This window comes from Burkholderia reimsis (assembly GCF_003294055.1).
GTDB classification, from domain to species: Bacteria; Pseudomonadota; Gammaproteobacteria; order Burkholderiales; family Burkholderiaceae; genus Burkholderia; species Burkholderia cepacia.
Genome location: NZ_QMFZ01000002.1, coordinates 1 through 56389 on the forward strand (window position 1 = coordinate 1; position 56389 = coordinate 56389).

Annotated in this window: 53 protein-coding genes (1 of these 53 cut by a window edge); 26 read left to right on the forward strand and 27 right to left on the reverse strand. The window is 67.5% G+C overall.

Features of this window, described 5'->3' with window-relative positions; translation table 11 throughout:
* Positions 1–177 precede the first annotated feature (177 nt).
* Entirely contained in the window at positions 178–1131 is a 954-nt protein-coding gene (locus DPV79_RS02835) for a LysR family transcriptional regulator (protein ID WP_021158002.1), read from the reverse strand.
* Between the two features lie 100 nt (positions 1132–1231).
* Between DPV79_RS02835 and DPV79_RS02840 the strand changes: the two genes are divergently transcribed.
* From DPV79_RS02840 to DPV79_RS02850, 3 genes are all read left to right on the forward strand, one after another.
* Positions 1232–2590, forward strand: a complete 1359-nt coding sequence (locus tag DPV79_RS02840; RefSeq protein ID WP_113044733.1) for an NAD(P)/FAD-dependent oxidoreductase — start codon at positions 1232–1234, stop codon at positions 2588–2590.
* 324 nt (positions 2591–2914) lie between these two features.
* Positions 2915–3349 carry an HAD family hydrolase gene (locus DPV79_RS02845; protein ID WP_021158004.1) on the forward strand — a complete coding sequence of 145 codons (435 nt, stop codon included), beginning with the start codon at positions 2915–2917 and terminating at the stop codon, positions 3347–3349.
* A gap of 179 nt (positions 3350–3528) precedes the next feature.
* Positions 3529–5154, forward strand: coding sequence for a histidine-type phosphatase (locus DPV79_RS02850; protein WP_113044734.1), 1626 nt, complete (start codon positions 3529–3531; stop codon positions 5152–5154).
* Between the two features lie 17 nt (positions 5155–5171).
* On the opposite strand, the gene DPV79_RS02855 is transcribed toward DPV79_RS02850, so the two are convergent.
* The 3 genes from DPV79_RS02855 to DPV79_RS02865 form a co-directional block, all read right to left on the reverse strand.
* Positions 5172–5414, reverse strand: a complete 243-nt coding sequence (locus tag DPV79_RS02855; RefSeq protein ID WP_059684901.1) for an energy transducer TonB family protein — start codon at positions 5412–5414, stop codon at positions 5172–5174.
* A 79-nt stretch (positions 5415–5493) separates the two neighbouring features.
* A complete protein-coding gene (locus tag DPV79_RS43230; protein WP_244111623.1) occupies positions 5494–5790 on the reverse strand; it encodes a transcriptional regulator in 297 nt (98 codons plus the stop codon).
* Between the two features lie 250 nt (positions 5791–6040).
* Positions 6041–6979 (reverse strand): sterol desaturase family protein, encoded by a 939-nt coding sequence (locus tag DPV79_RS02865; RefSeq protein ID WP_113044735.1) that lies wholly within the window; start codon positions 6977–6979, stop codon positions 6041–6043.
* Positions 6980–7073: 94 nt separating this feature from the next.
* Between DPV79_RS02865 and DPV79_RS02870 the strand changes: the two genes are divergently transcribed.
* A complete protein-coding gene (locus tag DPV79_RS02870) occupies positions 7074–8120 on the forward strand; it encodes an AraC family transcriptional regulator (RefSeq protein WP_113044736.1) in 1047 nt (348 codons plus the stop codon).
* An 84-nt stretch (positions 8121–8204) separates the two neighbouring features.
* A complete protein-coding gene (locus DPV79_RS02875; RefSeq protein WP_113044737.1) occupies positions 8205–8510 on the forward strand; it encodes a hypothetical protein in 306 nt (101 codons plus the stop codon).
* A gap of 35 nt (positions 8511–8545) precedes the next feature.
* Here DPV79_RS02875 and DPV79_RS02880 read toward each other — a convergent pair whose 3' ends face one another.
* Entirely contained in the window at positions 8546–8842 is a 297-nt protein-coding gene (locus DPV79_RS02880; RefSeq protein WP_059684894.1) for a hypothetical protein, read from the reverse strand.
* Between the two features lie 464 nt (positions 8843–9306).
* On the opposite strand from DPV79_RS02880, the gene DPV79_RS02885 reads away from it, so the two are divergent.
* Positions 9307–10875 carry an EAL domain-containing protein gene (locus DPV79_RS02885; RefSeq protein WP_113044738.1) on the forward strand — a complete coding sequence of 523 codons (1569 nt, stop codon included), beginning with the start codon at positions 9307–9309 and terminating at the stop codon, positions 10873–10875.
* A gap of 91 nt (positions 10876–10966) precedes the next feature.
* Here DPV79_RS02885 and DPV79_RS02890 read toward each other — a convergent pair whose 3' ends face one another.
* The 4 genes from DPV79_RS02890 to DPV79_RS02900 form a co-directional block, all read right to left on the reverse strand.
* A complete protein-coding gene (locus DPV79_RS02890) occupies positions 10967–11887 on the reverse strand; it encodes a hypothetical protein (RefSeq protein WP_133295608.1) in 921 nt (306 codons plus the stop codon).
* Positions 11884–12258: a hypothetical protein gene (locus tag DPV79_RS41930; protein ID WP_133295609.1), complete on the reverse strand. Its 375-nt coding sequence runs from the start codon at positions 12256–12258 to the stop codon at positions 11884–11886. The genes DPV79_RS02890 and DPV79_RS41930 overlap by 4 nt, the downstream gene beginning before the upstream one ends.
* A gap of 317 nt (positions 12259–12575) precedes the next feature.
* Positions 12576–13073: a hypothetical protein gene (locus DPV79_RS41935; RefSeq protein WP_124627097.1), complete on the reverse strand. Its 498-nt coding sequence runs from the start codon at positions 13071–13073 to the stop codon at positions 12576–12578.
* A gap of 255 nt (positions 13074–13328) precedes the next feature.
* A complete protein-coding gene (locus DPV79_RS02900) occupies positions 13329–13703 on the reverse strand; it encodes a nuclear transport factor 2 family protein (RefSeq protein ID WP_113044740.1) in 375 nt (124 codons plus the stop codon).
* Between the two features lie 103 nt (positions 13704–13806).
* On the opposite strand from DPV79_RS02900, the gene DPV79_RS02905 reads away from it, so the two are divergent.
* From DPV79_RS02905 to DPV79_RS02920, 4 genes are all read left to right on the forward strand, one after another.
* Positions 13807–14787: a LysR family transcriptional regulator gene (locus DPV79_RS02905; protein WP_060218450.1), complete on the forward strand. Its 981-nt coding sequence runs from the start codon at positions 13807–13809 to the stop codon at positions 14785–14787.
* Between the two features lie 184 nt (positions 14788–14971).
* Positions 14972–17356 carry a DNA polymerase II gene (locus DPV79_RS02910; protein WP_113044741.1) on the forward strand — a complete coding sequence of 795 codons (2385 nt, stop codon included), beginning with the start codon at positions 14972–14974 and terminating at the stop codon, positions 17354–17356.
* 150 nt (positions 17357–17506) lie between these two features.
* Positions 17507–17830 carry a DUF4148 domain-containing protein gene (locus DPV79_RS02915; protein ID WP_113044742.1) on the forward strand — a complete coding sequence of 108 codons (324 nt, stop codon included), beginning with the start codon at positions 17507–17509 and terminating at the stop codon, positions 17828–17830.
* 108 nt (positions 17831–17938) lie between these two features.
* Positions 17939–19066 carry a J domain-containing protein gene (locus DPV79_RS02920; RefSeq protein ID WP_113044743.1) on the forward strand — a complete coding sequence of 376 codons (1128 nt, stop codon included), beginning with the start codon at positions 17939–17941 and terminating at the stop codon, positions 19064–19066.
* Between the two features lie 71 nt (positions 19067–19137).
* On the opposite strand, the gene DPV79_RS02925 is transcribed toward DPV79_RS02920, so the two are convergent.
* Positions 19138–20514, reverse strand: a complete 1377-nt coding sequence (locus tag DPV79_RS02925; RefSeq protein ID WP_027790043.1) for a pectin acetylesterase-family hydrolase — start codon at positions 20512–20514, stop codon at positions 19138–19140.
* 66 nt (positions 20515–20580) lie between these two features.
* On the reverse strand, positions 20581–21300 hold the full coding sequence (gene plcR / locus DPV79_RS02930) for a phospholipase C accessory protein PlcR (protein ID WP_060068241.1): 720 nt from the start codon (positions 21298–21300) through the stop codon (positions 20581–20583).
* A gap of 430 nt (positions 21301–21730) precedes the next feature.
* Between plcR and DPV79_RS02935 the strand changes: the two genes are divergently transcribed.
* The 5 genes from DPV79_RS02935 (at position 21731) to DPV79_RS02955 (ending at position 28078) form a co-directional block, all read left to right on the forward strand.
* Positions 21731–22957: an amino acid deaminase/aldolase gene (locus DPV79_RS02935; RefSeq protein ID WP_113044744.1), complete on the forward strand. Its 1227-nt coding sequence runs from the start codon at positions 21731–21733 to the stop codon at positions 22955–22957.
* 64 nt (positions 22958–23021) lie between these two features.
* Positions 23022–24440 (forward strand): D-arabinono-1,4-lactone oxidase, encoded by a 1419-nt coding sequence (locus DPV79_RS02940; protein WP_113044745.1) that lies wholly within the window; start codon positions 23022–23024, stop codon positions 24438–24440.
* A complete protein-coding gene (locus DPV79_RS02945; protein ID WP_113044746.1) occupies positions 24437–25621 on the forward strand; it encodes an MFS transporter in 1185 nt (394 codons plus the stop codon). The genes DPV79_RS02940 and DPV79_RS02945 overlap by 4 nt, the downstream gene beginning before the upstream one ends.
* A gap of 137 nt (positions 25622–25758) precedes the next feature.
* A complete protein-coding gene (locus tag DPV79_RS02950) occupies positions 25759–26955 on the forward strand; it encodes a porin (protein WP_113044747.1) in 1197 nt (398 codons plus the stop codon).
* A 100-nt stretch (positions 26956–27055) separates the two neighbouring features.
* A complete protein-coding gene (locus tag DPV79_RS02955) occupies positions 27056–28078 on the forward strand; it encodes an AraC family transcriptional regulator (RefSeq protein ID WP_048021314.1) in 1023 nt (340 codons plus the stop codon).
* Positions 28079–28128: 50 nt separating this feature from the next.
* Here DPV79_RS02955 and DPV79_RS02960 read toward each other — a convergent pair whose 3' ends face one another.
* On the reverse strand, positions 28129–28833 hold the full coding sequence (locus tag DPV79_RS02960; protein ID WP_048021312.1) for a GntR family transcriptional regulator: 705 nt from the start codon (positions 28831–28833) through the stop codon (positions 28129–28131).
* A 183-nt stretch (positions 28834–29016) separates the two neighbouring features.
* On the opposite strand from DPV79_RS02960, the gene DPV79_RS02965 reads away from it, so the two are divergent.
* The 4 genes from DPV79_RS02965 to DPV79_RS02980 all read left to right on the forward strand — a co-directional run bounded on the left by DPV79_RS02965 (position 29017) and on the right by DPV79_RS02980 (position 35613).
* The gene (locus tag DPV79_RS02965) at positions 29017–30237 is read left to right on the forward strand and encodes a pyridoxal-phosphate-dependent aminotransferase family protein (protein ID WP_059489639.1); all 1221 of its coding nucleotides are present in this window, start codon (positions 29017–29019) and stop codon (positions 30235–30237) included.
* Positions 30238–30433: 196 nt separating this feature from the next.
* Entirely contained in the window at positions 30434–31708 is a 1275-nt protein-coding gene (locus tag DPV79_RS02970; RefSeq protein ID WP_060068236.1) for an MFS transporter, read from the forward strand.
* A gap of 52 nt (positions 31709–31760) precedes the next feature.
* Positions 31761–32522, forward strand: coding sequence for a 2-keto-4-pentenoate hydratase (locus tag DPV79_RS02975; protein WP_113044748.1), 762 nt, complete (start codon positions 31761–31763; stop codon positions 32520–32522).
* 52 nt (positions 32523–32574) lie between these two features.
* Entirely contained in the window at positions 32575–35613 is a 3039-nt protein-coding gene (locus DPV79_RS02980; RefSeq protein WP_113044749.1) for an FAD-binding and (Fe-S)-binding domain-containing protein, read from the forward strand.
* A gap of 17 nt (positions 35614–35630) precedes the next feature.
* Here DPV79_RS02980 and DPV79_RS02985 read toward each other — a convergent pair whose 3' ends face one another.
* The 6 genes from DPV79_RS02985 to DPV79_RS03010 all read right to left on the reverse strand — a co-directional run bounded on the left by DPV79_RS02985 (position 35631) and on the right by DPV79_RS03010 (position 41190).
* Positions 35631–36536 carry a LysR family transcriptional regulator gene (locus tag DPV79_RS02985; RefSeq protein WP_027790054.1) on the reverse strand — a complete coding sequence of 302 codons (906 nt, stop codon included), beginning with the start codon at positions 36534–36536 and terminating at the stop codon, positions 35631–35633.
* Between the two features lie 76 nt (positions 36537–36612).
* Positions 36613–37857, reverse strand: coding sequence for an acyl-CoA dehydrogenase family protein (locus tag DPV79_RS02990; RefSeq protein WP_021158039.1), 1245 nt, complete (start codon positions 37855–37857; stop codon positions 36613–36615).
* A 33-nt stretch (positions 37858–37890) separates the two neighbouring features.
* Entirely contained in the window at positions 37891–38649 is a 759-nt protein-coding gene (locus DPV79_RS02995) for an SDR family NAD(P)-dependent oxidoreductase (protein WP_059553794.1), read from the reverse strand.
* 7 nt (positions 38650–38656) lie between these two features.
* A complete protein-coding gene (locus tag DPV79_RS03000; protein WP_027790057.1) occupies positions 38657–39421 on the reverse strand; it encodes an SDR family oxidoreductase in 765 nt (254 codons plus the stop codon).
* Positions 39422–39464: 43 nt separating this feature from the next.
* The gene (locus tag DPV79_RS03005) at positions 39465–40496 is read right to left on the reverse strand and encodes a phosphotransferase (RefSeq protein ID WP_113044750.1); all 1032 of its coding nucleotides are present in this window, start codon (positions 40494–40496) and stop codon (positions 39465–39467) included.
* Between the two features lie 19 nt (positions 40497–40515).
* Complete coding sequence (locus DPV79_RS03010; protein ID WP_059684866.1) at positions 40516–41190, reverse strand: histidine phosphatase family protein; 675 nt, start codon at positions 41188–41190, stop codon at positions 40516–40518.
* A 200-nt stretch (positions 41191–41390) separates the two neighbouring features.
* Between DPV79_RS03010 and DPV79_RS03015 the strand changes: the two genes are divergently transcribed.
* The 3 genes from DPV79_RS03015 to DPV79_RS03025 all read left to right on the forward strand — a co-directional run bounded on the left by DPV79_RS03015 (position 41391) and on the right by DPV79_RS03025 (position 43570).
* On the forward strand, positions 41391–41546 hold the full coding sequence (locus DPV79_RS03015; RefSeq protein ID WP_021158044.1) for a DUF3309 family protein: 156 nt from the start codon (positions 41391–41393) through the stop codon (positions 41544–41546).
* Between the two features lie 204 nt (positions 41547–41750).
* The gene (locus DPV79_RS03020; RefSeq protein ID WP_021158045.1) at positions 41751–42482 is read left to right on the forward strand and encodes a response regulator; all 732 of its coding nucleotides are present in this window, start codon (positions 41751–41753) and stop codon (positions 42480–42482) included.
* Between the two features lie 2 nt (positions 42483–42484).
* Positions 42485–43570 (forward strand): ATP-binding protein, encoded by a 1086-nt coding sequence (locus DPV79_RS03025; protein ID WP_113044751.1) that lies wholly within the window; start codon positions 42485–42487, stop codon positions 43568–43570.
* A 34-nt stretch (positions 43571–43604) separates the two neighbouring features.
* Here DPV79_RS03025 and DPV79_RS03030 read toward each other — a convergent pair whose 3' ends face one another.
* Positions 43605–44297 (reverse strand): hypothetical protein, encoded by a 693-nt coding sequence (locus tag DPV79_RS03030; protein ID WP_059676402.1) that lies wholly within the window; start codon positions 44295–44297, stop codon positions 43605–43607.
* 226 nt (positions 44298–44523) lie between these two features.
* Between DPV79_RS03030 and DPV79_RS03035 the strand changes: the two genes are divergently transcribed.
* The gene (locus tag DPV79_RS03035) at positions 44524–45546 is read left to right on the forward strand and encodes a MerR family transcriptional regulator (RefSeq protein ID WP_113044752.1); all 1023 of its coding nucleotides are present in this window, start codon (positions 44524–44526) and stop codon (positions 45544–45546) included.
* A 7-nt stretch (positions 45547–45553) separates the two neighbouring features.
* Here the strand turns inward: DPV79_RS03035 and DPV79_RS03040 are convergent, their stop codons facing one another.
* The 3 genes from DPV79_RS03040 to DPV79_RS03050 form a co-directional block, all read right to left on the reverse strand.
* Positions 45554–46369 carry an alpha/beta hydrolase gene (locus DPV79_RS03040; protein ID WP_059684860.1) on the reverse strand — a complete coding sequence of 272 codons (816 nt, stop codon included), beginning with the start codon at positions 46367–46369 and terminating at the stop codon, positions 45554–45556.
* 13 nt (positions 46370–46382) lie between these two features.
* The gene (locus DPV79_RS03045) at positions 46383–47675 is read right to left on the reverse strand and encodes an MASE1 domain-containing protein (protein ID WP_059586476.1); all 1293 of its coding nucleotides are present in this window, start codon (positions 47673–47675) and stop codon (positions 46383–46385) included.
* Positions 47676–47967: 292 nt separating this feature from the next.
* The gene (locus tag DPV79_RS03050) at positions 47968–48468 is read right to left on the reverse strand and encodes a lipocalin-like domain-containing protein (protein WP_053076238.1); all 501 of its coding nucleotides are present in this window, start codon (positions 48466–48468) and stop codon (positions 47968–47970) included.
* A 175-nt stretch (positions 48469–48643) separates the two neighbouring features.
* Here DPV79_RS03050 and DPV79_RS03055 point away from each other — a divergent pair, with 175 nt between their 5' ends.
* Both DPV79_RS03055 and DPV79_RS03060 read left to right on the forward strand, forming a co-directional pair.
* Entirely contained in the window at positions 48644–49549 is a 906-nt protein-coding gene (locus tag DPV79_RS03055) for a LysR substrate-binding domain-containing protein (RefSeq protein WP_165843484.1), read from the forward strand.
* 130 nt (positions 49550–49679) lie between these two features.
* Positions 49680–50117: a GNAT family N-acetyltransferase gene (locus DPV79_RS03060; RefSeq protein WP_059489793.1), complete on the forward strand. Its 438-nt coding sequence runs from the start codon at positions 49680–49682 to the stop codon at positions 50115–50117.
* Between the two features lie 25 nt (positions 50118–50142).
* On the opposite strand, the gene DPV79_RS03065 is transcribed toward DPV79_RS03060, so the two are convergent.
* The 5 genes from DPV79_RS03065 to DPV79_RS03075 form a co-directional block, all read right to left on the reverse strand.
* The gene (locus tag DPV79_RS03065) at positions 50143–50982 is read right to left on the reverse strand and encodes a peptidylprolyl isomerase (protein WP_060057830.1); all 840 of its coding nucleotides are present in this window, start codon (positions 50980–50982) and stop codon (positions 50143–50145) included.
* A gap of 7 nt (positions 50983–50989) precedes the next feature.
* Positions 50990–51316 carry a hypothetical protein gene (locus tag DPV79_RS41940; protein WP_133295610.1) on the reverse strand — a complete coding sequence of 109 codons (327 nt, stop codon included), beginning with the start codon at positions 51314–51316 and terminating at the stop codon, positions 50990–50992.
* Positions 51317–51323: 7 nt separating this feature from the next.
* Positions 51324–53258 (reverse strand): SMP-30/gluconolactonase/LRE family protein, encoded by a 1935-nt coding sequence (locus DPV79_RS03070; RefSeq protein ID WP_113044754.1) that lies wholly within the window; start codon positions 53256–53258, stop codon positions 51324–51326.
* Between the two features lie 276 nt (positions 53259–53534).
* A complete protein-coding gene (locus DPV79_RS42490) occupies positions 53535–53708 on the reverse strand; it encodes a hypothetical protein (RefSeq protein WP_165843485.1) in 174 nt (57 codons plus the stop codon).
* 88 nt (positions 53709–53796) lie between these two features.
* On the reverse strand, positions 53797–55101 hold the full coding sequence (locus tag DPV79_RS03075) for a dicarboxylate/amino acid:cation symporter (RefSeq protein WP_048021285.1): 1305 nt from the start codon (positions 55099–55101) through the stop codon (positions 53797–53799).
* 638 nt (positions 55102–55739) lie between these two features.
* On the opposite strand from DPV79_RS03075, the gene DPV79_RS03080 reads away from it, so the two are divergent.
* On the forward strand, positions 55740–56389 hold the 5' portion of the coding sequence (locus DPV79_RS03080) for a glycosyltransferase (RefSeq protein WP_113044755.1). 496 nt of this gene lie beyond the right edge of the window; the window shows 650 of its 1146 coding nt (coding positions 1–650); its start codon is at positions 55740–55742; its stop codon lies beyond the right edge, outside the window.

Here is a 56389-nt window from a genome sequence, read left to right on the forward strand (position 1 = left end):
CCCCTCGTCCGGCCCCCGCTCCCGCAACGACCGCACCACACTCGCCGCCCGGTGCCTGCGCATCGTCGGCTGGTACCGGCTCGAACGGCTGCTCGCGTCGATCCCCGACAGCAACGACGACTTCGGGCTCGTCTGACCGGCCGCGCGGCCGGTGTCGGCGCGACCGGCATCGTCCACCTACTTGCGCCGCCGCTCGTGCGGTGCCACCGTCGCGCCGTCGATCACCGGCGCGCCCTGCTTGATCAGGAAATCGCGGAACAGCCCCGTGACCTGCGAAATGCGCCGGTCGGCGAGCGTGACCACATACCATTCGCGTTCGATCGGGTTGCCTGGGAACGGCAGTTGCCCGAGCAGCCCGGTGCGCAATTCGAGTGCACACGCGTGCAACGACAGGAACGCGACACCGAGCCCGGCTTCGGCCATCTGCTTGATCGCCTCGTTGCTCGACAGTTCGGAGCCCACATGGAAGCGGTGGCCGGCCGTCTTGAACAGGTTCTCGACGGTCGAGCGCGTGCCCGCGCCGCGTTCGCGCACGAGCAGGTGCGCGGATTCGAGATCCTTCAGCGAGATGCGCTTGCGCTGCATCAGCGGATGGCCAGGCGCCGCGACGAACACCATCGGATGCTTCGCGAACTCCACCGCATGCGTACGCAACTCCTTCGGCGCGCTGCCCATCACCGCGAGATCGATTTCATGCGTGGCGAGCATGCGGATGATGTCGTCGCGATTTCCAACCTTGAAATATGTCTTCACATGCGGACGCGTCGCGGTGAATTTCACGAGCAGCGGCGGAATCAGGTACTCGGCCGTCGTGATCGCGCCTATCCGCAGCGTGCCGCCGAGATCGCCCGTCAGCGCGGCCACTTCGTCGCCGGCCTCGCTCCACAGATGCAGGATCTCGCGCGCATAGCGCGACACGATCTCGCCGGCCGCGGTCAGTTGTACCCCGCGCCCCACCCGCTGCAGCAAGGCGGCGCCCACCGCCTCCTCGAGCAGGCGAACCTGCAGCGACACGGCCGGCTGCGTCAGGTTCAGCTCCTCGGCCGCCCGCGACACGCTGCCGAGCCGCGCAATCATGTCCAGCGCCTTCAGCTGCCGGAACGTCGCGGTCTTTCCTATAAGTGAATACATATGGGTCGCTTATAAACATTAAATTGTTCGAGTGGGTTCGAAACTATATCGTCGGTTCTTGAGCAATGTCATCCGAATCGTCATTCAGCGGGAGCCCCACATGGACAACACCACGCCCAACCTTGCAACGGACCGCGCACCGCGCCTGCCGCGCATCGTGATCGTCGGCGGCGGCGCCGGCGGCCTGCACCTCGCCACGCGTCTCGGCGATACGGTCGGACGCCGCGGGCAAGCCGAAGTCGTGCTCGTCGACCGCTACCCGACGCACTTCTGGAAGCCGCTGCTGCACGAAGCCGCTTCGGGCCATCGCGACCCGGCATCGCACACGATCGAGTACGCGGCGCAAGCAAAGCGCCACGGTTTCCGTTTCGTGCAGGGCGCGTTGCAGCGGGTCGACCGCGCGGCACGCACCGCAACGATCGCGGCCGTGCAGGACGCGGACGGCACGGAAATCCTGCCGCAGCGCGAACTCGACTATGACGACCTCGTGCTCGCCGTCGGCAGCGTGACGAACTTCTTCAACGTGCCGGGTGCCGCGCGCCATGCGCTGCCGCTCGAAAACCTTGACCAGGCCGAGGATTTCCGCAGGAAGTTCCTCGCGGCCTGCACGAAGGCGAATCACCTGGCCGAGCAGCAGCCCGCGCGGCGCGCGGCGCCGATCTGCATCAACGTGATCGGCGCGGGTGCGACGGGCGTCGAGCTGGCCGCGGCATTGCGGCATGCGATCCAGCAGCTGACGACGTACCGCTTCAAGGCGCTGGTATCCGCACGCGACGTGCACATCCGGTTGATCGAAGGCGGCCCGCGCATCCTGCCGGCACTCGACGCGCGGCTGTCCGGCAAGATGCACGCGCAGCTTCGCGCGCTGAACGTGGACGTGCTGACCGATACCCGCGTCGCGGAAGTCGGCGCGGATGCCGTGACGACCGCGACGGGCGAACGGCTCGCGAGCGACATCACGATCTGGGCGGCCGGCGTGGCGGGCCCCGCGATGCTGCGCGAAATCGGCGACATCGCGCTCAATCGTGCGAACCAGGTGATCGTGACCGACACGCTGCAGACGCCCGACGATCCGCACGTGTATGCGTTCGGCGACTGCGCCGCGTGCCCGACGGCCGGTGCGAGCGGCTTCCTGCCGCCGCGCGCGCAGGTTGCGTACCAGCAGGCCGTGTATCTGGTCAATGCGTTCGCGCGCCGCGTCGCCGGCAAGCCGGTGGCCGGCTTCACGTTCCGTGATGCAGGCACCGTCGTGTCGCTCGGGCATGCGGGCGCCGTGTACCAGGCCGACCTCGGCGTGCGTTCGCGCTCGCTGATCGTCGACGGGTTCGCCGCGATCGGCCTGTACAAGTTCCTGTATCGCAAGCACCTGTTCAGGGCGGTCGGCGTGAAGCGTGCGCTGTTCCAGTCGCTGAGCCACTGGCTGCAAAGCCGCAACCAGCCGTCGATCAAGCTGCACTGAGCGACGACTCGCACGCAGCATCGCACAACGGCATATCGGGCGACCATCGCTCGATATGCCGTTTTTTTATATGCATATGACGGTTGCATCCACAACGTGCGCGACTTTGGTGCATCACATCGAAGACCGTCGATGCGATGCATGTCGCCCGAAAAATGTCGCGCGACACACATCCCGCGCCGGTTCTGGCTGACACCCCGATTCATTAGTCGAATCGTATAGGTCTGATAAAAATATTAATTGGTTGTGTTTTCAGGATCGACGCTAAGGTGTGTGGCATTCCCGTCGGCGAACGGATCATCACGTTTCTGAAGAGGAATCACCGTGGTTATCGAAGCCATCGTCACCCGTCTCGACGCAGCATTCGCGCAAATCGAAGCAACACCGGATTCGCATGAATCGCGCCATCAACGCGACGCGATCATCCAGTGGCTCGACCGGGCATCGGAAGAAGGATATCGACTCGGTCTCGTCACGACGCTGCCGGCTGCACGGCTCAGCGACATGTTCGAAGGCCAGTTCGGCCGCGCGAACCTCGACCGCTTCTCGGTCGTCGTCACCGACGCCAATCAGCAGGACTCCGGATCAAACCAGCATCCTTTCGACGTCGCACTGCAGGCACTCGGCGTACCGCCCGAACGCGCGGTAGGGATCGCGAGCAGCGAACCGGAGCGCCGGGAAGCCGAGCATTTCGGCCTGTCGCGCTGCGTGAACATCACCGACACCGTGCGCTCGATCGCATCGGCCGGCCTGCACTGACCGCCGGCACACCGGCTGGCGACGGCCGGCCACCCTCGATCCGGCGGCCATCCGACGATTGCCCGACCGAATCCTGACATTCTGCTGTCAAAGTCGCTTGCAACACTTCCGGGCTTGACCGATCCCTCCCGGAGACGGGACGACGCGAAACCGCATCGTCCCGCCCGTTGCACACCACGATGACACGCCCGACCCGCACCGCCACCGCCACCGCCCTCGCCGTTGCCTGCCTGCTGCTCGCCGCTTGCGGCGGGGAAGACTCGACACCGCCCGCGGCCTCTGCCGACAACAGCGGCTCGACGCCCGCACCGCAACCGCAACCCCAGCCCACGCCGGCACCCGCGACCTATTACCAGACGAAGACGCCATACCGTCCGCAGCAGGACGCCGCGACGTACGAAGCACCGCCCGCCGGCTACGCGCCCGTCTACACCGAACTCGTCGCACGCCACGGCTCGCGCGGGCTGTCGGGTTTCAAGTACGACGGCGCGATCTACGCGATGCTGGTCAAGGCCGAAGCCGACGGCGCCCTGACCGCGCTCGGCGCACAGCTCAAGGCCGATACGTACGCGATGATGAAAGCCAATGCGCTGCTCGGCTATGGCGTGGCGGGCATCTCCACGCCCGGGTACGGCAACCTCACGCAAACCGGCATCCGTGAACACCAGCAACTCGCCGCGCGCCTCGCGCAGCGACTGCCCGCGCTGTTCGCGGCCGGGAACCGGCAGATCGTCGTCGTCAACTCGGGCCAGGATCGCGCGGTCGACAGTTCGACCTTTTTCTCCGCGTCGCTCGTGGCCGCGCAACCGGCACTGGCCCCGGCGATCACGCTGCCGGCCGCGCCGTCCGGTTATCCCGCGAGCGCGCCGGTCGCGCAGCCGGCCGGCACCAACCGTTTCCTGCTGTACTTCCATTCGCTGAAGCCGGCCACCGACCTCATGACCGATGCGGGCAATCCGTACTACGCGACCTACCAGGCGAGCCAGGCCTACCAGGCCTATGCGAACGACGCGACGGTGGCCGCGAAGCTCAACGCGATCAAGGCCGCGCCGCAGGCGGCTGACGTCGCGCAAACGGTGCTGTCCGCGCTCGTGTCGCAGGCATTCATCGCGAAGCTCGGCACCAGCGGCTACACGTTCGCGAACACGGGCACCTACGCGTTCACGTCGGCGGACGGCAAGTTCACCAACACGCTGAAGGGCGACGGCAAGACGAAGATCGCGACGGCTGTCGATGCGGTGAACGTGCTGTACAACCTGTTGCAGGTCGCGCCCGCGATGGTGGCGGAAACGGGCGGCGTCACGATGGAAAAGTACATCGGCGCGGAGCAGGCGCAGTATCTCGCGTATCTGCAGGATGCCGAGGACTACTACCAGAAGGGGCCCGGCATCCAGGAAGCGAACCCCGTCACGTACCGGATGGCGAAGGTGCTGCAGGACGATTTCTTCGGCGAAGTCGATGCGATCGCGCGCGGCGACCTGACCCGCGCCGCGAAGCTGCGCTTCACGCATGCGGAGATCATGATTCCGTTTGCGTCGATCATGAACCTGAAGAACGTGTTCGTGCCGACGCCGCAAGCGCAGACGTACACATACGCGAACAACCCGTGGCGCGGCGATCAGGTGTCGCCGATGGCCGCGAACATGCAGTGGGATGTCTATCGCAACGGATCGCGTCTCATCGTGAAGATGCTGTACAACGAGCGCGAAACGGATTTCCAGGCTGCATGCGACGGCGCGAAGCTCACGCCGGGCAGTCACTTCTACGACTACGCGGGGTTGAAGCAGTGTTACGGGTATCGGTGACGGACAGCGGCGCGCCGTCAGTCCACCGGATAGTTGAGATCGTGCCAGCGCTTGGCGGATTTCCCGCCGGAGCCGAGGTGACCGGCGGGGAAGCGCATCACGGCAATCGCGTGGAGCGCTTTCTCGTCGAGCGCGGAATCGCCGCAGCTGCGCCGGACCTTCAGATCGCGCACGCGTCCCTGTTCGTCGAGCCACACGCGCACGATAACCTGCCTTCGCGACGAGGTGTCCGGCACGCCACGTGACAACAAGCGATCCATGAGCGACACGATGCTCTCCGTAACCGTCGAATGCTGCGATTGTCACCGAGCGCGCGGCAGTGCGGCGCGCGGCGCGGCGTCAATGCTTCGACACTTCAGGCCGCACGACCGTACCCGTGCGTACCGCCCGTACGCGCTGCGGTTTCGCGGCGGTTTTCCGCTTCGGGTCGGTGCGCCCCGCCTCCTGAGGCTTCCGCACCTTGGCCGCAGCCGGCTGCGACTTGGCGGCAGGCTTCGCGTCGGCATGCGCGGCGACCGGGCCAGTCGCGCGCGAGCGAACGGGCTGCCGAACCGGCTTTGCGGCTGTCGCACTGCTCGCCGCCACGGCCGGATGCTTGACCTGCCGCGCGTATTCCTTCACGTCGCCGTCGCTCATCCACGCCTCCGTGTAGACCGCTGACGCAGGATGTGCAAGATTGAGATAGGCGAACGAGGCCACGAGAAATGCACGCACGTGTGTGCGACGAGTCGATGCGGTAATGACGAATGCTCCTTGCGATCTGGCTCGACGCCCCTGTGTCGGCGCCGTCGTGGCGGCACAATAAAGGAGCGCCATGCACATCGCAAGCATCCGACCGGCGATCCAAACGATTCTTAACGTTTGGATCGCCCCGCCGGCCCGAATCTCATTCCCGTCCGTCGCCACTCTTGCGTTCGACGCTCCACGTATGGATCGGCCGATGCCCCGGCCGCTCCCATTCGGGCGGCATCCACAGATGCTTCAGCCGCTGCAGGATCGGCCCCGGCGCGAATACGTCACGCCACATGTCGACGAGTTCGTGCAGGTTCAGCACCAGGAAGTTGTACGAACGAATCTGCTGCGTGATCCCGTAGTCGACCGGCTCCGTTTCCTCGACATAGGTGCCGAACAGGCGATCGAAGACGATCAGCACGCCGCCGTAATTCCTGTCGATGTAGCGCGGATTGCGGCCGTGATGCGCGCGATGGTTCGACGGCGTGTCGAACACGTACTCGAACCAGCGCGGCAGCCGCCCGATCGCTTCGGTATGCACGAAGTACTGGTACACGAGATCGACCGCGAGCAGGAACAGCACGACCGCGGGCGGAATGCCGAACCACACGGGCGGCAGGTAGAACAGGAACACGCCGACGAACGCGTTCAGCAGCGACTGCCGCATCGCCGTCGTGAAGTTCATCACTTCGCCGCTGTGATGCGGCACATGCGCGGCCCAGAACCAGCGCACACGGTGCGACGTGCGATGAAACCAGTAGTAGCAGAATTCCACGACGACGAAGATCGGCACGATCGTGAGGCCGTTCACCGGCACGTCGAACAGCCGGTGCCGGTAGACCCACGCGAAGATCGCACCGGTGAACAGGAGCCCCATCACGGTCTCGGCCACCTGATAGCCGGCGCCGAGCGACAGGTTCGCGACGATCTCCTTCCAGCGAAACGGCTCACGGCGGCCGCGCCCGGTCATCACCGCGTATTCGATCGCGAACGCGATCAGGAAGACCGGCGTCATGCCGATCAGCAACACCTGCTTCCAGTCCACGTCGTTACCCAGGAACGCGTGGAGCCACGTCATCAACTCGGTCGGCATGTTCGCAGCCTCGATCAGGAACTGGCCGGCAGTATGGTCGCGCGCGGGTCGCTCCGCGTTGACACTTGCCGACGATTACTTGACACTTTCCGCCATGCCCGCCGCCTCCCCGCTCTCGACACAGCGCGTCTACTACTCGAGCACCTACGTGCGGCTGCTGTTCGACTATCTGTCCGAGCAGGGCAAGGATGCCGCGCACGTGCTGGGCGAGGCGCGGCCGCCCGAGGACGACCGCGGGCTCACGCTGTACGCGAGCGCGCACTGGCGGCGCCTGCTCGAAAGCGCGGTGCACGTGCTCGACGATCCGCTGCTCGGCCTGCACGTCGGCCAGCGGATCACGCCCGCCCATCTCGGCGCGCTCGGCTACGCGCTGCATGCGTGCCGCGATGCCGGCGCCGCACTCGCGCGCTGGCAGCAATACGAACACCTGATCGCGAACGTCGCGCGCATGGAAGTGCGCGTCGAGGCGGCGTCGGTCGCGATCGAATGGCACGATGCGCCCGAGCCGCTCGGCCCGCTCGTCGACGAAGTCGCGCTCACCGCCATCGTCCAGTTCGCACGCAACATCACCGGCACGCGTGACGGGCCCGACGAAGTCTGCTTCGTGCACCCGTCGCCCGGCGACGATCGGCCCTACCTCGATTATTTCGGCTGCCCGGTGCGGTTCGGCCAGCCGGTGAACCGCCTCGCGTTCCCGCTGCACCTGCTGACACAGCCGCTGCGCCAACCGGACGACGCGCTGCTGCAGATGATGGAACGCCAGGCAAGCGCGCTGCTGGCCGAGCTGCGGCAGACGGACGATCTCGAACAGTCGGTGCGCGAAGCCGTCGCGCGCCTGCTGACGCAAGGGGAAGCGAGCATCGAACAGATCGCGTCGGACCTGCATTTGTCGTCGCGCACGCTGCATCGGCGGCTTGCCGAACTCGGGCTCAACTTCCGGACACTGCGCGAGGACACGCGGCGGCGGCTCGCGATCGACCACCTGAACGATCCGCGGCTGACCCTCGCGGAAGTCGCGTGGCTGCTCGGGTATTCGGAACACAGCGCATTTACGCGCGCCTTTCGGCGCTGGACCGGCGAATCGCCGCAGCAGTGGCGCAGCCGGCAACCCGCGCGGGCGGCGAGCGTCGCGCGCGGCTGAGCGCAACTGAGCGCAGCGCGCAACCGTGCCGCCGACGAACTCGCGTCCGCCCGCGCGGTCGAACGAGCATCGCCGGAGAATCCCATGAAACGCGTTGCCGCTGCCGCTGTCCTGACCCTGCTTGCCGCCGTCAGCTTGTCGGCGGCCGCCGGTGCAACATCCGGCAGTGCCGGGCCGGTTCCCGTTCAATCGCACGCGAACAACTGCGTGCCGTCCCGCAGCGCCACGCCCGACGCGCGCTCGCCGTCGAAGGCGCCGCCGATCCGCGTATGCGTCGGCGATTCCAATACGCAACTGAACCTGCCGTGGTTCCTGACCGACGTCCTCACCGCGGTGGACACGCACCAGTCGGGCGGTGACCTGCTGCGCAAGATGCGCGACGATTTCTGAATCGCGGCCCGCGTGACGCGCGGGCACCGCATCGTTCACTCATCTTCGGACGCCTGCAGCACCTGCGTGAACGTGCCGACCATGCCGGCCCACATCGCGGGGTCGGCAATGCTGCGCAGCAGCGCAAGCGCTTCCTTTCGTTCGTCTTTCGAAAGCGGACCATGTGCGCCGCTGATGGTGTTGTAGCGCGGCGTGCCGCGCGACGCGAGCGCGCGATCGAGCACGTAATTGCGGGCCTGCCCGTTCACGTCGATCCGGATCCACAGCGAACCGCCGTCGGCTGCGGCTGCACCATCGGTCACGATGACCGTGGGCACGGTATTTTCTTCCATCCCGAAGCTCCGGCGAGACGTGCGACCGTATCGCGCGGCGACCGATCGCGGGCCACGGACAGGTCGGCAAAGACAGCATCCCGAAAGAATGTTTCCTGTCGAGACACAATGACAAAATTACACCAATTGTTGAATAACAATATTTCGTAATCTCTCATCACATCTTATACTTGCCGCGCACCATCCTCGTGCCAAGAGACGGTGTTTTTTCGGCCCGGCCGCAAGACCATGCGGCCGGGGTTTTTTCGGTGTGCTCCGCCAGTTCATATGCGCCGAATGCGCATGTTCATGGAGGCAAGCCTCGGAATGAACGGCCCATTGCGACGAGGCGGTCACGGGTGTCCGTCGCGACCGTAGGATCGATCGCATCGAGATGGCGGCGCGCATGACGCAGGCGTGCCGTCGATGTATCGACCGGTACGACTTGCCTCTCCCAACACACAACACCAAAGGCGACCGCGGGAATGTCGGCGTTCACGCCAGGCTCGAAACCAGTGTTCCAGCGCAGCGGCGCGTGGCCGCGGGTCGTCTTGTTCGTCGCCGTTATCGTTTGCGTACTCGTGCCGGCCTTCGCGATCGCGCTTGCCGACCGCTATGCGCGCGATACCGTCATCGAACATGAACACGTCGTGGCGAACGACATCGTGGCATCGGTCGACCGCATCCTGGACGGCGCGCGCCTGCGACATGTGGACGAACTCACCGCACTCGTCGGGCGGCCATGCTCGGCGGTATTCCGGACGCTCGCCGAGATAGGCACGCGCCTGCGCTACCTGCGCGCCGTCGCGCTGGTGTACGACGGCCGTGTCATGTGCTCGTCGGCGCTGGGGGCAATCGACTTGCCGCTGGGCGCGTACACGCACGAGCCGGAGCCGGGTTCGACGCTCGTCACGCTGCTGCGCCAGACGCCGTTCCAGCAGGGCATCCCGGTGCTGCCCGTGTTTTACGCCACCGCGCCCGGCGCGGGCGTGCTCTACCTGGTCGAAGGTGACTACGTGGCCGACGCGCTCGCGCACGGCGCCCGCTACGGGACGGAAACCGCGACGCTGTCGATCGCGGGTTCGGGCCATCTCGATCAGCACGGGAAGTTTGCGCCGGAAGCGGCCGCGGAACCCGCACGCGGCAGCACGATCGTGTCGCCCCGCTGGCCGTTCACGGTGTCGGTTGCGGCATCCACGCGCTACGCGTCGCAGGTTCGGCACCACTATCGGCTGATCGGCATCACGATCGTGCTGCTGGCGGATGGCCTCGTGATGGCCGCCTACCTGCTGGCGATGGCACCGCGCCGGCTGTTGCTGAAGGCCGTGCGCAACGCGCTCAGGCGCGACGAACTCCATGTCGTGTACCAGCCGATCGTCGAGGTCGGAACGCGCAGGACCGTCGGCGTCGAGGCGCTGCTGCGCTGGCAGCATCCGAAGTGGGGGGCCATCAGCCCGGCGGTGTTCATCCCGCAGGTCGAATCGAGCGCGGTGCTGCCGAAAGTGACCGAATTCGTGCTGCGGACCGCCGTGTCGGAACTCTCCGCGCTGACGCCGTCAATGCCGCTGCGCATCGCCGTCAACATCGCGCCGAAGGATCTCGAGCGCACGCGGTTCGTGTCCATCGTCGAGGACGCGATTCGCGCACTGCCGCCCGGCTTTACGCTGGTGCTCGAAGTCACCGAGCGCATCCTGCTCGAGAAGAACGCACGGACCACCGCGATCTTCCATGCGCTGAGAGCGAAAGGCGCGAAATTCGCGATCGACGATTTCGGCACGCATCACAGCAATCTCGACATGCTGTCGCGTTTTCCGTTCGACTACGTGAAGATCGATCGCCAGTTCGTCTCGCAACTGAACGGCGGCAGCGCGGGATTGATCGCGGGAATCGCGTCCGTCGCGCATCACTACGACCTGAAGATCATCGCGGAGGGCGTGGAAACGGAAGCGCAGCATCGCGCGCTGCAGACGGTCGGGATCCAGTATGCGCAGGGGTATCTGTATCAGCGGCCGCAACGGGCAGAGCACTTGAAGCGGGATGTCGCGTGGGTGTAGGGCGCCGGTGCGTACGCTGATGCGCCCGCTGCCGAATCGCCGCGGGTCGTCTGGTCGCGCACGCGGCTCACGCCATATCCGCTTGCGGGTTTCACGCCGACGGCATGCCTTGCGACGGTCCAGCGGTCTCGCGACGCACAGCGGCATAGAACACGCGGAACCACACCCAGTAGGCCGCGCCGGTCCCGGCGAGAACGACGACCGGCATGATGCCGGACATCAGGCTGGCTATTCCGAGCACGTCGCCCACGAGGCGCAGCACCGCATAAGCCAGCAGCAGGACCGATACCATCGACGCAAGCGACGCCCCCAGCAGACGCCGGACGTGCAATCGACCGAGATCGCGAGGCAAGCCGAGCATCGCGCCTGCGAAGACGATCGCGGCGGGCACGACGATCCCTCCGACGTAGTTCAGCATCACGAGCTTGAGATCGTCGTCGAAATGGTCGAGCAGGATCATCACGGCCTGCGTCATGAAAAGCAGCAATACGCTGGCAAACAACCAGGCCGCGAGACCCGCAATGCGCCGCCGCGCATTGCCGCGCGGCGCCCCGCGCAACGCGTCGTTGCGAAACAGGTGGGTGACGAACCACCACGCAAGCCAGGCGACGAGCGCATAGAGAACGGCATTCACCGGCGCGATGAGCGTCACGATGTGCGTCAGGCTGAGAGAACCACCGCGCAACATGCCCACGAGCGCCTGGAATACCAGCACCTGCGCGGCCTGCCAGACCAGCAGGCATAACGCAAAGGCCGTCAGCGGCAACGCGGGGCGACGGAATGCGAGCTGATCCCGGTACTCTCCGTGCCAGCGGACGATCAGGAACACCAGGCCGCTTCGAAACACCAGGCTCCCGATGAAAGTGGACAGTTGCACGGCCAGCATATTCACGGACGGCGAAGACTTCGTCGACCACACGTAAAGGCCGATCAGAAATTGCGCCGTGGTAATGACCGCCGCGATGAGCGCGGCGATACCGGGTAAAGAAATTTGCCGGGAGGAGGCGTTCATATGGAGTCCGAGGTAAATGGGTTCATCGGCAATGCGTGCGGCGCCGCACTTCCAGGCAAACCGAACAGCCACGCCCTCCCTGCAGCAACAGGACGGCCGGGCATCCGCCGGGAGAATGCGCGTGTGGGTTTCGTGTGGTGTTTCCGGGCAGCGACCCACGGCCCCGACCGGGGCGACGCACCGGTTGCGACCGTTTCCGGCGAACCGGCTGCACGACCAAGACCCTCGAGCGTGTCGCGCAGAAGGGCCCGCCCCGGCAACCCGAGGACGAGCGACAGCGAGCCGAATTCAATCGGGATCGGTGGATGCGTGCGGTTTTGCGGTCGATTGCCTTCGCTCATGTCGAGCGACAGGCCGGTCGACTGCGGCATGGAGGCTTTCACCAGCGGCGACTGGAAACGAGACAGGCGAAGTCAGGTCGGCATGCGTCATGCGCTCCCACGCAGCTTGCGCGATGTGTCGGCACGTCATCGCGACCGATGCAGGGCTGCCCGGCCCTGCGGTGGCGAATCGGAGCACGATTGCCAGGCCGGAAATTGAACGCGACAAGCGACGCTTGCCGAGCCGGCCGTTCCGCAATTGCGTCCATCATGCGGTACGCATTCATGGCGCCTCTCTCAGAATGATGTTGTTCTTGACCGGCGATTCTACGAACGATGGTTCCGTGACGTCAATCGGGCGGGATTCATCAGCATGCCGGCGGATGATCGGGATCGGACAGGCATGTGTCCCGATAGGCGTCGTCGACGGCACGCAGAAACGCCTTCCGTCCGTTCTCCAATGCCGTGGCCGTGTGCGCGTCCGGCGAGACAGGCATCACGCGGCCATCGGGCGACATCGAATAGCCGAGATCGACGAACGCATCGTCCGGCGCGCGCTTCGTTCCGATCCAGTAGCCGATCGAAACCGAGCTGGCAACGCCGGTCGCGCCGTTGTAACCCACTTCGAATCGTCCGGCCTTGAAGATGCGCGGCCTCATTTTTTCCGCATAGGACAACACTTCGGCAACCGTTGCGCCATCTTTTGTCCGATGCTGCCTGACCGCCTGTATCCAGTTGGCTTCCGTGGTCGCCGGCAGTGCCTTCACTTTCGGGGAAGCGCATATCGCACGCCCGCTTCCACACAGGCAGGCCGCAACGACGACACAGCCGGCAACACGTGCGACGCGATCAATCGCGAGTTTCATTCAATGATCCTTGACGGGTTCAATCGAGCCCGAATCTTACGATCATCGGCCGGATGCCGGAACGGTATCGCGCCCCCCGTCCCGGCATACCCCGCCCAAGCGCTGAAATCGGCCGCCCGGGCATCCACGACGAGCGGGTATCTTGACGGCGTTCGAGCAGGGTCCCATTACGGATTCCCCCGTCGATGCCGAGACATCGCATTTCGTTGACGCAAAAAAAACCGGGAACCCGATGCGCATCTGCCGTGCGCCGCTTCAGTCGAACGTACGCACCACGGCGGACGCCTTGGTTGCGATCAACCAGTTGCCGTCCACCTTGTGGATGACGAAGTGATCGTTGAACAGCCGGTTGCCGATTCGCACCCGCACCGTAGCCGTTGAAAGGCCGTCCGACACATGCGCCATCGAAAGGATCGCCTCGTCCCTGGGCGCGCCGGTCGATCGCGGACTCGGCCTCCCGTTGATGAGCGCCGCATACTCGTGCGAAGCCAGCGTGCGAAACCGGCCTTCATCGAGCCACTGAATCACGCAGCTCGGGTGAAAAACCTTGTCGAAGTCGCGGCTCTTCGGCTCGTAAGCCAAATTGAAGTAGTCGTCGATCAACGCGACTACGGCCTGGGTCTGGGTCATGGCTGGCTTTCCTCGATAGTGAACCGCTCGTATAGTGAGCGATCGCCCCGGCCCTCGGCTACGGCGACCCGGTTATCGCTGCCATTACAGGAACACATGGATCATGGAAGACCTCGACGGAGGACTGGTAAGCGGCTTGCTCGTCCTTGCGGCCCTGGCCGAATCCGGGAGCTTCGGTCGAGCGGCCTCCCGCCTGGGCAGGACTCAGCCCGCGGTCAGTCGCGCGATCCAGCGGCTGGAGGATCGCCTGCGCGCGAAGCTCGTGCATCGCACCAGCCGGCACGTCGAAGTGACGGACGCGGGCCACGAACTGTTGTCGAAAGTGCTGCCGTTACTGCAGGGGATCGAGGAGGCGACCGCCGGCACTTCCGGCCAGGCCTCGGTCGCCAGCGGCACGCTCCGTGTGGCGTGCGATGCCGCATTCGCCCGCCTTGTGCTCGCACCGGAGCTGGCCCGGTTCATGAAGGAACACCCCGCTCTGCACCTGAAGCTGGAGACCCGGAACGACCTCTCGGACCTCGTCAGCGACGGCTTCGATCTCGCCATCCGCTTTGGCCCCCCATCCGTTTCCACCTTGGTCTGTCGAAGGCTGTACAGCCCGCGGGTGCTGACGGTGGCCGCGCCGTCCTACCTCGAGCGACGCGGCCGGCCGAGGTCGCCGCAGGATCTGGTCGACGATGGCCACGAATGCATCCTGGCCATCGACCCGGCTACCGGCCGCCCCTTCGACTGGGAATTCTGGCGTGACGGCGAAAAAGTGAAAGTGGCCGTAACCGGCAGCCTGACCGTCACGGATGCGGGCACCAAGATCGGCGCCTGCGTTGCAGGCTTCGGGATCGCCCAGGTGATCGACCTCGGAATCGACACGCACCTGCGTGCCGGCACACTGGAGCCGGTGCTGACCGACTGGTGCGACGAGACGTTCCCGCTTTATGTCTACTACCCCAGCCGGAACCACGTTCCGGCCAAGGTGAGAACGTTCATCGACTTCGTCGTCGGCATGATGCCCAGGTTGCAGTCCAATGGCTACGGCGCGTGCCGGCAACCGCCATCCGCCGTGCTCGAAACACTGCGTCGCGAGTAGTCGCCTTCTTTCCGTCGCGCGCCGGACGTCAATCGCGTCGAAAAACCCGAACGCCGGCCGGCACGCGGAAGATCGCGCGTCGCGCGCCGGCTTCCTGCCACCTGTTGCCACACGCCCCCCGTCGGCACGGCCGCCATTCAAGCGCTAAAATCCGCCGCCTGGGCATTCACGACGAGCAAGCGTTTTGACGGCGTTCGAGCAGGGTTTCATCCTCACCCGCCACTGGCGGGACACCGCATCCGGTATCGAGATCGAGTTCTGGCTGGCAACCGAACACGGTCCGCGCCGCGTGCGCCTGCGCCCGCAGGAAGCCGTCGCGTTCATCCCCGCCGAACAGCAGGCGCTCGCCGAACGCACGCTGGCCGGCGAGCACGACGCCGAGTTGCGCCCGCTCACGCTGCGCGATTTCCGGCAGCGCCCCGTCGTCGGCCTCTATTGCAAGCGCTATCGCCATCTGTCCGGGCTGCAAAAACGCCTCGCCGCAGCGGGCGTCGACGTCTACGAAGCCGACGTGCAACCGCCCGACCGCTACGCGATGGAACGCTTCATCACGGCGTGCGTGCAGTTTCGCGGCCGGCCCGGCCGCGACGGCATGCTGACCGGCGCCGAGCTGAAATCCGCGACCGGCTATCGCCCGGCCCTGCGCTGCGTGTCGCTCGACATCGAAACAAGCGTCCACGGCGAGCTGTATTCGATCGCGCTCGAAGGCTGCGGGCAGCGGCAGGTCTACATGCTCGGCCCGCCGAACGGCGATGCAGGCAGCGACGCAGGCACGCGGGACTTCGACCTCGACTATTGCGACAGCCGCGCCGCGATACTCACGCGGCTCAACGACTGGTTCGAAACACACGATCCCGATGCCGTGATCGGCTGGAACCTCGTGCAGTTCGACCTGCGCATCCTGCATGCGCATTCGGAGCAGTACGGCGTGCCGCTGAAGCTCGGGCGCGGCGGCAGCGTGCTCGACTGGCGCGCGCACGGCCAGCAGCCGGATCACTTCTTCGCGGGCGCGGCCGGCCGGCTGATCCTCGACGGCATCGACATGCTGAAATCCGCGACGTGGACGTTCCCGTCGTTCAGCCTCGAATACGTGTCGCAGGCGCTGCTCGGCGAAGGCAAGTCGATCGACAATCCGTACCAGCGGATGGACGAGATCCAGCGCCGCTTCGATCACGACAAGCCGGCGCTCGCGCGCTACAACCTGAAGGACTGCGAGCTCGTCACGCGCATCTTCGACAAGGCGGACCTGCTGTCCTTCGCGCTCGAACGCGCGAGCGTGACGGGCCTCGCGGCCGATCGCACCGGCGGGTCGGTCGCGGCCTTCACGCACCTGTACCTGCCCCGCATGCACCGGCTCGGCTACGTCGCGCCGAACCTCGGCGACGTGACCGGGCAAAACAGCCCCGGCGGCTTCGTGATGGATTCGCGCCCCGGGCTGTACGACTCGGTGCTCGTGTTCGACTACAAGAGCCTCTATCCGTCGATCATCCGCACGTTCCTGATCGATCCGGTCGGGCTGATCGAAGGGCTCGCGAATCCCGGCGACGACGCATCGGTGCCCGGCTTTCTCGGCGCGCGCTTCTCGCGTACCGCACACTGCCTGCCCGATATCGTGCGCCGCGTGTGGGAAGGCCGCGACGATGCGAAGCGGCAGCGCAACGCGCCGCTGTCGCAGGCGCTGAAGATCATCATGAATTCGTTCTACGGCGTGCTCGGCTCGACCGGCTGCCGCTTCTTCGACCCGCGCCTCGCGTCGTCGATCACGATGCGCGGGCACGAGATCATGCACCGCACGCGCGAGCTGATCGAAGCGCAGGGCTACGAAGTGATTTATGGCGATACCGATTCGACGTTCGTGTGGCTCGGCCGCGCGCACGACGACGATGAAGCCGGCGCCAAGGGCCGCGCGCTCGTGGCGCACGTGAACCGCTGGTGGCACGCGCACCTGCGCGACCAGTTCGGGCTCGAGAGCGCGCTGGAACTGCAGTACGAGCGGCACTACCGCCGCTTCCTGATGCCGACCGTGCGCGGTGCGGAAGAAGGCAGCAAGAAGCGTTACGCGGGCCTCGCGGCGGCTGCCGACGGCGGCGAGGACCTCGTGTTCAAGGGGCTCGAAACGGTGCGCACCGACTGGACGCCGCTCGCGCAGCAGTTCCAGCGCGAGCTGTATCGACGCGTGTTCAGCCGCGAGCCCTACCAGGATTTCATTCGCGACTACGTGCAGCGCACGCTGGCCGGCGAATTCGACGACCAGCTCGTCTACCGCAAGCGCGTGCGCCGGCCGCTGCGCGAATACGAGCGCAACGTGCCGCCGCACGTGCGCGCGGCACGGATCGCCGACGAGTTCAACCACGCGCAGGGCCGGCCGCTGCAATACCAGCGCGGCGGCTGGATCAGCTACGTGATGACGACGGCCGGCCCCGAGCCGCTCGAGACGATGCGCTCGCCGATCGACTACGCGTTCTACCTGAGCCGCCAGCTGCAGCCCGTGGCCGACGCGATCCTGCCGTTCCTGCGCGACGATTTCGAACGCGTGATCTCCGGGCAGGGGCAGTTGTTCGGCGACTGACGACGTGGCGGCATGGCCGCACGCCCGTCGCCCACTGTGGCGCATTCCGGAAACACAGTTCACCCGGAATCGGCATTTATCCGGCCGGCATGGATTCCTAAACTTGCTTCGTCGGTTCGGTGAACCGCCACGCAACCGTCTGAGGAAATCATGAAATCGATCATCGCCGCCGTCGTCGTCGCCACCGCTGCCGCGACTGCCCTGCTCGCCGCTCCGGCCGTGTCGTACGCGCAGTCGTCGCACTCGACGCTCACGCGTGCGCAGGTACGCCAGGAACTGTTCGACCTCGAAGCCGTCGGCTACGACCCGGTCGCCAGCAACGGGGACAACTATCCGGGCGACATCGTCGCCGCGCAGGAGCGCCTGACTGCCAAGCGTCTCGCGGAGCGCAACAACGCCGCTGCCGCCTATGGGCCGGGCGGCACGCCGGGCACGGATTCGGGCGCACCGGCGGTCGCGGCGCCGCGGCCGTAACGCGCTGGCGGAAGCGTCGGCGAAGCGGGCCGTTCCGCGCCGCCGGCCGCACATCCGGCTAGAATACCGGCCTGCTGCGCGTCCTGCCGCGGCCGGAGGACATTCATCATGACCGCACGACGCGGTGCCGCGGTCGTCATTGCGCCCGGCCATGAGACAGCCAGCCTGTCGAAAGCCCAGAAGACGTTCAATACGCTCGTCCAGCAGATCGAAACACGGCGCGAACGCCTCGGCGCATGGGACGCCGTGACGCCGGCCTTCCACAAGAAATTCGTCGACGGGCTGCTGCCGCTCGAGCAGGCGGCGACGGCGTTGCGGATCAGCTTGCTCAACCGGTTCGACGACGCGTTCCTGCAAAAGGGCTTGAGCAAGGCGGAGCAGCGCACGCTGTCCGACGTGATCGCGAACATGGCGCGCGACCTGCTCGACGTCAGCGACGACGCGCAGTTGAAGATCCTCTACAACCGGCACCGCGCATCCGGCGACGACGACCGCACGGCAGCCGATCGCGCACGGCCGAAGCAGGCACCGGAACCGGCGCCCGCCCCCGCGCAGGAAGACGATCTCGACACGCTGTCGCCCGACGAACTCGCCGAGCGCATGCAAGCCGAGCTGGACGAACAGTTCAGGCGCGACATGGCCGAGCACGAGGCCCGCGAGGCGCAGCGCGCGAAACGCAAGAAGGCGCCCCGGCAATCGGCGGCGCAAGCGAGGCGCGAAGCCGAGCAGGCCGAATCGAGCAAGTCGATCCGCGACGTCTATCGCAAGCTCGCGAGCGTGCTGCATCCCGATCGCGAAACCGATCCGAAGGAACAGGAACGCAAGACCGTGCTGATGCAGCGGGTCAACCACGCGTATGCGAAAGGCAACCTGCTGCAACTGCTGGAACTGCAGCTGGAGATCGAGCAGATCGACCGGCGCGCGATCGACGGCCTCGGCGAAGACCGGCTGATGCGCTACAACGGCATCCTGGAGGAACAGCTGCGCGAGCTGGACCAGGAGATCCGGCACGTCGAGACCCACTTCCGCCGAACCTACGGCATCGCATCGTCCGTCAAGATCGCGCCCGATACGGTCATGCGGATACTGACGCGCGACATTGCCGGCATGCAGCGCAGCAACCAGGACCTGACCATCGCGGTGCGCGAATTCGACGACCCGGACAACGTCAGGGAATGGCTGAAGGACATGAAGCGCCGGCCGGCATCGTCCCGCTTCGACGACGATTCGTACTGAACGCGCACGCCCGGCGGCACGGCGACACGGCGGCGCGGCGCAGAGCAGCACACCGCGCCGCCGTCACCCGTTCACGCCCGGTGCCCCGAGATCGGCCCCGCTTCGCCGGTCAGGTTGAACACGCTGTCGATCCACGCGAGAAACGTCGAGAACGTGAAATCCGACCACTGCTGCGTGCGGAACGCCTTCATCACCGGCGTCTCGGCCGGGTCCTGCTGGTTCAGCAGGTTGTCGACGAAGGTGCCGATATCCGCGTCGGTGCCGTTCTCGTGGATCCCCGACCCGGTGAAGCTGACCGCCGTCACCTGATGGTTGGCGATGAAGTCGTTGCGCGCCCACGGCATGAAGTAGCCGAAGTTCGGCAACGGGTTCAGCGTCTGCTTCAGCCCGTCCAGCTCCTTCCCGAACATCGCGAGCGACAGCGCATCCTTCGTCGCGTCGTCCGGCGCAGCGATCACGGCCGGCACGAACGCGCGATAGTGATACGCGGCGATGATCTTGTCGCGCTGGTAGCTGGAAAAACCGAAGCGATCATGCGGAAAGGTCGCCGACAATGCCGCGTACGCGCTCCCCATGTTGCCGGGGTCGAACCGGCTGGTCAGCCGGCTGTTCACGGTGATCATCCCGTCGGGGCCTGTCATCCCCCACTCGGTGCGCACGCGGTCGTACAGGCCGACCGACGGATGTGTGGCCGCGTCCGCGTCGAACGGCGTGTTGAACACCGTGCCGGCGTCGTCGAGCAGCGAACTGTGCGCCTGCGGCTGCAGCGTGTTGCGCAGCGTCGCGTAGTTCGCGAGCGTGCCGTAGCCGCCCGCGCTCATCCCGTACACGAGCAGCCGGTTCGGCTTGCCGAAGCCGTGCGACGTCAGCCACTGCGCGACGGCCTGGATGTTCTTCAGCCCGCTGTAGTGCTGCAGGCGCCAGTCGCCGGACGGCGACGTGTAGTTGCGCACCGCGCTGCCCATGTGGATATCTCCGGTGCAATAGGGCACGAAAACCTGTGTCCATTGCTGCGTTTCGACCTTCGGCTCGCCGACGAGAATGTGCGCGAGATCCATGCGCGTCAGCAGCGGCGACAGGAACGACGACAGCAGGCTCTCGTTCGCGGTGCCGTTCATGTAGTTGTGCGGAATGCCGTCCGGATTGAAGCCGCCGAGGCCGGCCTCGGCACCGGTCGAGGTCTGCGTGCAGGTGCCGTAGTCCCAGCACGCGCCGCCCGGCTCCATCATGTACAGCAGGTTGTCCGACTGCGCGCGATTGATGTAGAAACGCATCGGCGTGCCGTTGCCGCACGATGCACCGGTGCTCTCGGGCAACGTCACTTCGTACCACGAATAATAAGGAACCGACGGATCCGGCATCGTCGTATCGGCCGCGTGACCGTTCAGTGCCGCGCAACCGAGCAGCGCGGCAACGGCCGCGCGCAGCAGGCATCGTGCTGTGGACATCTCCCCTCCTTGTCGATGGACATGACGCGGCCGCCGGGCGCCGCCCCGGCCGCGCGGATTCGGCGCTCAGTGCACGCCGGACGGTGAAGCGCCGTCGAACAGCTGGACGCGCAGCGCCTGCAGGCGTTGCGCGATGACGGCTTGCTGCTGGTCGGGATCGGGAATGCTCGCCTGAACCTGTCGGACGACGTCGCGGCTCTGCTGTTCGTACGAGAGATAGCGCGGGTCCTGCGCCGGCGACGGGCCGACCGTCCGCTGCGCATAGGTGTCCCATTGCGCGCGCATCGACCGGATCGCCGCGCCGCGCGTTGCCGGGTCGGCTTCGGTGTCGGTCAGCAGCGCCGCGCTCAGCGCTTCGGCCTGCACGGGCACGATCTCGTTGCGCGCGACGTGGTCGGGAAGTTCGTCGAGAATCCGGCGCGCGAGCGCGTCGCGCTCGGCTTGCGGCAGGCTGTTGCGGCGATCGCCGTAAGCGGCGACTTCGTCGCGGAAGCGCGCGAATGCAACGACGCGCTTCACTTCCGCGTCCGCATCGGGGCGCCCGGCAAGGCTGCGGCGCAGCGCGTCGACATCGAGCCGCCGCTCCTCGGGGCCCGGTGTCGCGGCGCCGGTGCCGGTACCGAACGTATCGGCCGCGCCGGACCGTGTGCCCGCCGTCGCGACCGGCGTGCCGGACGACGCGGCTTGCGCCGGTGTCGCCGCTTCGTATCGCCAGATCGCGACGACGGCCACGCCGATCGCCGCGATCGCGCCCGTGCGCCGCCAGAGTGCCCTGTTCTTCTTCACGTCGCCTCCTCGTCACGTCATGCCGTTCTTCGCCGGTGCATCCGCGAGTAGGTTCTAGGTCGAATCCGGCATGCAGTCAAAAGCGGCACTAGAACGCGGGCACTAAACCTGCGCGCAGCGGCGATGGCCGGCAAGACGTTTGAAACGCATTTCGTTGTCGCATCGGCACGCGCGTGATGTCGAGCGTCGTGCCCGTCCGGCGGTGGTTCGCGCCGGCACGCGCGATGTGCGCCGCGACACCAAGCAAGCAACGATCCATCTTCACGGGGCGCGACGCTCACGCGTGCGCGTGGCCGATACGGATGGCCGGATAAGACCCGTCGAACGACCCGCTGAGCGCTTGGTCGTCATTTTGGCCGGCCCTATGCTGGTTTCCGACACGCGTCGAACGGTCGGCGCGGCACATACCCCACCCAGCCGAGCCCGTTCCATGAGCCGTGCAGACCTTCCGCATCGCGCACCCGCCGCCGTCCACGACTATCCGACCTATCGCGACGCGCTCGCTGGCCGCCGCCTTCCCGCCGCATTCGTCGATCTCGACTGCCTCGACGCGAACCTCGCCGACCTGAAACGCCGGGCGCGCGGCGTGCCGATCCGGCTCGCGACGAAATCGGTACGCTCGCGCGAACTGATCGGTGCGGTGCTCGCCGCCGGCCCGTTCATGCAGGGGCTGCTGTGCTATTCAGCCGCGGAAGCCGCGTGGCTTGCGGACGGCGGGTTCGACGACATCGTCGTCGCCTATCCGACCGTCGAGGCCGACGACCTTCGCGCGGTGGCCGCGCAGCTCAGGCGGGGCCGCTCGATCACGCTGATGGTCGACGCTGCCGCCCAGGTCGACGCGATCGACCGCCTCGCACGCGCGGAAAGCGTGACGCTCCCGCTCGCGATCGATCTCGACATGTCGTCCGCGTATCCGGGCCTGTATTTCGGCATGTACCGCTCGCCGGTGCGCGACGTGGCCGGCGCACTCGCCCTCGCGAACCACATCGGCGAGCGGCAGTACGTGCGGCTCGACGGGCTGATGGGTTACGAAGGACAGATCGCCGGCGTGGCCGACACGGAGCCGGGCAACGGCGCGCGCAACGCGCTGGTACGCCACCTGAAGCGCCGCTCGGCGCGCGAGATCAACGCGCGCCGCCACGCGGCCGTGCAGGCGCTCGCGGCGGCGGGCTACACGTTGCGCTTCGTGAACGGCGGCGGCACCGGCAGCTTCGAAAGCACGCTGGGCGACGCGTCGGTCACCGAGCTCGCGGCCGGCTCCGGCCTCTACGCGCCGGCGCTGTTCGATCACTATGCGGCGTTTCATGCGCAACCCGCCGCCGGCTTCGCGCTGCCGGTCGTGCGGATTCCGCAGCCGGGCATCGTCACCTGCTCGGGCGGCGGTTATATCGCATCGGGCCCGGCCGGCAAGAGCCGGCTGCCCCGCCCGTGGCTGCCTGCCGGCTGCACGCTGATCGACAACGAAGGCGCGGGCGAGGTGCAGACGCCCGTGCGCGTGCCGCGCGACGTCGCACCGGCGATCGGCGATCCGATCCTGTTCCGCCACGCGAAGGCCGGCGAACTGTGCGAACGCTTCAACACGCTGCTGCTGATCCGCGGCGGCCGCGTGGTCGGCGAGGCGCCCACCTATCGCGGCGAAGGCAAGAGCTTTTTCTAGCGGGCCGCGCGGCCCGTCGTTCAACCGTTCAACTCATTCGATCGACAACCACGGAGACAATACCATGTGGCGTAACTGGTCGGGATATGTCTGCAGTCCTGATGCAACCGTGTCGACGCCCGCGTCGCACGCCGCGCTCGCGGCGGTGCTGCGCGACGCGGCGGCAACTGGCGCCACCGTGCGCGCGGCCGGCGCCGGGCACTCGTTCTCGCCGCTCGTGCAGACCGACGACGTGATCCTGTCGCTCGACGCGATGCAGGGCGTGATCGACGTCGACCGCGACCGGCGCGTCGCGCGCGTGCATGCCGGCACGCGGCTGTGGGCGCTGGGCCCGGCGCTCGCCGCGCACGGCCTCGCGATGGAGAACCTCGGCGACATCAACGTGCAGTCGATCGCCGGCGCGACCAGCACCGGCACGCACGGCACCGGCATCACGCTCGGCAACCTGGCGACGCAGATCGACAGCCTGACCTTCATGTGCGCGGACGGCAGCGAGATTCGCGCGAGCGCCGACACGCATCCCGAGCTGTTCGCCGGCGGCCGGATCGGGCTCGGCGCGCTCGGCGTGCTGACCGAGATCGGCCTGCGCCTCGTGCCCGCGTTCAAGCTGCGCCTCGAGCGCGGCGGCATGCGGCTCGACGACTGCCTCGCGCAGGCGCACGCGCTGATCGCGAAGCATCGCTCGTTCGAGTTCTACTGGTTCCCGCACACGGACACCGTGCTGACCAAGGCGTGGGACATGACCGACGAGCCGGCCGACGCGGTGCACCGGGCCAGCCGCGCGTCCGAGTCGTTCCTCGAGAACACGGTGTTCGGCGCGCTGTGCGGGCTCGGCCGGCGCGTGCCGTCGCTGTGCCCGGCGCTGAGCCGGCTGTGCGCATCGACCGTGTCGGCCGGCCGGCACGTGGATGCGAGCTACGCGATGCTGTCGACGGTGCGCCGCGTGCGCTTCAACGAAATGGAATGGTCGGTGCCGGCCGACCGCGGCGCCGACGCGCTACGCGAAATCCGCGCATTCATCGCGCGCCGCAGCTTCCCGCTGATGTTCCCGATCGAATACCGCTGGGTGCGCGGCGACGACATCTGGCTGAGCCCCGACTACGGACGCGACAGCGTACGCATCTCGGCGCACCAGTATCGCGGGATGCCGTTCGACGCGTATTTCTCGGGCGTACAGGCCATCTGCCGCAATCACGGCGGGCGGCCGCACTGGGGCAAGGTGCATGCGATGAAGGCCGCCGAGCTGGCGGCGTGCTACCCGCACTGGGACGATTTCCTCGCGCTGCGCGAGCGGATGGACCCGCACGGCCGCTTCCTGACGCCGTACCTGCGTTCGCTGTTCGGCCTGCCGCAAAGCGCAGGCGCAAACGCAAACGCAAGCGCCACCGCTCGCGCCACGCCGGCCCGCCGCGGGACACACCCGATGCACGAAACGGCCGGCGTCGCGCAAGATCGGCCGCGATCCAGCCAGGAGGCCTCATGAGCACCGCCACGCTGCACGCGGCCGCGCAATCGCGTCCCGATCCGTCGACCGGCGCCGTCGTCCGCCTTGCGCTCGCGTTCGCGGCCGCCACCAACGGCCTGATCCTGTCGCCGTTCCTCGTCGCGGCGGTGATGACGCGCTTCCGGCTCGACGAAGGCACCGCGACCGCGCTCGTCAGCGCCGAAATCCTCGGCATCGCGATCAGTTGCGCGCTGCTGTCGCACCGGATCGCGCGCGCCGCGCGGCCGTTCACGCTGGCCGGCCTGGTCGGCGCGATCGCCGGCCAGGCCCTCAGCGCGGTCGCGCCCGGCATCGTGTCGGCGGCGCTCGCACGCGGGATGACGGGGCTGTTCGAGGGGATGCTGTTCGTCGTCGTCGCGTCCGGCGTGTCGCAACGCGCATCGACCGACCGCCTGTGGGGGCAAATCAACCTGCTCGCGGGCATCGTCAACGGCGGCATCCTCGTGCTGATCTCCGCGCTGCCGGCCGCGTGGCTCGGGCGCTTGGTGTTCGCGCTGCTGGCCGCCGTCGTCGCCGTGCTGGCGCCCGCGATCCGCGGCATCGACGCGTTCGCGAGCGCGCCCGCGCAGGCCCGCTTGCGCGCCGGCACGCTGCCGTGGCGGCCGGTGCTCGCGATCTGGGTCGTGACGGCGCTCGTCTATGGCGTGCAGGCGTCGCAATGGGCGATCGCCGGTTTCGTCGGCGAGCGTGCCGGGCTGTCGGCCACGACGATCGGCGTGCTGCTGTCGGTATCGTCCCTGCTCGGCTTCGTCGGCGCGGCGATTCCGTCGCATCCGGCCAGCCACCGGCACCGCCTCGCGCTGATCTGGGCCGCGCAGCTCGCGATGATCGCGTCGATCGAATGGTTCTTCGGCGCGCGCGGCGGCAGCGCGTACTTCCTGAGCCAGTTCGTGCTGAACAGTGCGTTCTTCGTGATCGTGCCGTTCCTCACCGGCATGCTGTCCGACGTCGACCCAGACGGCTCGCTGGTCGCGCGCACGCTCGTCATCACGTTCTTCGCGGCCGGCATCGGCACCGCGCTGTCGGGCGCGCTGCTCGGCCGCTTCGGCGGCACGCGCGTCGCCCACGTGCTGTGCGTGGCCGTGCTGGCCGCCGCCCCGTTCGTGCGGCTGGCACTGCGCCGCGCGGCACCCGCTGCCGTGGCCGGCGCGGCGCCCTGACCGCAGTGCGCAATGCCGTGGCCGCGACGCACCACGAGAATGGCCGCCGCGGCCTTGGCCCGTGCAAATTTGGCTTTCTACAGTCGTTCCCGACGGCGCGAGCCGTCCATCCCCAGCTCGATGTGGAGTCCAGAAGAATGAATCGTCACGATAGCGTTCGCGCCGCGTGCTGCGCGATGATGGTCCTGGCCGGTACCGGTGCGCACGCGCAAGGCAACGTGACGCTGTACGGCGTGATCGATGCCGGTATCCGCTACGAAACGCACGGCGTGTCCTACGGCGCCGACGGCACACCGGTGTCGACGGGCCGCAAGATCTCGATGGCCGACGGTAGCGGCCTGACGGAAAGCTACTGGGGCCTCAAGGGCAACGAGGATCTGGGCGGCGGGTTGTCCGCGCAGTTCAACGTCGAAAGCCACTTCGGCCCCAACAGCGGCGCCATCGTGCCGGCCGGCTCGCCGAATTTCTTCCAGGTCGCGTACGTGGGGCTGACGTCCACTACGCTCGGCCAGCTCTCGCTCGGGCGCCAGTACAACGTGCCGTTCGAGATGGTGTCGCTGACCTTCGGCTCGAACCTGTGGGCCGGCCCGCAGGACCCGTACTTCAACCTGTTCAAGCCGGAGCAGACGATGCTCGCGGGCGCGCGCACCAGCAACATGATCCAGTACGGCGCGCAGCTCGGCAGCTTCTACCTGCTCGCGCAATATGCGCCGGGCGGCCACGCGGGCGGCGGCGTGCGCGGCGGCCAGCTCGGCGCGGCCGCCGCGTATGCGCCGGACAAGGGGCCGTTCACGGTCGGCGCATCGTTCATGCGCAGCTGGGACGACGTCACGCACGGGAAATTCGACATCTACACGGGCGGCGGCTCGGTGACGATCGGCAACGCGACCGTCAACGCCGGCTACATCGAGAACGCACGCGACAACGACTTCACGTCGTTCGAGAACGGCCCGTTCAGCCCGACCGATCTGGCGGGGCTCGGGATCATCTCGCCCGCGCAGGTGGTCGACCCGACCGTGCCCGGCGGGTTCCGCCGCCGCAAGATGGCGCTCGCGGGGCTGACCTACCGCTTCACGTCGGCGTTCACGGCGGCCGTCAACGCGTGGTGGACGCAGCAGTCCGGCTATACGGCGGATTTCGACGGCCGTGCGCGCCAGTTCCAGGTGATCGCCGGCTACAGCCTGTCGAAGCGCAGCATGCTCTATGCGGAAGTCGACTACGCGATCTACCGCGGCGGGCTGGCCGGCGCGCAGCTGGTCGGCGTGAACGGGCAGGCGCCGAGCACCGGCACCACGCAGCTCGGTGCGACGGTCGGCCTGCGTCACTACTTCTGACGCGGGGCCGCGCGGGATGTGGGCGATCGCGGCCGGGGCGGCGCCGGGTCTCCGGCCGGGCGGGACGAGTACAATCCATGGAAAAAAATACGGAGCATCCATGGACGATACCGACCGTTATACGACGGCGAATCTGCCGGTCCATCTGTTGCGGTGCCTCGCGGAGACAAGCAAGGAACTGGGCATCGACCCCACGCGGCTGTGCCTCGGGCTCGGCTTCGACGTCGCCGACCTGTCGAATCCGTCGTGCCGGATTTCATTGCGCCAGGCGAGCACGATGATCCGCCGCGCGCTCGAGATGGCGCCGGGGCGGGCGCTCGGCCTCGAACTCGGCACGAGCGAGACGATCGCGTCGATCGGGCTGGTCGGCTATGCGATGCTGACGAGCCCGACGCTGAAGGACGCGATCGTGACCGGTATCGGGCTGCAGCGCCACACGGGGCCGCTAATGCGCTTCGACGTGATGTCGGATGCGCGCACGCTGTCGGTTCGCGCGACCAACGTCTTCCTCGAGCCCGACATCGAGGCGTTCCTCGTCGAGGAGGCGTTCGGCAGCTTCATGAAGATCGGGCGCTCGCTCGTCGGCCCCGCGTTCCAGCCGAAGGTCGTCGATCTCAGCTACCCGCCACCGGCCTATGCGGAGCAATACGCCCGCGTGTTCCCGTGCCCGGTGCGGTTCGAACAGGAGCAGAACCTGTTTTCGTGCGACGCCGCGCTCGGCAACCGCCCGATCGCGACCCACGATCCGCTCGCGCATCGCCAGGTGCTCGAATTCCTGCAGGACGCGCTGCCGCCCGAACCCGAAGGCACCGAATTTCTCGAATCGATCGAACGGATCATGCGGCGCGACCTGCGGCATGCGCCGTCGCTCGCCGAGATCGCCGCGCAGTTGTGCATGAGCGAGCGCACGCTGCGGCGGCGGCTCGCCGACCAGGGCGTGTCGTACCAGACGGTGATCGACACGATCCGCCGCAAGCGCGCGTTCACGCTGCTGAGCAATCCGCGGCTGTCGATCGAGGACGTCGCGCACGAAGTCGGGTTCAGCGACGCGCACAACTTCCGGCGCGCGTTCAAGCGGTGGACGGGGCACGGGCCGAGAGAGGGGCAGCGGGCGGCGGTGTAGCGGCGCGGCCTGCCGGCACGACGCGATGACCGTTCGCGTGCAGCGTGCGACTACGCGTCCACTGCCCCCTGCTGCAACAACACCGCGTCGCGCTTCTCCAGCAGATGCCGCCGCAGGATCGCCGCGAGCGCCTTGCCGTCGCGCGCCTCCAGCGCCTTGATCATCTCCTCGTGATCATGCACCGCGCGATCCCACTTCTCGACGTGCTGGTTCGAGCGGAACCGCATCGACATGATCCGCCGGTTGATCGACTGGTACGTGGCGCGCAGCGCCGAGTTGCGCGCGGCCTCGTTGATGCGGTCGTGGATTTCCTGGTTGCGGCTGTAGTAGCCGGGCAGGTCGTTCTGCAGCCGGCACGCGAGCATCGAGTAATGCAGCGCCTTGATCTCCGCGAGCTCCGCGTGCGTGATGCGTTCGCAGGCCAGCTCGCCTGAAAACGCCTCCAGCCCCGACATCAGCTCGAACGTCTCGCGGATCTCCGATTCGCTCATCCGGTACACGCTCGCGCCGCGATTCGGCGACAGCACCAGCAGCCCCTCGGCCGCCAGCACCTTGAACGCCTCGCGCAGCGGCGTGCGCGAGATGCCGAGCGTCTCGCACAGCTCGCGCTCGTTCAGCCGCATGCCCGGCGTGAGCACGCCTTCGACGATGAATTTGCGCAGGTGCTCGACGACCGTGTCGTGCAGCCGCTGCCGCTCCAGTTTCGGCAGTGCCGGCGCGCCGCCGGCCTGCTCCAGATCATTCAAATCTTGCATGCAAAATCCTTCCTTCTTGCTTCACGCGATTCTACTTCAACTCGCCCGACCCGAATATCTCCCCGCCAACGCCGGGTAAACACCGGCATTTTCGGTGAAATCAGTACTTGGGTTTGCCGCGATCGCTCTGCTAAAGTATTTTGCATGCAAAATTCAAAATGCAACCAAGGAGACAGAACGACCATGCTGCAACTCGACTTTCATCCGTCCGGCCGCCATTTTCTGCAGATTCCGGGGCCGAGCCCGGTGCCCGACCGCATCCTGCGGGCGATGAGCTATCCGACCATCGACCACCGTGGCCCCGAATTCGGCGCGCTCGGCCTCAAGGTGCTCGCCGGCATCAGGAAGATCTTCAAGACCACGCAGCCCGTGATCATCTATCCGGCGTCGGGTACCGGTGCATGGGAGGCCGCGCTGACCAACACGCTGAGCGCCGGCGACACCGTGCTGATGTACGAGACCGGCCACTTCGCGACGCTGTGGAAGAAGATGGCCGACGCGCTCGGCCTGAAGCCCGAATTCCTCGGGCTGCCGGGCATCGAAGGCTGGCGCCGCGGCGTGCAGCCCGACATGATCGAAGCGCGCCTGCGCGCCGATACCGCGCACGACATCAAGGCGGTATGCGTGGTGCACAACGAAACCTCCACCGGCGTCACCTCCGACATCGCGGCCGTGCGCCGCGCGATCGACGCGGCCGGCCACCCGGCGCTGCTGATGGTCGACACGATCTCGGGGCTCGCGTCCGCCGACTACCGCCATGACGAATGGGGCGTCGACGTGACGGTGTCGGGTTCGCAGAAAGGGCTGATGCTGCCGCCCGGCATCAGCTTCAACGCGGTGTCGCCGAAGGCGCTCGCGGCGAGCGGGCACGCGACGCTGCCGCGCGCGTTCTGGGGCTGGCACGAGATCATCGAGGCGAACAGGAACGGCTACTGGCCGTACACGCCGAACACCAACCTGCTGTACGGGCTCGCCGAAGCGCTCGACATGATCCTCGGCGAAGGGCTCGACGCGGTGTTCGCGCGCCACCAGCGGCTCGCGGAAGCCACGCGCCGCGCGGTGCGCGCGTGGGGCCTCGAGATCCAGTGCGCGGACCCGGCCGTCTACAGCCCCGTGCTGACCGGCGTGATGATGCCCGACGGCGTCGACGCTGACGCCGTGCGCAAGCTGATCTACGAACGCTTCGACATGTCGCTCGGGCAGGCGCTCGGCAAGATGCGCGGCAAGATGTTCCGCATCGGCCATCTCGGCGACTGCAACGACCTCACGCTGATGGCCACGCTCGCCGGCTGCGAGATGGGGCTGAAGCTCGCCGGCGTGCCGGTTGCCGCGAGCGGCGTCGTCGCGGCGATGGACACCCTCGCATCGAACACGCACGCCCCCGCGCTGCGCGCGGCGGCCTGAGCGCCGGCGGGCGGCGCGCACGTTTCCCGCACGCCGCCTGACGCGCCCTTTCCGCTTCACGGACGGCCGCGCTCGGTCATCGCGACACGCACCGGCCGCTGCCGGCGCCCGCCCCGCTTCATCGGCACGACCCGCCTCGATGCCGGCCTCGACGCCGGCACGGGCAGCCAGCCAGACAACATCCAGGAGACGAAACATGAAGCTGTTCCGAGCGACCGGCATCGTGCTGGTGATGCTGTGCGTGATGTACTTCATCACGTACCTCGATCGCGTGAACGTGAGCACGGCCGCTGCCGGGTTCGGCAAGGAATTCGGGCTGAACAGGACGGAGATCGGCCTCGTGTTCTCCGCGTTCGCGTATCCGTATCTCGTATTCCAGATCATCGGCGGCTGGGTCAGCGACCGCTTCGGCGCGCGCCGCACGCTGCTCGCCTGCGGGCTGCTGTGGGCCGTCGCGACGCTGCTCACCGGGATGGCCGGCGGCCTCGCGTCGCTGCTCGCCGCGCGCCTGCTGCTCGGGCTCGGCGAAGGCGCGACGTTCCCGGCGGCCACGTCGGCGATGTCGCGCTGGGTGCCGCGCGAGAAACGCGGCTTCGCGCAGGGCGTCACGCATGCGTTCTCGCGCGTCGGCAACGCGGTCGCGCCGGCCGCCGTCGTCGCGGTGATGGCCGTGTACGGGTGGCGCGAGTCGTTCTACATCTGCGGCGTGATCAGCATCGTGTGGGTCGCGGTGTGGGCGCTCGTCTATACCGAACACCCGAAGGACCACCCGCGCATCACGCAGGCCGAACTCGACGCGCTGCCGCAACCGAAGCCGAAACCCGCCGCCGTGCCCTGGGGCCCGTTGTTCCGCCGGATGATGCCCGTCACGATCGTGTACTTCTGCTACGGCTGGACGCTGTGGCTGTTCCTGAGCTGGATTCCGCAGTACTTCCTGCACAGCTACGACCTCGACCTGAAGAAATCGGCCGTGTTCGCGTCGGCGGTGTTCTTCGCGGGCGTGATCGGCGACACGCTCGGCGGGATCGTCACCGACCGCATCCTCGCGCGCACCGGCAGCCTCAAGCGCGCACGCAGCCGGATGGTGTCGATCTGCATGCTGCTCACGCTGCTGTCGCTGTTGCCGCTGCTGTTCACGCATCACCTGTACGTGTCGATGGCGTGCCTCGCGGCCGGCTTCTTCTTCGCCGAAATGACGATCGGCCCGATGTGGGCCGTGCCGATGGACATCGCGCCGGAATACTCGGGCACCGCGAGCGGGATGATGAATTCCGGGTCCGCGCTCGCGGCGATCCTGTCGCCCGTGATCTCCGGCTTCGTGATCGACCGCTTCGGCAGCTGGGAGCTGCCGTTCATCGGCAGCATGGTGCTGATGGGCGTGGGCGTGCTGCTCGCGTTCCGCATGCAGCCGGAAAGCCGCTTCGCCGACGCACCCGCCGAACAACCGGCCGCCAATCGCTCGCCGGCCTGATGCCAAAGGGGCGCTGCCGTTCGCGGCGCCCGCCTTTTCCCCGACTGCAACGATGACCCAGGCTACCCACGACCTCGCCGTCCGGCTCGCCGCCGGCTGGCAACACGGCATCGCGTTCGCCGCGCTGCCTTCAGCCCTCGTCCCCGCCGATGCCGACGCCGCCTATGCGGTGCAGGCGCAACTGCTCGCCGAGCGCCGCGCCGCGATCGGCGCGTGGAAGGTCGGTGCGAAACAGCCCGACGGGCCGATCCAGGGCGCGCCGCTGCCGGACGACTGCCGCCATGCGGGCGGCGTCACGCTGCCGCGCGGCGCGTTCCGGCCGCTCGGCCTCGAACTGGAGATCGCGTTTCGCTTCGGCCGCGACTTCGCGCCGCGTGCGCCCGCCTATGCCGACGATGAAGTGTTCGACGGTATCGCGCAGATGGGTGCCGCGATCGAGATCGTCGCGAGCCGCTTCCGCGAATGGCCGGACGTCGCGCCGGCCGCCCAGCTCGCCGACCTGCAGAACCACGGTGCGCTCGTGCTGGGCGAGATGACCGGTTATCGCGCCGATTTCCCGTTCGTCGCGCCGGCCCCGGCGTTCACGTTCGACGGGCACGACATCGCCGGCACCGCACCTGGCACCAACCCGGCCGGCGACCCGCGCCGCCTGCTGCCGTGGCTCGTGAATCACGCGTCGCGGCGCGGCATCGCGTTGCCGGCCGGCACCGTCGTCACGACCGGCTCGTACACGGGCATGCATTTTCCGCGGGCCGCGGGCACGGCCGTCGGCCGCATCGCGGGGCTGCCGCCCGTCAGCGTCACGCTCGCCTGATCCCTCGCCCGATCCTCGCCCGATCCGTTCCCACCCGATACCGACCGCCGCCATGACATCCGCCGTCTCGCCTTCGCTGGTTCGCCCCATCCATCTCGTGCCGTCGCAAGGCACCGCGCTGTCGCCGCTGTTCGAGCGGCTGCGCCGTGAAATGCGCGGCGACGTCTACGCCGACCGCGCGAGCCGCGGTCGTTATGCGACCGACGCGTCGATCTACCAGATCATGCCGCTCGGCGTGGTCGTGCCGCGCGACCAGGACGACCTGCGGATCGCGCTCGACATCGCGCGCGACCGCAAGATTCCCGTGCTCGCGCGCGGCGCCGGCACCAGCCAGTGCGGGCAGACGGTCGGCGAGGCGCTCGTCGTCGACAACAGCAAATGGCTGAACCGGATCGTCGCATTCGACGCGCAGGCGCGCACCGTCACCGTCGAGCCCGGCATCGTGCTCGATCACCTGAACGCGTGGCTGAAACCGCACGGGCTGTGGTTTCCGGTCGACGTGTCGACGGCCGCGCAATGCACGATCGGCGGGATGGCCGGCAACAACTCGTGCGGATCGCGCTCGATCGAGTACGGCAACATGGTGCACAACGTGCTCGCGATCGACGCGATCCTCGCCGACGGCAGCGAATGCCGGTTCGGTTCGCTCGCGCAGCCCGTCACCGATCGCCGCACGCTCGACCTGCTGCACGGCGTCGAACGCATCGCGAAGCGCGAGCGCGACGAGATCGTCGAGCGCGTGCCGAAGGTGCTGCGCCGCGTGGCCGGCTACAACCTCGACCTGTTCGACTGCCAGAACCCGCGCGCCTACACCGACGACGGCCATGCGAATCTCGCGCACCTGCTCGTCGGCTCGGAAGGCACGCTCGCCCATAGCCGGCAGATCACGCTGAAGCTCGCGCCGCTGCCCGCGCACAAGACGCTCGGCGTCGTGAACTTCCCTACCTTCTACCAGGCGATGGACACCGCGCAGCACATCGTGAAGCTGAAGCCGGTGGCCGTCGAGCTGGTCGATCGCACGATGATCGACCTGTCGATGGAGAACCCCGCGTTCCGGCCCGTGATCGAACGGGCGCTGGTCGGCCGGCCGCAGGCGATCCTGCTCGTCGAGTTCGCGGGCGAATCGCGCGACGCGCAACACGCGCAGCTCGACCGGCTCGCCGAACTGATGGCCGATCTCGGGCTGCCCGGCAGCGTCGTGAAGATGACCGATGCCGGCGCGCAGAAGGCGCTGTGGGAGGTGCGCAAGGCCGGGCTGAACATCATGATGAGCATGAAGGGCGACGGCAAGCCGGTGTCGTTCATCGAGGATTGCGCGGTGCCGCTCGAACACCTCGCCGAATACACGCGCCGCCTGACCGACGTGTTCCACAGGCACGAGACCGAAGGCACGTGGTACGCGCACGCGAGCGTCGGCACGCTGCACGTGCGGCCGATCCTCGACATGCGGCGCGACGGCGCGACGCGCATGCGCGAGATCGCCGAAGAAGCGGCGGCACTCGTGCGCGAGTACAAGGGCGCGTATTCGGGCGAACACGGCGACGGGCTGTGCCGCGGCGAATGGGTCGCGTGGCAGTACGGCCCGCGCCTGAATGCGGCGTTCGCGGAGATCAAGAAGCTGTTCGATCCCGACAACCGCTTCAACCCCGACAAGATCGTCAATCCGCCGAAGATGGATGCACGCGAGCATTTCCGTTTCGCGCCCGGCTATGCGGCGCTGCCGCTGCGGCCCGCGCTCGACTGGTCGGCATGGAACGTCACGCGCAATCCGCTGACCGGCGAAGAAACCGCCCCCGGCTCGGGCACCGACGTCACGCACGGGCTCGCGTCGGCCGTCGAGATGTGCAACAACAACGGCCACTGCCGCAAGTTCGACGCGGGCACGATGTGCCCGAGCTACCGCGTGACGCGCGACGAGCAGCACGTGACGCGCGGCCGCGCGAACACGCTGCGGCTCGCGGTGACGGGCCAGCTCGGCGCCGACGGCCTCGCCGGCGACGACGTGAAGGCCGCGCTCGACCTGTGCGTATCGTGCAAGGGCTGCAAACGCGATTGTCCGACGGGCGTCGACATGGCGCGCTTCAAGATCGAGGCGCGGCACGCGTGGAACTGCAAGCACGGCACGACGCTGCGCGAACGGCTCGTCGCGTATCTGCCGCGTTATGCGCCGTGGGCCGCGCGCCTGCGCGGCGCGATCGCGTTCGTCAATGGCGTGCCGGTCGTCGCGTCGTCGATCAAGCGATGGATCGGCCTCGCGCCGCAGCGTGCGCTGCCCGGGTTCGCGCGACCGTTTCTGGCGGATGTGGGTGCCGGTGCGGGTGCATCAACACCCACGCAAACCGGCTTGGCCACCCGCGAAGTGCTGCTGTTCGTCGATACGTTCAGCAACTACCAGGAGCCGGACAACGCGCGCGCCGCGCAAGCCGTGCTCGAAGCGGCCGGCTACACCGTGCATTTCAACGTGCGCGCAGGCGCGCGGCCACTGTGCTGCGGCCGCACGTTCCTCGCGGCCGGGCTCGTCGACGAAGCGAAGTCCGAAGCCAGGCGCACGCTCGATGCGCTGCGGCCGTACCTCGAACGCGGTATCGCGATCGTCGGGCTGGAGCCTTCGTGCCTGCTGTCGATGCGCGACGAGTTTCTTGCCTACGGTTATGGCGACGAAGCCACACGGCTCGCGAGCCACGCGTTCCTGTTCGAGGAGTTTCTCGTGCGCGAACACGAGGCCGGCCGGTTGTCGCTGCCGCTGCACGCGATCGATGCGAACGAAGCGCTCGTGCACGGCCACTGCCATCAGAAGGCGTTCGGCGCGTTCACACCGGTGCAGACGGTGCTGCGCTGGATTCCGGGGCTCAAGGTATCGCCGGTCGAATCGTCATGCTGCGGGATGGCCGGCAGCTTCGGCTATGAAGCCGAGCATTACGCCGCATCGCAGGCGATGGCCGAGCTGTCGCTGCTGCCGGCCGTGCGTACGCGGGCCGAAGGCGCGATCGTCGTCGCGGACGGCACGAGTTGCCGGCATCAGATTCAGGACGGCGCGCAAGCGCAGGCCGTGCATGTGGCGAAGGTGCTGGCGCGGGCATTGCGAAGCTGACCGCCGCCGCGCGCGCCTCACCTCGGTTCGCCGATCCCGCCCATCAGCGTCACCAGTTGCTCGCGCAGCCACCGGCTGCCCTGATCCTGATCCGCGCTGCGATGCCAGTAGCAGAAGTATTCGAGCGCCGGCATCTCGAACGGCAGTTCGAGAATCCGCGCCGGATAACGCTGCAGCAGCCGCAGCGGTGCCGTCAGCGCCAGGTCGCCGCGCATCGCGATCAGCGGCGCGACCATGTAGTGCTGCACGCGCATCTGGATGGTGCGGCGCAACCCGAGGCGCGTCAGCTCCGCGTCGACGTGCCCGCTGCCCTTGCGGCGGCTCGACACGTGGATGTGCCCCATCGACAGGTAGTCGTCCATGGTGAGCGTGTCGCCCTTGAACGGGTGATCGTCGCGGATCATGCACGCATAACGATCGCGCACGAGCAGCGCCTGATGCAGGTGCGGATCGCCGATCAGCGGCGCGTCGATCGCGATGTCGACGGAGCCGTTCGCGAGCGCGGTCGCGACTTCGCGGCGGTCCATCGTGTAGCTGCGCACGTGCATGCCGGGCGCATGCTTCTGCAGCAGTTCGCCGAGCGCGGGCAGCAGCAGCGCTTCGGTCAGGTCGCTCATGCTCATCCGGAACACGCGCGTCGACGACGCCGGATCGAACACGTCGCCTTCGTGCGCGCTCGAATCGAGCAGCTGCATCGCCTCGCGCACACGGCCGACAATGTTCTCGGCCAGCGGCGTCGGCATCATCCCGGCCGGCGTGCTGACGAACAGCGGATCGTTCAGGGTCTTGCGCAGCCGCGCCAGCGCGTTGCTGACGGCCGGCTGCGTGAGATTCAGCACCTCGGCCGCGCGCGTCAGGTTGCGCTTCGTGTAGATCGCGTCGAATACGACGAACAGGTTCAGGTCAATCTTCGAAAGGCGCATCGCCGGATCTCCTTGCCGGCATCTTACGGCGTGCGCCACCCGCTCGTCCACGGCCCTGCGCATCCCGGCGCGACGCTCAGGCGCGCAGCGGCGGCGTCAGGTACGGCGCCGTCGAACCCGGCTCGCCGTCCTTGATTTCCATCCGCGCGATCGCCTGCAGGTGCACCTCGTCCGGGCCGTCGGCGAAGCGCAGCGCGCGGCCCCAGGTCCAGAGGTCGGCGAGCGGCGTATCGGGGCTCAACCCCGCCGCGCCGAACACCTGCATCGCGCGGTCGCAGACGTTCGCATACACGGTCGGCACCAGCGCCTTGATCATCGAGATTTCCTTGCGCGCGGCCTTCGCGCCGACCTTGTCGATCATCCACGCGGCCTTCAGCACGAGCAGGCGCGCCTGCTCGATCTCGATGCGCGAGCGCGCGATCCATTCACCGACCGTGCCGTGCCGGTTCAGCGGCTTGCCGAACGCGACGCGCGACTGCGCGCGGTCGACCATCAGCTCCAGCGCGAGTTCGGCCGCACCGATCGAACGCATGCAGTGGTGGATGCGGCCCGGCCCGAGGCGGGCCTGCGCGAGCGCGAAGCCGCTGCCCTCCTCGCCGAGCAGATTGCTCGCCGGCACGCGCACGTTGTCGAACGTGATCTCGCAGTGCCCTTCCGGCGCGTAGTGATTGACCACCGTGATGTTGCGCACGACCGTCACGCCCGGCGTGTCGCGCGGCACGAGAATCATGCTCTGCTGCTGGTGCGACTCGGCATCGGGATCGGTCTTGCCCATCACGATGAAGATCTTGCAGTTCGGATGCGCGGCGTTCGTGATGAACCACTTGCGGCCGTTGATCACGTACTCGTCGCCCACGCGCTCGATGCGTGTCGTGATGTTCGTCGCATCCGACGATGCGACATCGGGCTCCGTCATCGCGAACGCCGAACGGATCTCGCCGCGCAGCAGCGGCTTCAGCCACTGCTCGCGCTGCGCGGGCGTCGCGAACATGTGCAGCAGCTCCATGTTGCCGGTGTCCGGCGCGTTGCAGTTGAACACTTCCGACGCCCAGCCCACGCGCCCCATGATCTCGGCGAGCGGTGCGTATTCGAGGTTCGTCAGGCCCGTGCCGGGCTCGTCGTCCTTCAGGTGCGGCAGGAACAGGTTCCACAGCCCTTCCGTCTTCGCACGCTCCTTCAGTTCCTCCATGAACGACACGGGATACTGGCCCGCGTGCACTTCCTCGTTCCACTGGCGGATGCGCGGCACGATGTGTGCATCCATGAATGCGCGCACGCGGCTGCGCAGTTCTTCCACTTTAGGGGTGTAGCCAAAGTCCATGATCGACTCCTCGATTCCGTTCGTCCGGTTCCGTCAGAAGGCCGAGACACCGCCGTCGACGGCGACGGCCTGCCCGGTCAGATAAGTGTTTTCCTTCGCGCACAGCGTCAGCATCGTCGCGACGATTTCCTCGGGCCGGCCGAGCCGCTTCATCGGCGAGCCCTGCGCGAGAAAATCCTGGCGGTCGCCGATCTCGCTGTCGGTGACCATCGGCGTCGTGCTGTAGAACGGGCACACCGCATTCACGCGAATGCCGTGGCGCGCGTATTCGATGGCCGCCGTCTTCGTGAGCCCGACCACCGCATGCTTCGACGCCGCGTAGGCGGCCAGCTTCGGCGCGCCGCCGAGCCCGGCCATCGACGCGACGTTCAGGATCACGCCTTCGCGCTGCGCGAGCATCTGGCGGATCTGGTGCTTCATCCCGAAGAACACGCCCTTCGCGTTCACCGCGAAGCTCAGGTCGAGATCGGCTTCGTCGGTGTCGATCAGCGCCTTCATCGGCGGCGCGATGCCCGCGTTGTTGATGCCCACGTCGAGCCGGCCGAAACGCTCGGCCGCCGCGTGCACCAGCGCGGCGACGTCCGCTTCGACACGCACGTCGCAGCGCCGCGCGATCACGTCGGCGCCGGCCGCGCGCAGCGGCGCGGCCACGCGTTCGAGCGCCTCGCCGTTCAGGTCGCCGAGCGCCAGCCGCGCGCCCATCGCGGCGAGCTCGCTCGCGAGCAATGCGCCGAAGCCGCTCGCGGCGCCGGTGATCATCACGGCCTGGCCGGCGTAGCTGTCGATCTTCATCGCGCGCTCAGATGGTCAGGCCGCCGTCGACGACGATGCATTCGCCGTTCGTGTAGCTCGCCGCGTCCGACACGAGGTACAGCACGGTACCGGCCATTTCGCGCGGTTCCGCGTGGCGGCGCAGCGGGATCTTCGCCTTCCAGGTCTCGTAGATGTCCTTGTCGGCGAACAGCGCGCCCGCGAACTTCGTCTTCGTGAGCCCCGGCAGCAGCGCGTTCACGCGGATGCCGAACGGCCCGCATTCCTTCGCGAACGCCTTCGTCATGTTGACGACGGCCGCCTTCGTGATCGAGTAGATGCCCTGCCGGTCGCCCGGCTGCAGCGCATTCACCGACGCCGTGTTGACGATCGCGCCGCCGCCGTGTTCCTTCATCAGCTTGCCGGCCTCGACCGACATGAAGAAGTAGCCGCGGATGTTCACGTCGACCGTCTTGTCGTAAGCGGCGAGATCGGTATCGAGGATGTGCCCGAAATACGGGTTCGCGGCCGCGTTGTTCACGAGGATGTCGAGCCGCCCGTGCTTGCCGCGGATATGCTCGAACGTCGCGGCGATGTCTTCCAGGCGCCCGACGTGGCAGGCCAGTGCCTCGGCGCGGCCGCCCGCCGCGACGATCGCGTCGGCCACGGCCTGGCAGTCGTCGAGCTTGCGGCTCGACACGATCACGTGCGCGCCCTGCTCCGCGAGCAGTTTCGCGATTTCCTCGCCGATGCCGCGGCTCGCGCCCGTCACCAGTGCGATCTTGCCCGTCAGGTCGAACAGATTCGTTGCCATGTTGCTGTGCTCCTCCATTGATGTGGTGTCGTGCCCGGCGATGTCAGCGATGCGCGTCGATCACGCCGACGGCCATCTCGGCGAGACGCCCGGCCATCGCGCCGACGCGCAGCGCCTGCTCGCTCGATGCGTTGCCCTGCAGCGCGCGCGCCTTCACGCCCTGCGCGATCGCCGCGAGCCGGAAGAAACTGAATGCGAGGTAGAAATGCCAGTCGCTGATCGGCTCGATGCCGCGCAGCTCGCAATAGCGCGCAACGATCGCCGCTTCGTCGGGAATGCCGAGTTCCGCGCGATCCTGGCCCGCGAGCCCGCGCACCTGCCCGCCCGACGGCAGCCGCAGGCACATGCAGAAGTACGCGAGATCGGCGAGCGGGTTGCCGAGCGTCGACAGTTCCCAGTCGAGCACGGCCTGCACGCGATAGCTGTCGCGCGCGAACATCAGGTTGTCGATCCGGAAATCGCCATGCACCAGCGTCGGCCGGCCCGTGTCGGCCGGGCACGCCTTCGGCAGCCAGTCGATCAGCGTCTCCATCGCGTCGAGGCGCTCCGTTTCCGCCGCGCGGTACTGCTTCGTCCAGACGCCGATCTGGCGTTCGAAGTAGTTGCCGGGGCGGCCGTAGTCGGCGAGGCCCACCGCGTCGACATCGACGTCGTGCAACGCGGCCATCGTCTGCAGCAACGCGTCGTAGCACACCGCGCGATCGGCCTTCGGCAGCTCCGGCAGCGCGGGATCCCAGAAGATCCGGCCGTCCTCGAAGCTCATCACGTAGAACAGGCTGCCGATCACGTCGCGGTCTTCGCAGAGGTGATACGGATGCGCGACCGGCACCGCGGTGCCCGACAGCGCGCTCAGCACGCGGAATTCGCGGTCGACCGCGTGCGCGGATTTCAGCAGTTCGCCCGGCGGCTGGCGGCGCAGCACGTAGCGGCCGCTCTTCGCATGCAGCAGGAAAGTCGGATTCGACTGGCCGCCGGCAAACTTCTCCGTGTCGACCGGGCCTTCGAAGCCCGGCACGTGCGCTTCCAGATAGCGCGTGAGGCGGGCTACGTCGAGTTGCTGGGTAGGGTTCGTCATCGTCGCGATCGTTCGTGGGTCAGCCGTAGGTTCGCAGCGCGTGTCGTTCGGGATCCTCCAGATGCGGGATGCCGTTGAACGACGCGAGGTGGAATGCATCGGCGTTGAAGAAAAACTGCGAAAGGCTGCTGTTGCGGATCTGCAGGTTCAGCGCGATCGCGCTCGACGGCGGGGCGGCCAGCACCTGCTGCACGGTGACCGCGATCGGGCCGCCGGAGCTCACCGTCAGCACGCGCTGGCCGCCGCCGTGGCGGATGGCTGCGCGGGCATCGGCCACGCGCTGCTGGAAGTGCGACCAGGTCTCGGGGGCCGAATCGCCGAGCTTGTCTTCCGACCAGAGCTGCAGCACCTGCCGCAGCGCGCGGAAATGCTCCTTCATCGAGCCGGCCGCGAGGCGGGCGATGTCCGGGTAGTCGTGCGCGGCGGCGGCGAACAGGCCGTGGAAGTCGTATTCGTTCAGGCCGGGATGGCGGTCGATCTCCGCGCCCTCGCGGCCCATCCCGCGCAGGATCGCGTCGACCGTCTGCGCGTGGCGGTTCATCGTGCCGCAGATCACGCGGTCGAACGCCAGGCCTTGCTGCGCAAAGTATTCGCCGAGCCAGACGCCCTGCTGCTCGCCCGCCGGGGAAAGCCGGTCGTAGTCGTCCGTGCCGAAGGACGCCTGCCCGTGCCGTACCAGAAAAAGTTCAGCCATCGCCTGCCCGCCAGATCAGAAGGATTCAGCATAGGGGGCGGGGATGCATTTTCAAACTTTATTTTCTGAATCGGCGGGTATTCATCGGGTGAATTCCAGGCATGCCAACCGTGCGCTTGCGCCGGCTTTCGCCCGCCCTCGCCGCGGCACGCGAATTGCGGCGAGAGGCACCGTCCATTCACGACGTCAGGAGGGGTGCGATGCTCGGTACGATCCTCATCATCATTCTGATTCTGCTGCTCATCGGGGCATTTCCGGCGTGGCCGCACAGCCGAAGCTGGGGCTACTGGCCGTCGGGCTCGGTCGGGTTGATCGTCGTCATCGTCGTGATACTCGTGCTGCTGGGTCACATCTGAGTCCGACGACGCGTGCCGGACCCGCACGCGTCGCTGGATGCCGGCGCCGTAGCTTCTTTACAAACGCAGGCAAGGGCGGGACATCCGTCGGCCAGGCGCGAATCGCGTCGCGCCGCGCTGTCCCCCCGCCTCCGTTCGATTGCGCCGGCCGTGCGGTAGTATGGCGACCTGACGGAACCCCCTGATGGATCTGAACGAGTGGCCATGCCCGAATCTTCTTCATCGCCCGGCGCCGGCCAGAACGCCCAGGCGCTCGTCCTCATCGCCGAAGACGAACCCGAGATCGCCGAGATCCTGACCGCCTATCTCGCGCGCGGCGGGCTGCGTACCGTGCACGCCGCCGACGGTCGCCGCGCACTGGAGCTGCACCTGCAGCTCAAGCCCGACCTCGTGCTGCTCGACGTGCAGATGCCGCACGTCGACGGCTGGAAGGTGCTCGCCGAAATCCGTCATCGCGGCGACACGCCCGTCATCATGCTGACCGCGCTCGACCAGGACATCGACAAGCTCACCGGCCTGCGCATCGGCGCCGACGACTACGTGGTGAAGCCGTTCAATCCCGCCGAAGTCGTGGCGCGCGCGCAGGCGGTGCTGCGCCGCTCGATGGCCGGCGCGCGCCAGGAAGAACAGCGCGTGCTGCGGGTCGCGCCGTTCGAGATCGATCTCGAACACCACGAAGCCACGCTCGAAGTGGGCAGCGAACGGCACACGCTCGTCCTGACGCTCACCGAATTCAAGCTGCTCGCGCAACTCGCGCGCGCGCCGCGGCGCGTGTTCAGCCGCGCCGAGCTGATGGCCACCTGCCTGCCGGAAGGCGACGCGCTGGAACGCACGGTGGACAGCCACGTCAGCAAGCTGCGCAAGAAGCTGGACGACCTCGGCGTGCAGGGCGTGCCGGTCAGCGTGCGCGGCGTCGGCTACAAGCTCTGGAGCTGAGCATGAAGCTCGAGGGCCTGAGCCGGCAGATCGCGCTGACCATGGCGGGGATGGCGTTCGGCGTGACACTGCTGATGGTGCTCACCGCGTACGTCTTCTACTACTTCGCGTTCAATTACTGGCCTGCACATTTCGACACGAAGAACCTGCTGCCGACCGCGCCGGAATGGGTGTGGCTGGTCTCGACCACGTCGGTCGGCCTAGCGCTGTCGGTCGCGGTCGCGGTCAATCTCGCGCGCCGCATCCTCGTGCCGCTGAACTCGGTCACGGACAGCATTCGCCGCGTCGCGCGCGGCGATCTCGACGCGCGCGCCGTCGCGGGCGACCGCTCGCTGCACGAAGCCGCGCTGCTCGCCGACAACTTCAACGCGCTCGCCAGCGAGCTGCAGCGCGTGACCAACGAGCAGGCGATCTGGAACGCGGCGATCGCGCACGAGCTGCGCACGCCCGTCACGGTGCTGCGCGGGCGCCTGCAGGGGCTCGCCGAAGGCGTGTTCAAGCCCGACGAAGCGCAGTTCCGCAGCCTGCTCGCGCAGGTCGAGGGGCTGACGCGGCTGATCGAGGATCTGCGCGTGGTCAGCCTCGCGGACAGCGGCCACCTGAGCATCGAGATCCGCGACGCCGATCTCGCGTCGGAAGCGCGTGCCGTGGTCGACACGTTCGAGCCGGCGCTGCGGGCCGCCGGCCAGCATCCGGTGCTCGATCTCGACACGCGGCGCATGTGCTGCGACCCGGTGCGCATCCGCCAGGCGCTGCTGGCGCTGCTGGAAAACGCGCGCCGCCATGCGGTGCCCGGCGCGATCCGCATCGAGACGCGCATCGAACAAGGGATGTGCCGGTTGCGCGTCGGAGACGACGGCCCCGGCATCCCGGCCGATTTCGCGCCGCACGTGTTCAAGGCCTTCCGGCGCGCCGACGATACGCAGCCGGGCGGCAGCGGCCTCGGGCTCGCCGTCGTCGCGGCGATCGCCCATGCGCATCATGGCGAAGCTGTCTGCATGCCGAGCCGCACGGGCGGCACGCTGTTCGAAGTGCAGTGGCCCGACAACCTCACGCCGGCGCCGGAACACGCGCGCTTTCCGGCCTGAGACACCGCCTTTACGTCTGACCTGACGCCCGCCTTTACCGCGCCACGTGCGGTTCGCGCCCGACCTGTTCGAGCGGCGGGTTGAACCCGAGCACCGTGTACTCCAGCACGGACACCGTCCCTTTCCCGGCCGCGCCCTGCACGACGACCGCGCGCACCGCGCCGGCCCGGTCGAATTTCAGGCGGGTGCCGACGGTCGCGTTGCGCAGCGCCTCCAGTTCCTCGATCCGCGCGATCGCCAGCTTGCGCACCGCGCCGGACACGTACACCGGCAGGAACACCAGCGCGATGAAGATCGACACGGCATCCTTCGATACGCTGTCCAGCACCGCCTGCCCCGACATCACGAGCGACAGCGACGTCGCGGCGACGAAGATCGCGAGCACGGTCGCGCCCACACCGAGCGACGAGAACCGCTCGGCCGCCTTCTTCATGCGTGCCTTCACGAGCGCGCGCGTGGTCGCGGACGGCACCAGCCATTCGCGCAACGCGCCATGGTATCCGGCGAAACCGAGGAACAGCGTCGCGACCGCGCTGATGCCGATGCTGGTGTACAGCGCATCGAAGATCATGCAGAGGAATTCGAGCACGAACACGATCACCGGCGGCCACAGCAGCAGCCGGAACGAATAGCCGTCGCGGCCATGCCCGCGAATCCACCATTTCACCGGCGCAAGCTGCCAGAAGCGGCTCTCCTGGTGGAGCGAAAGTTCTTCGTTGTCGGTCAATTTCCCACCTGTCGGATCCTGCGCCGTGTCGGCGCCGGCCGTGAATCGGCACGGCCGCAGCCGCATTCTCCCAGATGCGCGGCGCGGCGAGAAAGGCGCCGCCGCCGGCCTCCGGTTCCCGGTCGACCGACACATCGTGTGTATCGCACACGCACGCTCGCTTGACCCGGCCCTTGGGATCGCCTTTATGCTGGGCGCAACGAATCGACAGCAAGGAGAGTGACGGATGAGCACGTCCCCGCCCCGTTTGAACGCGTCGGCCGCCGCCGCGCGGCTCGGCGTCTCGATCAAGGCGCTGCGGCTGTACGAGCGGCACGGCCTCGTCACGCCGGAACGCACGCCGGCCGGGTACCGTGCGTACGGCCCGGACGATCTCGCCCGCGCGGCCGACATCGCCGCGCTGCGCGCACTCGGCCTCGGTCTCGCGCAGGTGGCGAGCGTGCTCGACGGCGACGCGCGCAGCCTGGACGACGCACTGGCCGCTCACGAAGCGGCGCTGGATCACGGCATTCAGGATCTCGTGCGCAAGGTCGATCGCGTACACGCAATCCGCGCCGGCCTCGCGCGCGGCCGGATGCCGGCCGACGGCGAACTGGCCCGGCTCGTCGACGACAGCAGAGCCGGCGTGGCATTCAGCCTGCCGTGGCCGTGGGGCGGCGAGTGGTTCGAGTGTCGCGATATCCGGCCGCTGAACTACATCATCGGCCCGCTCGGCAGCGGCAAGACGCGGCTGGCGCTCCGGCTCGCCGACGCACTGCCCGGCGCCGCGTTCGTCGGCCTCGACCGGCTGGAACACGACGGTGCGGCGGCGCGCGACGTGCTGCGCACCGATCCTGCGTTGAAGTCGCGCGTCGACCGTGCATCGGCAGCGCTCGTCGCCCGGGGCGCGACGCCGTCGGCGGCGCTGACCGCGCTGCTCGTCGCCCTCGAAGCCGAAGGTCCGCGCACACGGGTCGTCGACATGATCGAACAGGATCTCGATCGCCCCACGCAACAGGCACTGATTGCCCGTCTGCGCGAACAGGCCGCCGCCGGGATGCGGCCGCTGTTCCTGCTGACGCGTTCGTCGGCGATCCTCGACCTGTCGGCGGTCGGCCCGCATGAAGCGATCATCCTGTGCCCGGCCAATCACAGTCCGCCTTCGCGCGTGGCGCCTTACCCGGGCTCACCCGGCTACGAAGCGGTTGCCACGTGTCTTGCGTCGCCCGAGATCCGGGCGCGGATCGCGCATCCCCCGGAAGCGGCGTAAGCGTTCGTCACGGCGCCATCCGCCCCATCCTGCGCGCCATCGCCGGGCTGACCGCATGCACCGGATCGAACCCGAAGAATTCGAGCACGTGGCGCGCGACGTCGTCGCGATCGTTGTCCGCGCAGATCATGTGGTAGCTGTTCTCCAGCACGATCCCGCGCGCGTCGGGCATTTTCGCGAGCAGGAAATCGGCCGAGCGCAGGCTCGTCAGCTCGTCCTCGCGCGCATGCAGCACGAGCGTCGCGCACGGCGTGCCGGCGGCCGCCTCGAGCGCCCAGTCGCGCATCCGGTCGACCTGGCGCACGCACGCGAGCGGCACCCACGCATAGTGGAAACTGTCCTCGCGCTCGAACTTCTTCTTCACGATTGCGCGGATCGTCGCGTTCTTGATGCCGAACGGATCGCCTTCCTCGACGCGCATCCGCTCCGCGACACCCGGCACGCGATACAGCACGTGCCGCAACGCCCGGTACCAGGGCGTCGACCAGCCGTCGATGAACACCGGCGTGGCCAGCAGCGCGAGCCGGCCACGCGCATGCTGCACGCGATGGCACAGCAGCAGCGCGACCAGCGCGCCCATGCACATGCCCGCGACATGCACGGTGTCGTACTCGTTCTCCAGCGCGCGATACTGCTCGGTCACCGCGTCGAGCCATGCCTCCGCGCGCACGCCGACCAGATCCTCGGGGCGCGTGCCGTGCCCCGGCAGCGTGATCATGTGCGGTTCGCCGCCCGCGCGCCGCACCGCCTTGTGCAGCGAACCGAGATCGTATTGCGTGCCGCCGAGCCCGTGAATCAGCAGGACGCCCGTGCGGCCCGTCATGACGCGTCCCCGCTCATTCGTCCGCCGGCCACACGCGCTCGAGCTGCCAGACCCCTGCCACCACCGTCACGTCGACATTCGAGTCGAGCAACGGCGCGCCGTGATCGGTGATCGTCCGCGTGCCGCCGTCGCGCTGCACGATACGCAGCGACAGCGACGCACGATCCTCGCCGGCGATCTCCGCGTTCCAGTAGTCGCTCAACGCATCGCGGTCGCCCGGCTGCACACGTTCGAGCACGAGCGACACGCTCGCGATCTGCGCCGCGTCGACGCCGACACCGAACACGCGCTCGACGTCGCCGCTCCACTCGATCCGCCCCGATTCCGGATCGAGCACGTACGCGATCTGGCCGGCGCTCGCGAGCGCGAGCTCCATGTTGTTCTGCAGGACCGCCGCATGCTCGTGCACGCGCTCGCGCGTCGTCTTCAGCGTGCTCACCGTCAGCACCAGCAGCGACGCGACCGCCAGGTAAAGCTGCGCCTCGAGCAGCGAACTGCCGTAGTGCTCATGGAACGACGCGAACGGGCCGTCGCCCTGCGCGGTCTGCTCGATCACGATCAGCGCGAGCACCAGCACCGACGACGAACCCGCGCGGCCGCCGAGCAGCAGCGTCACCGCGACGGTCAGGAACAGCGGGATATACGTCAGCGCAAAGCCGGCGCCCGTGCCGAATTTCTTCGACGTGTCGCCGTCGAAGATCACCAGCGCGCCGATCACGAGCAGCGCGAACGCGACGATGCCGAGTACCAGGTCGAAGCGCTCGTGGTCGCCCGAGCGGTGCGCGCGAAAGCGCGACCATGACGCGAGCACCGGCGTGACCAGCAGCACGCCGACGAAATCGGACGCGGCCCACACCGACCACACGTCGAGGAACGGCGCGCCCTTGACCGCCGTGTACCACGCCGCGCCGCCGATCGCGCCGATCACGCCCGCGATCAGGCCGGCGAGGATCACCGAGCGCAGGAAATACAGCCCTTCGAGCGAGAACCGCACGCGCTGGACGAGCCACACCGCGAGCGCGGCGGCGCCGACCTCGTCGACCGTGAACAGCACCGCGTTGACCAGGCTGCCGTGTTCGATGCCGGTCAGCGCGAGTTGCCCGGCCAGGAACGCGCCGGCCAGCGTCAGCCATTCGCGCATCGGCCGCAGCATGAACGCGCCGACCGTCACGCCGGCCGGCAGCCAGATGTAGCCCGTCAGCCGGACGGGGCCGTTGAACTCGTGCGAGATATAGCCGGTCGCGAGATACAGCGCCGCCCAGAGCAGCGCGGCGACGAGGCCCGGCCGCGATCGTTTGGTGTCCATCGAGAATCCCTGTGTGCTGCGCCGTGCAGGCAGACGCACCGCCGCGTCGGAAGCGGCGGCGCCTGCGGCCGGCAGGTGCGCGATGTGCGCATGATATGCGGACAGGGCAAACGGAGGAATACCGGTGGGGGAGGCACGAGAAGCCGCGGCCTCCGATCCGGCTCGCCGGGCCGGCGGCGGCTTGCGCGGGCCAACGGAAACGGCGTGTGGCGCCGGCTACGCGGCGCGTGCCGGAACGGCCGCGATCACGGCCTCACGGCCGCATGCGTCACGGATCGAACGGCCTCCCGGTTCACTCCTTTCGCCGCCACACCGAGATCGGAATGTCGCCGTTGGCACGCGGCGGAACGCGGTAGCTCAGCTCGCCGTCCTTCAACTGATAGGTTCGCGTCTGCGTTTGCCCGGCCCAGTTCGGATACGACGCATTGCTGATGTGAAACGCCAGCGTGTGGTTCGCGGGATCGACGCTCAGCGTGCCGTAGTGGGTACTCGAGCCGAGCACGGCGTCACGGAATTCCTCCGGCGTGCCGGTCGCCTTGTCGTTCGACGCGAAACGCGGGCGTTCCGACTTGAAGATCTGCAGCGAATAGTTCCCGTGCGCGTCGATCATCAGCAAGCCCGCCGGATCGGCACCGTAGTCGCGGCCGATCGTGCCGTCGGGATGTTGGACGTCCGCCGCGACCAGCGTCCACGTCCCCGCGAGCGACGGCGCGGCCGATGCGTCACCGGGAATCATCGACGCGGCCAGCAGCATGCCGGGAAAGCCTTGGCGGAATATCGAGCCGATTTTCATTCAATGTCCTTGTCGGAAAGAAGAGGGAGCAACCTCACGGACATCCGCAGCCGCGTATCCAGCCGCGTATCGCGCGCATCCCCGTGAACCGAAACGACCGGTTCACTTGATGGTAGCGACGGGAATGTGCAATAAATACGATAATTCGAAATCGACTTATAAGAAAAACCGAATCATGACGCTTCCGAATCTCGACATGGATGCGCTGCGCACGCTGATTGCCGCGGATCGGCTCGGCAGCCTCAACCGCGCCGCCGACCGGATCGGCCGCTCGCAGTCGGCGGTCAGCCAGCAGATGCGCAAGCTCGAAACGCAGATCGGCCAGCCGCTGTTTCGCCGCCAGGGGCGCGGCCTCGTGCCGACCGAAGCCGGCGAGCTGATGCTGTCCTATGCGCGCCGCATCCTCGAACTGAACGACGAGGCGATCGGCGCGATCCGCGGCGCGGCAGTCGACGGCGCCGTGCGATTCGGGCTGCCGGGCGATTTCGCCGAATCGTGGCTGCCCGTCGCGCTCGGCCGGTTCAAGCGCACGCATCCGGGCGTGCGCGTCGACATCGTCGTCGACGGCAACGGCGCGTTGCTCGACCGGCTCGATGGCGGCGAACTCGACATCGTGCTCGCGATGGGGCGCGGACATCGCGCCGACGCCGAACACCTGGTCACGCTGCCGATGGCGTGGATCGGGCCGCAAGGCATCGACGTGCGTACGCGTGCCGGCGCACCGCTCGATCTTGCGCTGTACAAGCCGCCGTGCCTGTTCCGCAAGGCGGGCACCGACGCGCTCGACAAGGCCGGCATCCCGTGGCGGCTCGCGTACACGACCGGCAGCCTGCAAAGCCTGTGGGCCGGCGTCGCCGGCGGCCTGGGCATTACCTCGAGAACGATGGTGGGTGTGCCGCCGGCGCTGCGGCAGCTCGGCGAGCGCGACGGCCTGCCGCCGCTGCCGTCCGTCGACGTGTGCCTTCATGCGGGCGCAAGCGATGCGCCTTCGGCGCTCGTGAGCCTGAAGCGCGTCGTGATCGACACGCTGATCGCCAATCTCGCCGATGTGCACCCGCACTCGGGCCGGCGCGCCGGATGATCGGCCACGCATGCGCGCCGGATTCGGCGTTGCGCCCTTTGACCGGCTTCCCGCCATCGCGGATGATGCGCTGCGGGGTGCGACCTTCCCGTCGGCGCTCCCGTCCCGAACGAACGTACGAGTCCGCACGATGACACCCGCAATCCGCCTGCGTCCGGCATGCGCCGCCGACCTGCCGTTCCTGCTGACCCTGCGTCGGCTCACGATGACCGTGCACCTGCAGCGCGTCGGCGCGCCCACCGACGACGAAGCGCACGACCGGCGCATTCGCGCGAACTTCGACGATGCGATGATCGTCTGCGACGTCGACGACGCCATCGGCTTGCTGAAGGTGACACGCGCCGCCGACGAGTGGCACGTTCACCAGATCCAGATCCTCCCCGATCACCAGGGCCGGGGCATCGGCGAAGCCGTGCTGAACGCGTTGCTGGCCGACGCGGCGCGCGCGCACGTGCCGGTATCGCTCAGCGTGCTGCACGGCAACCCGGCGCGGCGGCTCTACGAACGGCTCGGCTTTCGCGTCGAGTCGGCAACCGACACGAGCGCGAGCATGATCTGGCGCGCGTGACGCGCGGCGTTTCGACGCCGCCGCGTTACTGCGTGATCTTCGCGTCCTTCAGCAGGTTGCCGATCATCTGCGCGCTCGCCTTCTCCACGGCGGCCGCCTGCAGTTGCTGCTGCAGCGCCGGCTTCGCGGTCGCGAAACCCGGCACCTGCGTCGGCCGTTTCGCATCCAGCTTCACGATCGCCCGCACGCCGTCGACCGGGATCGAATCCTTCGTCGCGGCGCCGACCGTCAGTTTCTCGAGCGCCTGCGCGACCGGCAGCGGCAAGCCGGACGTCTTGCCTTCCGCCGCCGGCGTGTGGAAGCTCACCCACGGCAACTCGCCGCCGCTGTCGCGGCTCGGCGCGATGCTGTACTGGCGCGCCAGCCCGTCGAACGACTTGCCCGCCTTCAGCTCGCTCAGCACCGTCGCGGCCGTCACCGGATCCTGGACGACGATCAGGCGCGGCTTGTACTCGTTCTTGCCGAGCGACGCCACGAGCTCGTCGTAGCGCGCCTTGACCTGCTCGTCGGTCACCGGCTCGGGCTTCACGTTGTCGCGCAGGTAAAGCTGCACTTCGGCATTCGCCTTCGCCTGCTGCACCGCCGCCTTGACCTCGGGCTTGTCGGCATAGTTCGCCTTCTCGGCGGCCTGCTGGACCAGCACGCGCGTAATCAGCTGATTCTTGATCGCCTGGCGGACCTGCGGCGAGTCGGGTTGCCCGGACGCGCGCAGCAACGTGTCGACGTCGGCCTGCGTGATCGGCGTGCCGTTGACCGTCGCAACGGTCGCGGCGGCCGCCGGCGTCTCTGCGTGGACTGGGCCGCTCATCGCGCCGGCCAGTGCGGCGATCAGAAACAGGCGGTTCGGTGTCGTTTTCATCTTCATCGTTTCGTCACTTCGGCATAAAAAACGCGGCATGGGGCATGCCGCGCGAGTTCACCGGCGCTGCAATGCGCCGGCGCAACCCATCAGTCGATCCGGTTCTTCGTCGTGGGCACGCGCAGTGCCTGCCGGTGCCGCTGTCATTGTGCCCGGAACCGCTTTTCCGCGTCGTGAGGTTTGGAACGGCCGCCCGGCGGGCGGTGAGGCGCGCGTTGCGCACGCCGCTCATGACGAACGCGTGATGTGGAAATTGCGTGGATGCGCGGTGGAAATCCCGCGAAATCGCGACGAATACGATGAGGCGTTCGCGAGCCCGGCCGCCGGTCGAGGCGACCACGCGTTCATCAAGGCGTCCACCGGTACACGGTGATGCTGTTGCCTTTCACGTTGTTCTTCATCACCACGTACTCGCCGTTCGAGCGGCGATAGGCGCGAATGCTGTACATCGCATCGATCGCGCTGCTGGTATCCACGGTCGCGGGGCTCGCGTTGACCAGCGTCGTGTCGAGATTGCCGGTCGTCAGGTTGAACGCGTCGACGTTCGGCCACAGCGGCCCGCTGCTGCTGAACCAGTAGCCGACGAACAGATGGTTGCCCACCGCGTCGATCGATTTCGCGCCGCTGTGCGGCAGCGTGATCACCGGGTCCGGCTTCGTCGTGTTGCCCGCGCTCCAGCCGTGATACACCTCGATGCGCGTGCCGATCGACGTCCAGTCGTTGGTCCCAATCGCGCCTTGCGCGAGCACCATCGTGTCGCTGTCCGCGAGATAGACGATGCGCGTGAGCGGCTGGATGCTGTCGGGCACGCGGGTCGCGACACCCGGCCCCCACGACGGCTTGCCGCTCGCATCGAAGCCGGTCAGCGGGTAGTGGGTAATCGCGCCGGTCTTGTCGAGACCGGCCCACACGCCGCCCTTGCTGTCGATGCTGAAGCCGCCCGTCACGCGCCGCGTCGTGTTGAACGCGGGGCCCGGGATCGCGCCGTCCGGAATCGCGACATAACCGTTCGCCGCGTTGAAGTGGAAGAAGTAGAAGACCGGCGGATTCTGGCCGGCCGCGACGAGAATCCGGTTCGCGCCCACCGACGTGAGCAGGCCGAAATGCTCGTCGCGCTGCGTGTCGTTCATGTCGATGCGCGGATCGGCCGGGTACGTGAACGGATCGACCGTGTTCGCGATGAACCTGCCGCCCGCGCTGCCGCCGTACACGTGCGTGCCGCCGTAGAACAGCGCACCGTCCGTGACCGGGTCCGGCGCGGCGATGCCTTCGAAGTTCAGCGACTGCAGCGTCCACCGCAGGCTGCCGGTGCTGCTGTACGCATGAATGTCGGTCGCGCCGTTGCGGCCGAGATCCCAGCTGCCGCCCCATGGATTGTTGAGCACGTAGAGATTGCCGCCGGTGTCCTTGCCGATCCCGACGATGCGCGTGAAGCGCTGCGCACCGACCTGCCCCTTGATGCCCGTCGTCGTGTCGAGATAGCCGCCGCGCACGCCGAAGGTGCCGGCCAGCGCGGGCCGGCCCGACACCGTATAGCGCTTGATGTTCTGGTCCGGGCCTTCGTCGCCCACCAGAAGTTGCCCGGCCGCCGCATCGAAATACAGCGCCGACGGCTGCGACCCGGACGGCATCCGGATCGTGTTCAGCAGCGCACCGGCCGGGCTGAAGCCGACGATCGAGCCTGCGCGCTTCTGCGCCACCCACACGTTGCCCGCCGCGTCCAGCGCGAGCGCGCCCGGCTCCGATACGCCGATATCCCGCTGCCACACGCCGTCGGTGGTGAACACGCGCACGCGATTGCCGTAGAAGTCGCTTGCATAAAGCAGCGAGCCGGCGGTCGCGAGCCCGGTGACGACGTCGATGCGCGGCTGGTTGGTGGCCGCGCTGACCTGGATCACGCGGTCGCGATACTTCGTCGCGCGGTTGTAGCGCCCCACCGCGCCGCTGCCGTAAGTCTTGCCGGGCTGCAGCGCGACGAACAGCGAGGTCGCGTTGCCCGTGATCGCGCTGCCCTGGAACTCCGAGTGCGTGCCGATCGAGCCGACGCTCTTGCCGTTCTGGTAAATCGCGACACCGCCTTCGTCCTCGTCCCACATCGACGCCGTATAGATCACGCCTTCAGGCGCGACCCACATCGCACGCGCGACGTTGCCGACGTGGGCCGCGAGCGTGCCGTACGTGTTCGCCAGCCAGTCGGTGGTGTTGCGTGCGTGAACGGGCGGGGTAATCGCGGCGATCGCCGCGGCGAGCAGCGCGGCCTGAAACCGTTGTCTGGCGACCATGACGGATGCACTCCTGAATGGTGCGAACATTCACATGAAGGGCCGGCCGGACGGCTTGAAAACCGCAATACGTCAATTCTTCCGCTGAAGCATCCGGCGCAGTCGGTATTACGTACGGCATGCGTTCAATCATGCGCAGCGCGAGAATAGCGTTATATAAATCGAAAAAAATTGCGGATCGTGCGCCATTGCGCTTTTCGCGGAAGCGGCTTCGACGGCGTCGCCCGTGGCGCCCCTGCGTGCCGGCGGCACGCATGACCGCGCGACAGTGAATGGTCACTTGCGCGTCGAATCGGGGATCGGGAAATTCAGGCTCGCGCCTGCGGGAATATCGCCGCCGGTTCTGCGACGATCGATTGAAACGGCGAGTGCCTGTTTCGGAGAATCGGGAAAAACCGCCGCATTCAACGCGGATTCATTGCACCCGGCAAATCGCCGGCCTGAATCCATTGCGAATCCAGGCCGGCGATCGTCCGTTATCGCGGGGCAGGCAACGCGCCACTAACGCCGCGCTGCCGCACTGCCGCACTGCCTCGCGTCAAGCCGATGCCGAAGTCTCCGGCACCTTCACCTTCATCACGCGTCCGTTGTCCGGATCGTTGTCGTCGCGCGGAGCGTCGAGCTGCCCTTCCCACTTCGCGACCACGGCAGCCGCGATCGAGTTGCCGACGGCGTTGGTGGCCGAGCGCCCCATGTCGAGGAACATGTCGACGCCCATGATCAGCAGCAACCCGGCTTCGGGCATGTTGAACTGGTTGAGCGTCGCCGCGATCACGACCAGCGACGCGCGCGGCACGCCCGCCATCCCCTTCGACGTGACCATCAGCATCAGCAGCATCGTGATCTGCGTGCCCAGCGGCAGATGGATGCCGTACACCTGCGCGATGAACAGCACCGCGAACGTGCAGTACATCATCGAGCCGTCGAGGTTGAACGAATAGCCGATCGGCAGCACGAAGCTCGAGATCTTGCGGTTCACGCCGAAGCGGTCGAGCGCATCCAGCAGCTTCGGATAGGCGGCCTCGGAACTCGCCGTCGCGAACGACAGCAGGAACGGCTCGCGGATCAGCCGGATCAGCGTGAACGCGCGCTTGCCGAGGAACGTCACGCCGGCGAGCGTCAGCACGCCCCACAGCAGCGCCAGTGCCAGGTAGAAGCTCGCCATGAACTTCGCGAACGTGAGCAGGATGCCGAGCCCCTGGGTGGTGATCGTCGACGCCAGCGCCGCGAACACCGCGACCGGCGCGAACCACATCACGGCGCCCGTGACCTTCAGCATCACCTGCGCGAGATCGTCGATCACGCCGGTCAGGCGCTTGCCCGATTCGCCGAGCGCCGACAGCGCGGTGCCGAAGAAGATCGAGAAGACGACGATCTGCAGGATTTCGTTGTTCGCCATCGCTTCCGCGATCGACTTCGGCACCAGGTGGACCACGAAATCCTTCAGCGTGAAGGCGCCCGTCTTCAGGTTGAGGGCTGCATCGGATGCCGGCAGCGGCAGGCTCAGGTGGCTGCCCGGTTGCAGGATCGTTGCGGTCAGCAGGCCGAGCAGCAGCGACGTAAACGAAGCGATGAAGAACCAGCCGAACGCCTTGACGCCGACACGGCCTACCGCGCTGCCGTCGCCCATCTGCGCGATGCCGACGGTCAGCGTCGCAAATACCAGCGGCGCGATGATCATCTTGATCAGGCGCAGGAACACGTCGGACAGCAACGACACGTACCCGGCGACTTCCTTCGCCATGGCCGGGTCGGGAAAGGCGCTATGGCAGGCGTAACCCACGGCGATACCAAGAATCATCGCGACAACGATGTACTTGGTGATGTTGTGCTTCTTCTTCATTAGTAATCCAAATCACAAAGCGTATGTTGCTAACGGCTGGCTAACTTTCGCGCCCGGCTACGAATCGAAACCCACGTCTCTCTGGGTGCGACGAGTCCGCCTTCGGCGGTCGCCATGGCGGACAGGGGGGGCATTCTAACGCAAATGGCCCCCCGGCTTTCAAATCTGAAAGTCAGCCGGGTTGATTTGCGTCCGGATGTCGTCGAAAAATCGGGTTTTGTCGCGATCCTGCCCGCTTCCTGATCGCTTCCTGCCTGCTTCTGGCCCGCTTCTGGCCCGCTTCTGGCCCGCTTCCTGCCCGCTTCCGGCCTGTTTTTCCGGCCCGGTCGGCGAAGGTAACCGGGCCACACCACCGTTCGCGCCGGAATTCCCCCTCCCCCCACCGCGGCATCGCACGATGTGACGACACTGCAATCGATCGCGACACATCCTCACAAAGATGCGCAGACCTCGACACTACGGCACGTAATGCGTCTGTAATATTTCGAAACGTTTCGCGGTACCCCCTTCCGGGAATCGGTGCGCAATCACGCATCGGCAATGCGGAACCGGGTTCGAGTCATTGCTTTCAACACGTTGAGGCATTCATTTTCTCAGCAGTCCTGCCAAATGAATGATCGAGGAAAGGCAGCATCGTGATGAACATTCTGTATACCAACTTCCACGGCGACTACGGCGGCGGCCAGGACACCTACGTCCGCGACCTCGCCGCCGCGATGAGCCGACACCATCGCGTGACCGTCGCGTCGCCGGAAGGGAGCCGCCTGTCGCGACTGCTGAAGGACAGTCCCGACGTGGCGATCTTCGACATGGAATTCAAGCCGCGCTGGAACCGGCTGTGCCAGGAAATCGTCCGGCTGCGCCAGCGGATCCGCGCCGAGCGCTTCGACATCATCCACGTCAACGGGTCCGCCGATCACCGGCAGGTGATGCTCGCGCTGCTCGGCTGCCGGTATCGGCCCGCGGTCGTGCTCACCAAGCACAACACCTATCGCGCCGACAGCTTCGGCAACGTGCTGCGCGCCCGGCTGGCAACCGACCACACCATCGCGGTCAGCGACTACGTGGCGAGCATGCTCGCGCTCCGGTCGCCGTACGGCAACGTCACGGTCGTCAAGCACGGCGTGCGCCGGCAGGCCGCGGAACAGCTGGCCGGCGACGAAATCCGCCGCCGCAAGATCGCGCTGTTCGGGCCGTCCGGCGCGGACGCGATCGTGCTGGGCAGCAGCGCCGGCACCGCGCCGGAGAAAGGCTGGATGGACCTGATCGCGGCGCTGGGCCGCCTGCC

Coding starts and splice junctions, on each gene's coding strand:
- DPV79_RS02885 (WP_113044738.1), top strand. CDS start 9,307: ATGTCGGCGTTCACGCCAGGCTCGAAACCAGTGTTCCAGCGCAGCGGC.
- DPV79_RS02955 (WP_048021314.1), top strand. CDS start 27,056: ATGGACGATACCGACCGTTATACGACGGCGAATCTGCCGGTCCATCTG.
- DPV79_RS03045 (WP_059586476.1), bottom strand. CDS start 47,675: ATGGACACCAAACGATCGCGGCCGGGCCTCGTCGCCGCGCTGCTCTGG.
- DPV79_RS03060 (WP_059489793.1), top strand. CDS start 49,680: ATGACACCCGCAATCCGCCTGCGTCCGGCATGCGCCGCCGACCTGCCG.
- DPV79_RS43230 (WP_244111623.1), bottom strand. CDS start 5,790: ATGAGCGACGGCGACGTGAAGGAATACGCGCGGCAGGTCAAGCATCCG.
- DPV79_RS02920 (WP_113044743.1), top strand. CDS start 17,939: ATGACCGCACGACGCGGTGCCGCGGTCGTCATTGCGCCCGGCCATGAG.
- DPV79_RS02900 (WP_113044740.1), bottom strand. CDS start 13,703: ATGACCCAGACCCAGGCCGTAGTCGCGTTGATCGACGACTACTTCAAT.
- DPV79_RS02905 (WP_060218450.1), top strand. CDS start 13,807: ATGGAAGACCTCGACGGAGGACTGGTAAGCGGCTTGCTCGTCCTTGCG.
- DPV79_RS02965 (WP_059489639.1), top strand. CDS start 29,017: ATGCTGCAACTCGACTTTCATCCGTCCGGCCGCCATTTTCTGCAGATT.
- DPV79_RS03050 (WP_053076238.1), bottom strand. CDS start 48,468: ATGAAAATCGGCTCGATATTCCGCCAAGGCTTTCCCGGCATGCTGCTG.
- DPV79_RS02945 (WP_113044746.1), top strand. CDS start 24,437: ATGAGCACCGCCACGCTGCACGCGGCCGCGCAATCGCGTCCCGATCCG.
- DPV79_RS02975 (WP_113044748.1), top strand. CDS start 31,761: ATGACCCAGGCTACCCACGACCTCGCCGTCCGGCTCGCCGCCGGCTGG.
- DPV79_RS02835 (WP_021158002.1), bottom strand. CDS start 1,131: ATGTATTCACTTATAGGAAAGACCGCGACGTTCCGGCAGCTGAAGGCG.
- DPV79_RS02950 (WP_113044747.1), top strand. CDS start 25,759: ATGAATCGTCACGATAGCGTTCGCGCCGCGTGCTGCGCGATGATGGTC.
- DPV79_RS03035 (WP_113044752.1), top strand. CDS start 44,524: ATGAGCACGTCCCCGCCCCGTTTGAACGCGTCGGCCGCCGCCGCGCGG.
- DPV79_RS03070 (WP_113044754.1), bottom strand. CDS start 53,258: ATGGTCGCCAGACAACGGTTTCAGGCCGCGCTGCTCGCCGCGGCGATC.
- DPV79_RS02995 (WP_059553794.1), bottom strand. CDS start 38,649: ATGAAGATCGACAGCTACGCCGGCCAGGCCGTGATGATCACCGGCGCC.
- DPV79_RS03005 (WP_113044750.1), bottom strand. CDS start 40,496: ATGACGAACCCTACCCAGCAACTCGACGTAGCCCGCCTCACGCGCTAT.
- DPV79_RS02850 (WP_113044734.1), top strand. CDS start 3,529: ATGACACGCCCGACCCGCACCGCCACCGCCACCGCCCTCGCCGTTGCC.
- DPV79_RS03055 (WP_165843484.1), top strand. CDS start 48,644: ATGACGCTTCCGAATCTCGACATGGATGCGCTGCGCACGCTGATTGCC.
- DPV79_RS41935 (WP_124627097.1), bottom strand. CDS start 13,073: ATGAAACTCGCGATTGATCGCGTCGCACGTGTTGCCGGCTGTGTCGTC.
- DPV79_RS42490 (WP_165843485.1), bottom strand. CDS start 53,708: ATGGATTCAGGCCGGCGATTTGCCGGGTGCAATGAATCCGCGTTGAAT.
- DPV79_RS02855 (WP_059684901.1), bottom strand. CDS start 5,414: ATGGATCGCTTGTTGTCACGTGGCGTGCCGGACACCTCGTCGCGAAGG.
- DPV79_RS02915 (WP_113044742.1), top strand. CDS start 17,507: ATGAAATCGATCATCGCCGCCGTCGTCGTCGCCACCGCTGCCGCGACT.
- DPV79_RS03025 (WP_113044751.1), top strand. CDS start 42,485: ATGAAGCTCGAGGGCCTGAGCCGGCAGATCGCGCTGACCATGGCGGGG.
- DPV79_RS03020 (WP_021158045.1), top strand. CDS start 41,751: ATGCCCGAATCTTCTTCATCGCCCGGCGCCGGCCAGAACGCCCAGGCG.
- DPV79_RS02870 (WP_113044736.1), top strand. CDS start 7,074: ATGCCCGCCGCCTCCCCGCTCTCGACACAGCGCGTCTACTACTCGAGC.
- DPV79_RS02890 (WP_133295608.1), bottom strand. CDS start 11,887: ATGAACGCCTCCTCCCGGCAAATTTCTTTACCCGGTATCGCCGCGCTC.
- DPV79_RS02990 (WP_021158039.1), bottom strand. CDS start 37,857: ATGGACTTTGGCTACACCCCTAAAGTGGAAGAACTGCGCAGCCGCGTG.
- DPV79_RS03010 (WP_059684866.1), bottom strand. CDS start 41,190: ATGGCTGAACTTTTTCTGGTACGGCACGGGCAGGCGTCCTTCGGCACG.
- DPV79_RS02970 (WP_060068236.1), top strand. CDS start 30,434: ATGAAGCTGTTCCGAGCGACCGGCATCGTGCTGGTGATGCTGTGCGTG.
- DPV79_RS03015 (WP_021158044.1), top strand. CDS start 41,391: ATGCTCGGTACGATCCTCATCATCATTCTGATTCTGCTGCTCATCGGG.
- DPV79_RS02880 (WP_059684894.1), bottom strand. CDS start 8,842: ATGGAAGAAAATACCGTGCCCACGGTCATCGTGACCGATGGTGCAGCC.
- DPV79_RS03000 (WP_027790057.1), bottom strand. CDS start 39,421: ATGGCAACGAATCTGTTCGACCTGACGGGCAAGATCGCACTGGTGACG.
- DPV79_RS02840 (WP_113044733.1), top strand. CDS start 1,232: ATGGACAACACCACGCCCAACCTTGCAACGGACCGCGCACCGCGCCTG.
- DPV79_RS02865 (WP_113044735.1), bottom strand. CDS start 6,979: ATGCCGACCGAGTTGATGACGTGGCTCCACGCGTTCCTGGGTAACGAC.
- DPV79_RS02875 (WP_113044737.1), top strand. CDS start 8,205: ATGAAACGCGTTGCCGCTGCCGCTGTCCTGACCCTGCTTGCCGCCGTC.
- DPV79_RS02925 (WP_027790043.1), bottom strand. CDS start 20,514: ATGTCCACAGCACGATGCCTGCTGCGCGCGGCCGTTGCCGCGCTGCTC.
- DPV79_RS02935 (WP_113044744.1), top strand. CDS start 21,731: ATGAGCCGTGCAGACCTTCCGCATCGCGCACCCGCCGCCGTCCACGAC.
- DPV79_RS02960 (WP_048021312.1), bottom strand. CDS start 28,833: ATGCAAGATTTGAATGATCTGGAGCAGGCCGGCGGCGCGCCGGCACTG.
- DPV79_RS03040 (WP_059684860.1), bottom strand. CDS start 46,369: ATGACGGGCCGCACGGGCGTCCTGCTGATTCACGGGCTCGGCGGCACG.
- DPV79_RS02940 (WP_113044745.1), top strand. CDS start 23,022: ATGTGGCGTAACTGGTCGGGATATGTCTGCAGTCCTGATGCAACCGTG.
- DPV79_RS02980 (WP_113044749.1), top strand. CDS start 32,575: ATGACATCCGCCGTCTCGCCTTCGCTGGTTCGCCCCATCCATCTCGTG.
- DPV79_RS03065 (WP_060057830.1), bottom strand. CDS start 50,982: ATGAAGATGAAAACGACACCGAACCGCCTGTTTCTGATCGCCGCACTG.
- DPV79_RS41930 (WP_133295609.1), bottom strand. CDS start 12,258: ATGCCGCAGTCGACCGGCCTGTCGCTCGACATGAGCGAAGGCAATCGA.
- DPV79_RS02985 (WP_027790054.1), bottom strand. CDS start 36,536: ATGCGCCTTTCGAAGATTGACCTGAACCTGTTCGTCGTATTCGACGCG.
- DPV79_RS03075 (WP_048021285.1), bottom strand. CDS start 55,101: ATGAAGAAGAAGCACAACATCACCAAGTACATCGTTGTCGCGATGATT.